The following is a 56,725-nucleotide window of genomic DNA, read 5'->3' as shown; positions in this document are numbered from 1 at the left end:
CGCCTTCCCTTCCGACTGGGTGGCATTATACGCACATTTGAAAGAGGGTCAAGGGGTTTCGAAGGGTTATTTGAGAGATATAACTCGATAGCTTAATAGTAGTATAGTTATCAAGGGGTTGGGGTTATCACCTGCTTATGATTAACTTTGTTTAGACTATTGATGAATAACATTCTTCTCTACATAGGTATCAAATAGAGCTCATTGTTAGCTAATCACCATTTCATACTCTACTTATAGCTTACCCACTTTCGTAAAGAACTCTTTATAGGCGGCTACCTTTTTATCTAAAGCTAAAGGGTAAGCACGCGAGGTAGAAGGTAACCTATATAAAGTCAAATCATTAACTTGATCTGCAAGATGACCTTTTTCAGTATCATGCCACTGGTAAGGATAATCAATACTTTGATTGGTCTTAGGATGTTTTGACTTGGTAGGTGGCTCGTTTAATAAATTTAACAATACCTCTGTCGCCTTGCCTCCAGTGGTGAATAGCTTCTGAACTTTTGGCACTTGCGGTAAAATGTGATCTAAATCAACGGTTGTAATTACCGTTAAGTTTTTATCAGAGGCGTTACCTGTTTCGCGAATCGCTTGTACGACTGTAGGACAGGACGCGATACCGCGTTCAAACATAAATGCGCGAATACGTTCAGGATCAAAGCGTTTCTCATCCCCTACCCTAAAATAATCCGCATCGTCAAAAAAGACGCGTCCATATATGCGCCACATATCATTCTGAAAGTTGGGATAATGAAACCTCATTGCCCATTTATCAGCTGTAGGTGGAAAACTCCCCATCATCATAACGGTTGCATCGGATGGTAAGACTGGACCAAATGGATGCGTTTCAATATTGGCTGATTCTGTACTTAAATTTTGTGCCCATTGAAAATCGTTAGCAGGTTTTTCTAGCTCAGTGTGAGTATTCGATGCTGGTTTGGTCATAAGATTCTTCGTCAGAAAAGGTGTTTTTTTGGTATCATAGCAAGCGTAAACTTTGCTCAACGCGTAATAGCATTGTTATAGCTACACTGTTTGTTATACGATTGGTTACGTACCGCTATTTATAGTTATTGATTGGATTCATTCGTCTGTTATTACTATAAAAGCTCAGCCTATAGAGTCAAGGTGGGATTTGTTAGTAATATTGATAGCTATATAACTATAAAGTCGAACATAATTATTGAGCAATTTATTTAGAATTGCCGCACTGCACTTTTTTTATTTATCCATTGTCTGCCTAAATGCCCATATTCTTTATCGTATTAGATTAAATATCGGCGAAGAATCAGACCAAAACCAAGAGAGTACTCATGAGTGACTTAAAAATTACCGTAATTGACCATCCGTTAGTACGCCATAAACTCAGCCTCATGCGTGAAAAAGACTGTAGTACTTATAAATTTCGTACGCTCACCAAAGAGCTTGCGCGATTGATGGCTTATGAGGCAAGTCGAGACTTTGAGATTGAAACTTTCCCAATGGAAGGCTGGTGCGGTGATATTATTGGTGAGCAAATCACTGGTAAGACGGCGACGATTGTACCGATTCTGCGCGCCGGTATTGGCATGTTAGATGGCGTTCTCGATTTAATCCCAACCGCTAAAATATCTGTTGTTGGCTTGCAGCGTGATGAAGAAACCTTAGAGCCTGTACCGTTCTTTGAAAAATTTGTCAGCCACATGGACAAACGTCCTGCGATTATCATTGATCCGATGCTCGCAACCGGTGGCTCAATGATTGCTACTATTGAGATGCTAAAGAAACACGGCTGTAAAAATATTAAAGCATTAGTGCTAGTCGCAGCGCCTGAAGGTGTGCGCTTAGTCAATGAAGCGCATCCTGACGTGACGCTTTATACAGCGGCATTAGATAGCCATTTGGATGAACATGGCTATATCATCCCTGGTCTTGGCGATGCGGGTGATAAAATCTTTGGTACTAAGCAGATTTAATATCAATGACGGTTATCAAATAACGGCTACAAATAGCAGTTGTAAAGTACGATTAGGCATTGATGGCTACTATTAACTGCTCTTACTAACTTAATATTAAAAACAGGAATGAGATATGAATGTTTTAATTACAGGTGCAAGTACAGGTTTTGGCGAAGCGCTCGCAAGGCGTTTGATTGCAAAAGGCCATCAAGTAATTGGTTGTGCGAGACGACTTGATAAGCTTAATGCACTGGCGCAAGAGCTTGGTGGTTTATTCTTGCCAGTAGTAATGGACGTTAGCGATACGGCGACTATTCCACAAATTATTGCTGATCTGCCTGATAGCTTTAAGCAAATAGACGTCTTGGTCAATAATGCCGGACTGGCACTGGGTACAGAATCTGCGCAAAATGCCGATCTTGATGACTGGATGCGCATGGTCGATACCAATATTAAAGGGCTGATGTCATTAACGCACGCCGTCTTGCCAGCAATGGTCGCACGCGACAGTGGCTACGTCATTAATGTTGGCTCTATCGCAGGCAGTTGGCCGTATTATGGTGGTAACGTTTACGGTGCTACGAAGGCGTTTGTAAAGCAGTTTAGCTTAAACTTGCGCGCCGATTTAATCGGTACGCAGGTACGCGTGACCAACCTTGAGCCGGGCAATGTCGCTGGTACTGAGTTTTCAAATGTCCGTTATCATGGTGATGATGATAAGGCCGCTAAAGTTTATGATGGCTTTAAGACGATGACCGGCGATGATATTGGCGATATTCTGCTATGGTTAATTGAGTCGCCTGCACATATTAACGTCAACCGTTTAGAAGTGATGCCTGTTGCGCAAACTTATAATGGCCTAACGATTGCAAAACAAGATAGCTGAGTAGTTAGAACGCGACAGCAATTTTCACCGTAATTCATAAAAGCGAAGCAATAGAGAACTGTCTGTATTGCTTCGCTCAATACTTTGCTCATCTACTAAACGCAAATCACTAAAATCTAAAATCAGTACTTCATTACGCGTACGCTCGCTGGTACGTTTATTATGACGTATTGGAAATCCTAACACCTGCCTGCCTATTACTTTTATTTGATCCATAATTAAAACTTGAGGATTTAGCCGTCCTTTTTTTATCGCATCCTGATTTATTTTTTGCGCTGCGATCATTGCGGTAGCCGGATTAATAGTGGTGGTGAATAACTTTTCACGGCGGGCGCTTTCAGGTATCTGACCTGCTATGAATAATATTTGTCCTATCGGTAAATATTGCCCATACCTTTTTAGCTCATGACGAAATAATTCTGGTATATCCACATTAAAGCTGTCTTCATTCTGACAATAAAAAGCAGCAAAATTACGCTGAATATAACGTCCAAACACCGTCGCGTTAATCCATTCTTGATAGACGTCATTAGCCTGTAGATGCTGACAAAACTCTTGCTTATTCGGAGAAGACTCGGTATTGATTATTGCCAGTAGTAATGCTTGTGGCGACTCAAAATCTATATTGTCGCAGCCTTGTCCAGTTATAGACTGCCAAAGAAAAGGATACAAGCTGTCATCAAGGTTCGGTAAGGTTGAGCGAGCAGGTATACGAGCCTTGGCGGTGTTGCCAAATAGTTTTATCATCTTCGTAGTGTAGCAGAAACTTTGTGAATCTCGAGTCGCTCCACGCTCATATTTGTTTATCTATTTGTTTTAATAAAGCCTTTAAATAAAGCCTTTAATAGTGACAACCATCTAAACTGGCTCAGCCAATGAAACAATTGTCTTATCAAGCTAAATGACTCAGTTTATTGCTGCTAACCTTTAGCAACTTATGCTAGGGTAATGACTACTTTCTAATAAAATTACTCAATCATGATTACCGCTTTAGTACCTAAGCCTTACCGCACAGCTACCCATTATGTGACAGTACCAAATTGCGATAACGGCACGCTGCCGGTGACAGTAATCGGACTTGGTCAGCCTGTATTATTACTGCATGCCTACGGTATGGATACGCGTGAGTTTCTACCTTTTCTCCTACCACTGACCACTAAATATCAATTTTACTTACCGCACTTTCGCGGATTCGGCCTCGCTAAATCTATTCCACTCACACAGTTCGATTTCCTTGGCCAATATGCTGAAGATATCAATGCTGTTATTGAGCAAATCTGTAGTTGGCGAGACCGCGATTCTATTGCAGTAGCGGCTATTTCTATGGGTGCACAAGTAATGTGGGCGTATTTCGAGCGTTATGGCATAGAAAAAGTCAGTCGCTATTTGAATATCGATCAAAATCTAGCGATTCATAATCAACATGATTGGCAAGGCGGGCTGTTTGGTACGCGTCAAACCGAAGTATTTGATATATTTCAGGAGCTGCTTGATGCTGGGCTAGAATATGAGCACGTTGACAGCTTTAATCACCTACCTCACACTCTAAAGCGACGTACTACCGATACCGAGCGCATGTTTTCCCTATTGTCCGCGAGTCAACCGCGTTCCCAAGCTTTCATTCATTTAATGACCCATAAAACGGATAATCAACTGGTGTTTTATAATCATGAAACATGGAAGCATAAGATGCATTGCCTACAAGCGTACTTAGCGCTCCCTTATGACTTTCGTCATGTGGCAGAAACGCTCACTATCCCAGTGGTAAACTTAATCGGTGGTCGCTCGCAGCTATACGACCCAAAATGGCAGAGTAGAGTCACACAGATGCTGCCGAATGCTACTGAGGTAATATTGCCAAAATCGGGACATGCAGTGCCGCTTGATGCGCCGGTAGGATTTTATAAAGTATTAAAAGGGTTTTTAGAAAATAAGTAGTCTACTGGTATTAGAATGGCGATTTACATTAAGAAAATCAAAAATAGGTTAGTCATTTAAAGCTTTAATTAGCTCAAATCTTGCTATTTGCTTACCATCTACTGTAACTGTCTCGGCAAACATTGCTATTGGTCGCACCCAGACGCCATATTCACCATAAAGGCAGCGATAAACAACCATTGCCTCTTCAGTCTCAGAGTGTTGAGCGGTATGTAATACTTGGTACAGACTGCCTTTATAATGGCGGTAGATACCTTGGGGAATAGTTTGGATTTTTTGCGTCATAGTGAAATTCCACCCTCTAATAAATAGTAATTAAATATTAACGATTAATAGAAATAAGCAAGGTCGACTTTAAAGCCGACCTTATTTATTTAATTTTTTATTTAAAATAACGCGTTTAATTAACAGTCACTTTCGCATACGCCTTCTTACCCGCTTGGATAACGACCGTTTGCCCAGAGGTTAAGCTAAAGCCACCGTCAACCACTTCCCCATCTACTTTTACTGCACCACGTTTAATCATATCTTTAGCAGATGAGCTGTTTTTAGCGAGCCCTGCTTGGTTGAGTACTTGAGTAATAAATAACGCCTCAGCACCTTCTAAATCTAGCGTCACTTCTGGTAAGTCTACTGGTAATTCACCATCGGCAAGCACGTTACCCGCTGATTTATGCGCGTTGGTGGCTGCGTCAGCATCATGAAAACGCTCAATCAATTCTTCAGCTAGAATACGTTTGATTTCTTGTGGATTACGGCCATTTTCCATCTCTGCCATCAAGCCTTCAACCTCATCCATTGGCTTAAAGCTTAAAAACTCGTAGTAGCGACGGATTAAGGTATCTGGCATCGAGAGGATTTTTTGATACATAGTGCCCGGTGCATCATAGATAGCGACATAATTGCCCAATGATTTGGACATTTTATTAACGCCATCAAGCCCTTCTAAAATAGGGACTGTGATACAGACCTGTTGCTCTTGACCATAACGACCTTGCAAAGTACGACCCATTAGTAGATTAAAAGTCTGATCGGTACCGCCAAGCTCGACGTCCGCTTTGAGCGCGATAGAGTCATAACCTTGTACCAACGGATAAAGGAATTCGTGGATAGAGATAGGCGTTTGTGCCGCATAGCGTTTAGAGAAATCGTCACGCTCAAGCATACGTGAAACGGTTTGCTGACTGGCAAGCTGAATCATATCTGCCGCTGACATGTCATTAAACCATCCAGAGTTAAAGACCACGCGAGTTTTTTCTTTATCCAAGATTTTGAATACTTGCTCAGCATAAGTCTCAGCATTGGCTTTGATTTGCTCATCTGTTAATGGCGGACGCGTACTGTTCTTACCAGAAGGATCGCCAATCTTGGCGGTATAATCCCCAATTAAAAAATAAATCTCATGACCCAAATCTTGAAAGTGCTTGAGCTTATTGATCAATACCGTGTGACCCAAATGTAGATCAGGGGCGGTAGGATCAAAACCCGCTTTGATGCGTAGGGGCCGATTTAGTTTAAGTTTTTTAACTAAATCCTCTTCTGATAATATTTCTTGAGTGCCACGTTGGATAAGGGCGAGCTGTTCTTCTAAGGTGTAAGTTTGAGTGGTCATAGTTTTCTCTGTTCTTTATATTCAGTCTTTAATGAGTAATAAGCCATTTGCCAGTTTTAGAAGCTTGCACAGGCTTAAATAATGTTAGAATTTGGCTCGTATATTAGCTTTTTTTGGAATAAATTGCCATGAGTAACACTTTTTCTACTACTGATAATAAGAACGACTTCTCTGAGCTCAAAACAAATGAAGATCTAAACTATGCCACCTTGACCGATGCACTCGAGCAAACAGTGTTTGAAAACTTCGATGACGGCTTATATATCGGCATGATGTCGGGCACTAGTTTAGACGGTATGGATGCAGTTCTTTGTCAATTCGGTGGTGAAGAAAATACCCAGCAACCAATGCAATTACTAGCCACTTATAGCCAAGATTTCCCGCCACGTTTACGTGAAGTGTTATTGGCATTATGTCAGCCTAATGGCGTCAATGCATTAATACCAACGGTGGGTGAACCAAATAGCGAATTAGACTGGTTCGGTTGGGCAAGTAAAGAATATGCTGAGTTTGCAAGCGACGTGGTCAATACTTTATTGCAGCAATCAAATACTGAGATAGAGTCTGTACTGGCGATTGGCTGTCATGGGCAAACCGTACGCCATCGCCCGCAGATGGGTTTTAGCTTGCAATTGGTCGACGCCAATATCATCGCTGAGCGTACGGGCATTAGTGTCGTCAGTGATTTTCGTCGCCGTGATATGGCGGTCGGTGGTCAAGGTGCGCCATTAGTTCCCGCTTTTCATCAAGCATTATTTGCTGTGCACGATAGTACTCGCGTGTTATTAAACTTGGGCGGTATCGCTAATATAACGGTCTTACCAGCGGTTATTAACAACCTTTCAGATTCTAATGGTGATTCAGATTCTAACAACCATTCAAATAATCAGCAAATAGATAGCGTGGTTGGTTATGATACTGGTCCTGCCAATTTATTATTAGATGCTTGGACGGTATTGCATACTGATAAAGGTTACGATGCTGGCGGTACGTGGGCGCAGTCAGGGCAAGTCGTTGAGCCACTACTCAATCAACTTTTAGAGCATCCGTTTTTTGCTAGAGATTATCCAAAGACTACTGGACGTGAAGACTTTAATCTAGAGTGGATACAGGATGAGCTACAAAAATTCGATCAAGCGTCTGCTGATATTCGTTACTCATCTGCGGATGTGCAAGCAACTTTAACTGAGCTAACAGCCATCAGCGCCTGTGATCAGATCAATACGTTTATTAGTACTTATGAAAATAGCAGCATTTATGTTTGCGGGGGTGGCGCTTTGAATGATTATTTAGTGACACGCCTTCAAGCGCATCTCCCGCGTTGCAAAGTAGAGACCACTGCCAGTTTAGGACTCGATCCAACGTGGGTAGAAGCCGTGGCCTTTGCTTGGCTAGCAAGACAAACGCTCATGGGTGAAACGGGTAACTTGCCAGCGGTGACCGGTGCAAATAAAGGCGTGGTATTGGGTCAAATATGTTTTGCCTGATTGATTAAATTTTAGTTTACACACGTGCACTTATGTGTTTTATAATGGCTTACGAAATACCCTCCTCTTCGGACCCGTAAGGACAGGATTATAATATGAGCCAGCACAGCAGCCCATCAAAATCGCAAATCGCTACTACCGATGCAAAACGGCGTCAAAAGCCGCCACATTATGAACGCTCTGACGACGCACGCGTAGTAGTCACCGGTATGGGTGCTGTGACACCATTAGGGCTAGATGTTGAGAGTACTTGGAAAAGACTGCTCAATGGTGAAAGTGGTATCGCCACGATTACTCATTTCGATGCCACTGACTATCGCGCGCAGATTGCAGGCGTGGTCAAAGACTTTGATGCCAAGCAGTATATGAATTCTAAAGACGCACGTCGCTATGATGATTTTATGCAATATGCAGTAGCGGCAACCTCAATGGCGCTAGAAAACGCTGGCTTTATTGCTGAAGTTAGCGCCAATGACAGTCCTGTACAAAACGTTGACCAAGAGCGTTTTGGCGTTATTTTAGGGTCAGGAATTGGTGGTATTCAAACGATTGAAGACAGCTGTGCCATGCTAAATGATAAAGGCCCTAAAAAAGTCTCACCATTTATTATTCCAGGCTCTATTGTGAATATGGCAGCGGGACTCGTAGCGATTAAGCATACATTAAAAGGTCCAAATCTTGCCACATCCACTGCCTGTACGACAGCCACTCACGCCATTGGTTTAGCAGCGCGCTTGATTGCGTATGGCGATGCCGATGTAATGATTGCCGGTGGTAGCGAAAAAGGCTCAAGCCCGCTTGGTATGTCAGGCTTCTCCGCGATGCATGCCCTCTCCACTCGTAATGATGAGCCGACTAAAGCGTCGCGTCCTTTTGATAAAGACCGTGATGGTTTTGTACTAGGTGATGGTGCCGGTGTCATGGTATTAGAGAGTCTTACCCATGCCAAAGCACGTGGTGCGACGATATTAGCTGAGCTGGTCGGTTTTGGTATGAGTGATGACGCTAGCCATATTACTGCGCCTCCTGAAGACGGTAGTGGTGCAGCACGAGCGATGAAAAATGCAATAAATGATGCAGGTATTGAGCCTTCCGCTGTTGGATATGTCAACGCCCATGGTACAAGTACGCCTGCTGGCGATGTCGCTGAATCGATTGCGATTGAAACCGTCTTTGCATCGGTGAAAGACAGTATTTTAGTCAGCTCAACTAAATCTATGACCGGTCACTTGCTTGGTGCCGCTGGTGGTATCGAAGCGATATTTACTGTTCTTGCCTTGCAACATCAGCATGTGCCGCCAACGATTAATTTAGATAATATTGAAGACAACTGTAATCTCGATTATGTCGCCAACCAATCACGTAAAGTGGATAATCTACAGTATGGCGTCTCTAATAGTTTCGGTTTTGGCGGTACTAATGGCTCGCTAATATTTGCGCGCTGGCCTGTTAATCATTAAGGTATAAAACGACCAACACTAGCCGTTGTAACTTTGGCGTCAGATTTGCTACGTTTGTCCACTTGCAGCCCCTTATCGTACTTGCGTATGATAAGGGGTAATTTTTGCAACATTTATGGACGATACCATGTCAAGCTACTCATTTTCCCATCAGTTTTATCAGCGCTGGACGTGTGCGCCAGAATCTATACGCGCGTCAATCATCCAAGAGCTGACGGATATCACCACCCTATTACAAGCCGATACGCCATTTGAAACCTTTGTTTTTAGCACCCATGACTTAGATGCGCATCTTGATGATCTCTATGAAAATCATGAGGCAGAACAAGCGATCGCCAAAGCAATCGCCGATAAACAAGCCGAAGCGCATAATGCTGCTGAAAAACAACGTTTAGAAGAAGAAAAACAAGCAACAGCAGATGCTAAGCTTAAAGAAGAGACTAAATCAAAAGAAGCTGCCAAAATTCTTGAAGAATCAGAAGCCGCTCAAAAAGAACAAGAAAAAAATGCGCAGTTAATAGCCGATGAAAACAACCTTAATAAAGCTGTTGACACTATTGATGTAAAAGATATAGACAAGGAAAGTGCTGATCGTAGTATCGCTAATAGTAACGTTAGCAATACTAATAAAAATATAGCGACTAAAGGCATGGATATTGATAAAAACGCTACGGCAGAAATAGTTGCTGGCAATAACAGATCTGCGAACGGCACTGAGAATGAGCCTGTTCAACAACAAAGCAATGCCGCTATTGCCGCCACTGATAGCAATATTAAAACGGGCATCGATAAAGCCGTTTCAGACGCAGCGATTCATTTATCGTTAAAAAATACTAAATTGGGCGCGACGCATCCAGAGTTAATCCGTGAGCTTGAGATGCATGTGGATGACTATCTCAGTGAGCAGATGATGCAAATGTCGGAAAACTTAAAATCTTGGCTGCGTGCCGAGGTGACTCAGCATTTAACCGAGCAAGATAAATCGGCTACTAATGATAGTCTGCAAAAAAAGTAAAAGCAGCATTTAAATAGTCTTTAAACAGCAAAAAGCCCCGTGAATGATTTACGGGGCTTTTTTATGCTAGATTAAGAATGAATTTTTTATAATGAGTTTTATTTTAAATGGCTTGTGTACGTTCGGTTAGCCACTCAAGCGCAGCCCCTTTCACACGACCATTTAGCTCAGCATAAACTTGTTTATGATAGCTATTTAACCAATCTACTTCTATATCGCTTAATAATGACTTTTCGATTAAACGAGTATCGATTGGGCAATAAGTGACGGTCTCAAAATTAAGGAAATCACCAAACTCCGTTTCTGTAGGCTGAGAAACGCGCTTATTAACCATCAAGTTTTCAATACGAATACCGTATTTGCCTTCACGATATAGCCCTGGCTCATTACTGGAAATCATGCCTTCTTTCATCGCGCGCTCTTTCGGCGTACTGGCACTATAAGCAATCACTTGTGGGCCTTCATGAACGTTTAAAAAGAAACCAACGCCATGACCGGTACCATGACCATAATCCATCTGTGCTTGCCATAATGGCGCACGGCATATCGCATCGATCAATGGCGAAGCGATACCATCTGGGAAATGAGCCTTTGCTAAAGCAATATGGGCTTTGAGCACCGTAGTAAAATCACGTTTGTGATCGCTATTTACTTGTCCGATACCAACTACACGAGTGATATCAGTCGTGCCGTTTTGATATTGTGCGCCTGAATCAATCAGCAACAACCCACCTTCGCCCTCAGCAACATCAAGGTAGCTAAACTTCTCTGGCGTTGCACGATAATGCGGTAGCGCACCGTTTTCATTAAATCCTGCAATCGTTGGAAAGCTCGGTGACACATAATGTGGCTGCTGACTGCGTACGTCGATTAACATGCTATCAACATCAAGCTCACTTAAACGCTCGCCTGCATTTAGACGCTGTTCAAAGGTAGCAAAGAATTCACATAACGCTGCCCCATCCTGACGCATCGCTTCACGTACATGGTCAATATCAGCATCAGACTTAATCGATTTTAATAAAGTGCTTGGTGCCATTCGCTCAATAAAGCCTATACCATCGCCCATATTTGATAGCGTACCGACGGCGACTTTACTAGGATCTAGTAATAATAAGTCATTGGCTGTCAGCGTACCCAATGCATCTTGCACAGCCTCATAATCAGCAAGTGTGATACAGCTATCTTTCAAGATTTTTCCTATCTGGCTACTTACTTTATTATTATCGATAAACAATGTTGCTTTTTTAGCATCGATCAGCATATGTGATAAGAATACTGGATTATAATCAACATCAGCGCCGCGTAGATTGGTTAACCAAGCGATGTCATCTAAGCTCGAAAGCAAATGATGCGTCGCTCCTACCTCTGCCATACCGGCACGGACGGCAGCAAGTTTTGAAGTAGCAGACTGCGCGATAAACTGCTCATCATGCTTATACAATTTTGCCGTTGGTAATGCTGGGCGATCTGCCCAAATATCAGTAAGTACATCACGATCAGTAATCAAGGTAATGTCACTAGCATCAAACCCATCTAACAGTCGGTCTTGCTCAGCGATAGACAATACATTGCCATCGACCGCCACGCTATCGCCCTCCGCCAAATGCTCAGCCAACCAATCGATATGATTCGGCTGACCAGGTGCGAGCTTCTGCAAGCTGATACCCGTACCATCTAGTTGGTCTGCTGCATGCACCCAATAGCGGCTGTCAGTCCATAACCCAGCAAAATCAGCAGTGACGACTAAGGTACCGACTGAGCCGGTAAATCCTGTCAGCCACTGACGGGTTTGCCAGTATTCAGGTAGATATTCAGATAAATGGGGATCAGCTGACGGTACAATAATTGCCGTCAAATCTTGCTTAACGAGTGCTTGACGCAAGTTATCGATACGATCATGAATGTTTTGTTTATTCATTAAGTTATTCCTTATTAATTTTTTAGAGCATCTCTTTTTTAGAGCGTTCCTTTTTTAAAGCTTTGTTATCATAAATTGACTATAGTCAGTTTAATTTAAAAACGATACAGTAAGACTGGGATGGATTTTTTGCAGCCTCTGTCGGCGTAGGCACAGCAAGCTAGAAAAAACTATCCCAGTCTCACATCATGAAATCACGTATCTATTTTATTTGGTATCAACGATATAGGTCATTTTTTATTTGAGCCGTTGAATCTAAGTAAATAGTTCAATTTATTAAAACTACCCATTTATTAAAAAAAGTATCGAGAATAAATGCGACACGATATAAAAAGACATATAAACATAAGCGCTATGCTATTACAAAAGCGTATTATTAGATGTTTGGGCAGATAGTAGGCTTTCAATGGCTTGATAGAAATATATGAGCAATTAGATAACAAAAACGTGCTACCGATGATGATAACACGCGTTGTTATGCGTAACTTGTACGGCTCTTATTCAACAACACCTATTTATAAAGATATAGTCGTAAAAATACATCAACCACTCTCACTAACTAACTAACTAACTAACTAACTAACTAACTAACTAACTAACCAAGCTGATCAGCACGCTCACTCTTTTTAAGCATATTATTAACAGGCTTTGCTAATAATAATAATAAGATAGCGGTGACCACCAAAAAGAAGGTCATGGTCATAAACAAACCTGGTAACCCTTCAATCTTGTCAGCTGAGACATAGCCGCCAAAGAAGGCAGCCACTAAGTTACCCAATGCGACCGAGGCAAAGAAAAGCCCCATCATCTGACCTTGCATACCTTTTGGTGCAAGCTTAGTCATCGCAGACAGACCAACAGGACTGAGCGCTAACTCACCCATAGTGAGCAACAGTAAACTGCCCACTAACCATAAAGGTGACGCCAATCCACCCTCATTGGTTAAGATGCTTTTGGACGCAAATATCATCAAAGCAAAACCTGCTGCAGCCAACAGCATACCAAGCGCAAACTTAGTCATACTGCTCGGTTCAAGACCTCGGTTGCCAAGCTTGACCCATATAATACTAGCGATAGGGGCTAACATTAAAATAAACAATGGGTTCAATGACTGGAACCAAATACTGGGTATCTCAAAGCCTAAGACATTAAGATCGGTATAGCGATCGGCGAACAAGTTAAAAGACGTTGGTTGCTGCTCAAAGCTTGACCAAAACAGCGTCGAACCAATAATCAGGATGAAGCAAATCAGCAAACGCAGCTTATCTGTTTTATCCAGTCGCGGTGATAGGAACATAACCGCAAAGTACAGCAGCACCACCGCTGCGATAATATAGGTCATGTATTGTGCGACCAGTTCAGGATTAAATGGCATGATACCTGAAGACACTAAAACAATAACGGCGACCAATAAAGCCAAGAATCCTGCGACCCAGCGACCTACGTTTTTGAAACGGCCGGTCGTTTGTTCCCATTCAGGGTTAATATTTTTGGCACGAGCATAACGATTTAAGGTTTTCTTAGCTGAAAAACGATAGATCAGCAATGACACCAGCATGCCCAGGCCACCGACCCCAAAGCCCACATGCCACATGCCTTTTTCTTTAAATACGCCGACAATAAGTGCGGCTAATAACGCACCAATATTGATACCCATATAAAATAAAGTAAAGCCACCATCACGGCGCGCATCGCCTTTGGGATACAAAGTACCAACCATCACTGAGATACAGGTCTTAAATAAGCCCGAACCCAATACAATACACATTAAACCGACGAAAAATAGCGTCATACCAAACATAGCGGATAGTGCAATACATAAATGACCAAGGGCAATGATAATACTACCCCACCACAGCGCGCGCTCTTGACCGAGCCAGTTATCAGCCAACCAACCACCCGGTACGGCAGCTAAATATAGTGAACCGGCAAAAATACCATAGATAGCAGAAGCAGTAACTTCATCAAAACCAAAACCACCACTACCGACGGTCGCCACCATAAATAACACCAGTAGCGGACGAATACTATAATAAGAAAAGCGCTCCCACATCTCGGTAAAAAATAACGGCCGTAGTGGTTGGGGATGCCCCATAAATCCATCTTCTAGCGCAGCTAATTCGGCGGCACTAAATTCTGATTGTGACTCAGTGCTCATAAATTTATTCCTTTAAATACTATTATTATAATGACCAAACCTCTAGTTATTCTCATAGGCGGTCATATGTGCGGGTCATTGTTTCACTTGGTTATAACCAAGTAAAGAAAAAGTTTGCTAAAAATTATACAAAATCCATAAAAAAAACCCGCTCTCAATCATTGAGAACGGGTTTTTCTTTAAGCGTGGCTGCTGGTATTATTGCAATAATAGGCTCATCTACCCTCTCTACAGCACCAATAAAATCTTTAGATTTTTAGAGTGTGAGTTTAGAGTCTGGTCTGCATCTTACCGGAATATCCAGCTTACTGTGCAGGTACTGCTTTTTCAGTGTTACCAGCGTCTAAGCCGCCATCGGCTTGCTCTGCTGGCAATTCAGCATCAGCTGGTTGACTGACTGTACCAGAAGCAGTTGCTGTGCCGGCTTCTGCAGTAACCGCAGCGCTATTAGCATCGGCAGCAGCAGTCGCATCAGCTGGAGCTGGAGTCACTGCCGCATCAGCCGGTGTATCGGTAGTCGCCGCTTCTGCTGGAGCAGTGGTTTCTGCGGTAGCTGCCGGTTTAGCTGCTTCTGCCGCCATTGCTTCCGCTTCCTCAGCAGCTGCTATTTCCTCAGCGGTTTGAACCGTAATATGCTCACCCGCTGGGCGCAGAAATCCTGAAATGCCAATTAATAGTACAATAGCTAAAAATAAGCCAACGCCGCCTAAGGCAAACAGGAACTCTTTTTTAGGGTTGTTTTCGACAATATGTTCTGACATACCTGATCCACCTTGCACAAAATATTTAAAATATTGGTCTATTATATCGCAATTTATATCGATTTGTTAAAACCCTTAACTATTTAAAGGTTTTATTGTCGAAAAATTTGAAATCCAATCTATGTCACCACGTTTGACTACTTAACTACACGCGTTCGAGGCGTCGTACGCTTGCCAAGATAGCTCAATAACAGCAGAAGCGCAATCACGATTAAGATGGGATAATTACCAAAGCGCATAAAAGGTGTATTACCGACGCGCGCCTGAATATCACCACGTAATACCGTACGCTCAAATTGCGGCGCACGCTTTACGATACGCCCTTTATGGTCAATGATAGCCGTGACACCGGTATTGGTGGCGCGCATAAACCAACGACCGTTTTCAAGGGCGCGCATTTGCACCATTTGCAAGTGTTGTAGCGGACCTGCTGAAGTGCCAAACCACGCATCATTTGAGATGGTCAATAAAAAATCAGTATTGATGGCATTCTTCCGCGTAGTATCAGGATACGCAACTTCATAGCAAACCGCTGCGCCTAAATTATGACCACGTACACGCAGCGGTGATTGAGCATCGCTACCGCGGCTATAGCTCAAAATATCTTGACTACCGGCTAAATTGGGCAAAATATCCAGTAACCCTTCAAACGGAATATATTCACCAAAGGGCACCAGACGCTGTTTTTTATACATCCCTTCAGCATCGCTACCCAGCGCAATCACGCTATTATAAAATGGCGGATACTTATCCACTTTTGGGTCAAAGTTGGCTGAATCTCTGTAAGGAATACCTGTTACCCATGTGGTATTGGTTTCCTTGGCCATTTTTACCATCTCATTGATAAAGCCAACCGCTTCATCTTGAAACATCGGTATAGAAGATTCCGGCCATAGAACAATATCACGACCCCACTCGGTACTGGTCAAAGTCGCATAGATTTTTAGGGTTTCTACTTGATATTCGGTCAGCCATTTTAGATCTTGCGGAATATTACCTTGGATTAATGACACCGATAAATCAGGCGTACCTTTGGGCTTCGTCCACTGTGGATTAATCAACCATAATGCGCTGCTAATAATTAACAAAGCTAGAGACGGAATCATATAACCGCCACGGCGACGCAATAGCTCGACCAAACTGGCTGCCAATAATACCGCTACAAAAGAGACGGCAAACACGCCAGCTACTGGTGCTAATGACGATAACCAATATTGCTCAGTGAAGGCATAACCGACAAACAACCATGGAAAACCGGTAAACAACCACGTTTTCATCCATTCTTGTAATATCCACAGGGCGGCAAATGACAACGGCTGCTTACCGACCACTCGATTAAAAACAAGTGCCAAAAAGCCATGGAATAATCCCATGCCCAAACCCATCAGCGCAATCATAATCAGCGCAAGCCATGCTGGCGTATCACCATAGACGTGAATGGAGGTATAGAGCCAAAACGCACCAACACACCATAGCCCTGTACCATAAGCCTGACCAATAACAAACGCCCGCTTACCGCTCATATCCGGCATCAATAACGCGTATAAAATAGCAGGCGATACCAATGCTAGCGGCCAAAAACCGTAAGGCGCGAGCGCAAAGATAAATACTGCCCCTGCCAGCAACGCAATCAATAAAGTCAGCACCAGCGGTAAGCCCTTTGGCTTGTCGGGGTTTAGACGTTTTTGCAAATCAACAGTAGACAGACGCATAGCAGTTATCCAAAACCTTATTGTTCAATAATTTTAAGACTCAATGATGCAGTCAATGCTCAATTTACAGTCGACCCTATTATGATATATACAGCGTCTGAAAATTAAATCCGCCTATGATAGCAGTCTGCGTTAATCAATGGGTAAATTTGCGTTGTAAAAGACCTGTTTTGAAAGCAAAAAAAACACGACCGTAATCGTATTTTTTGGGATTAGTCATTCATATATTTAATAACACTATCAATGATAAATCTGGCTGATAACGCTTTTAGATAGACTAATGATTAATAAACCAATGACTAATAAACTAGTGACTGCCTATCAGCACTTGCGGGTCATCGTTTACTTTAGCTACCTCAAGATTTTGGATAAAACGTCCTTCGACATCAGTGATGGTGATTTGCCAATCATCTATGACGACGCTCTCACCTTCTAGATCACCGACATAGCCTAGCGCCTGCATGACCAGACCACCCATGGTATCGACATCGGTATCATCAAAATCAGAGCCAATCTCATCATTACAGTCTTCAATCGCTGTAGACGCTTGGATGCGCCAAGTATTCGGCTTTTCAGGATCGGCGACAATATTATTAATATCACTGTCTTCATCAAAATCATCATGCTCATCGACAATATCACCGACGATTTCCTCGAGTAAATCTTCCATCGTCACCACACCGCCAAAGTTCCCAAACTCATCGACGACAACCGCCATATGGACTTGAGTGCGTTGCAACGAGCGTAGCAAGGTGTCAGAGCGTGCGCTCTCACTAATATATAATGGCTGACGAACCAAGTCTCTTAAGCGCTTGCTATCAATTTTGTCTTCTTGGTCGCGCACCATGTGCACCAAAAGAGGAATCAAATCCTTTGCTAATAAGATACCAATGACCGCATCATCATCTTGGCTATCAAATACCGGATAGCGAGAGTGAGTGGTCTCAAGAATGATATCCATCACCTCAGCAAGACTGGTATTTTCATGCAGCCCGATCACTTGTGGACGCGGGGTCATGATTTCGCGAACTTGCGTCGCCGGCAGATCGAGCACGCCTTCTAACATGTCCACTGTATCTGGCTCTAAGAATTGGCGTGACTGTTGTACTAAACTAATCAATTCATCACGGGTTTCGGGGGCGGTCGATAGCCAGCGTTTTAAGCCGCGCATCGACCAACTACTCGGGCTGGGAGCATCTTCAGACATGATGGTGTGAGTTAACCTCTTTAGTTAATGGTAATTAGGAGCATAAAAAACGTAGATGGGGTTTAACATGCTAAATAAAATAGCCAGTTTAGCATTAGCCCTTCATTATATAGTAAGTATTAAATAGTAAATATTGACCAATGTATAGACCAGCTTAATAAGTTTCACTTTATCGCAAGGCCTACTGACATTCAACGAGAAATTCACTCAAATTGTATTGTCAGTGTGTTGCAAACTTTGCTATGGTCAAAGTCTTACTCTCTCAAAATCAAATCTATGTCGCTACGTACCTTTTTTTCTCGCCTGCTTTCGCCTCATTCAAATAGCCATCGTTCAGATAACGGCTTAGACAGTCATGGCTTAGAGACTGACAACTTAAATCAGGGTATGAAGGCTAGCGTACCAAATGGCAATCCGCCAAAGTCTAAATGGCGACATTACCTGCTGCAATTTTTCATTGCACTCACGCTTATACTGTCCGCGGTTTGGTTATTGCTAGCAATCTGGTATCAATTTGGTGGGCGCTCTATCATAACGTGGCTAACGATAATCCTTATCGTCGGGGTACTGGCAACTTTGCTTGGTGTACGCGCTTGGTCAAAAACTTCTCACAACTTAATTAATAAGCTCACGAGTAAACGACGGTCTAATAGTAAAAAGCACAACATTGGAAACGCCAGTACTGAGAAAACCATAACTAAAAAGACAATGACCAAATGGTTATTAGGATTGTACGCCGCCATTTGGTTTATTGGCCTTGGTTGGTTTATGTCTATTGAACCCAAGCAACAACGCGACTGGATGCCAGAAGTGAGTGAAAGAGTCGCTTACACGCGTGATGCGAGCAATCCTGATTTAATTACCCTAACCAATGTCCGCAACTTTGATTGGCATAATGCTGACGATGCTACTGAACGTTGGGAGACGCGTACGATTGATATGTCGAAACTATCTGGTGTCGATGTGACCAACTCTTATTGGATGGGACCGCTGATTGCGCATACGTTAGTGAGCTTTCGCTTTGAAGATGATCGACCGCTTGCCTTCTCATTTGAGATTCGTAAAGAAAATGGCGAATCATTTTCCGCACTCGCTGGGTTTTTTAGACGTTTTGAATTGAGCCTGATTGCCGCAGAAGAGCGCGATATTATTTATACTCGCAGTAACGCACGCGGCGAGCAGGTTTATCTATTTCCGATCAGTCATCTGCAACAGCATGAAGTCAAAGCATTATTTGAATCTTATTTAATCGCTGCCGATGAGTTAAATGAAGAACCCACTTGGTATAACACCTTACTCAGTAACTGTACCAATATCATTTTTTATATGGCGCGTATCGTCAGTGATGACCGTCTGCCATGGGATTATCGTATTTGGGTATCGGGCTGGCTGCCAAACTATCTACAAGATGTCGGTATGTTAGATACCAATCCTGAAAAAACAGGACAACCTTGGTCGATGGATACCTGGTATGAGCGCACGCATATCAATCCAAAGGTTCGCGACTTTAAAAACCAAATCAAACCGGCATCTGATAGCAATAGTAGTGAATTTTCTCAGCAAATTCGCCAAGGCATCCCTATCCCACCACTTGCTGAATCGCGAACTGATGCAAAGGTAGGCGCTGAGTCTGCCGCTCAGGCTTCCAAAGAATAATGGTGCTGCTACATTAAATAGTATCGACCATTATTAAAGCGTCGTTATACGATTTTTAATAAATTCAACCACCACAGGATGGCCGACAAGCTCCGTCAATTCAGCTTCTATGCGTTGGCGTTCAGATTCATCAGGTGTTTTGCGGTAAATCATAACGCGAATAGTATTGGTCATAGGAGTAAAACCTATCAACTGCATTTCTGGATAGCGCCTTCTTATTTCAGGTGTCGCTTTTTGCTGTAGAGCAAGAATCTGCTGTTCGTTTTTATCACTGTCCGCTTGGATATAAATGGGTAGGGAATAGTCTTTAAATTCTTTTTGTTTAAAACGATAAACATACTTTGGTGGTACCGCTTCAACAGTTGTCAAGGTCGTCATCTTAATCGAGAACTCATTAGGGTCGTTATTATCGTAATAAATGGCTGCTAAAGACTCACCTAATTGCTCGGTAACAGCTTCAATCAGCGGCGAGCTAATGCCTGCTAAGATTAGTCGGCGCTGCGCCTCTTTCATGGAGACGTTGAAATCATTAGCATAAAAACCTGATGCTGTGCCAGAGTCTGTTTCTTCCAAAACATGGAAAACATCGGTAGATAATGGCTCATCTTCATACATTTTATTTGCCAGTGCTTCTATTTTTTGCCAATCGACAACTAGCGCGGTTGGCAAAATAGCATCCGCGGATGCTGGTATAACCTTTGCATGCATGGTTTGAATCGTTTGATTACTAGAGACATTCGTTTTGGTCAAAGGTGCTGTACTTGAGCAGCTGCTTAATAAAAGAGCCACACCGAATATTAGACTGCCTTTTAAATAGCTTATTTCTAAATAATTTTGAGACATATCCTTATCCTTGGATCATAAAACCTGATTCAAAAACTAATGGGCTAAGGCTTTACCCAATTCACTACCCGCTCCTCCATCTCCTCATCATCCATACCAATTTCAGTCACGCAGCGCCCCGCTACACCAACATTAGCCGCGCGCATTTGTTGCTGAGTTGCCACCGCATCTTGGGTCAACAACAAATGCCAGCTTGGTAAGCTTTGACCTTTATACAAGCGCTTATAAGCACAGTGCGACGGTAACCACATCATCTTTGGTAAGTTTTCAATCGTCAGCTGGATACAATCTGGCACATGCGCTTGCCGCGTCGCATAATGCTTGCAATACCCCGTCGCACAGTCCATCAGCTGGCAGGTCACGTCGGTATATTCGACCATTTCTTCGTCAACATCGCCGTCCTCGTCTTCGTCAACATACTTAATCAAGCAGCAACTGCCACAGCCATCACACAGGGCTTCCCACTCGCTATGGTTTAATTCTGCTAGCGTAAAGCGTGACCAAAACTGCGGGCGCAATGTTTCAGTCGCTGCATCATCAAATAGAAGATGCATTGCTGATTCTGACCCTGATTTTTCCTGAGCTTTCGAGTCAACATCAGTAGCTGCATTTAAGCTGGCTTCATATTTATTTAATAAATTTAGCGTCATAAAGTTGCCGTATCATTTTGATAAAGAGCGTTACAGTATTATAGCTGTTTTTGACTGGGTTGGGCGTTAAGGTAGTAAAGGTAAGTAAAGGTAAGGAAAGTGATGAGTTGAAAATACCGCTATATCACACTCCTAACCTAACAATCACAACTTAACATTCATAACATAAAAAAAAGGACAACAATATGTCAATTAAGACTTTTGAATTAATCAGTACCACTGAAAATAATGTTCAGTTAATCAGCTATGTCGCGCTGCCAGAGAATGCGTCTGATGACAATCCAGTAGCCGGAATTTTAGTTGCACCTGAATGGTGGGGCGTGGTCGAACATCCAAAATCAGTCGTTGAGCGCTTAGCAGAAGCAGGCTACGCTGCTGTGGCGATGGATGTATACGGTGAAGGCAAACTGACTACCGATGCATCAATGGCAAATATGTGGATGGAGCAAGTGCTTGCTGATCAAGACATGCTGATGGCACGCTGTCGTTTAATTCTTGATGATTTTAGTGACCAGATGGCAGTTAATGGCGATAATCTAGGCGCCATTGGCTTTTGCTTCGGTGGCAAAGTGGTCCTCGATATGGCGCGTGAAGGCATGCCATTAAAAGCAGTTGCCACTTTCCACGGTAATCCATCACCTAAGCAACCAGCCGATGATAAATTTAAAGCTAAAGTATTGGTCGCTCATGGTCGCGATGATTCGATGGTATCGATGGAAGCGATAGAAGGTCTGAAATCAGAGCTAGATGCCGCTGATGTTGATTACACTATTGATGTGTATGATGGTGCTAAGCATGGTTTTACCAACCCACAAGCAGATGAGCGTGCTGCCAAAAATAGTGTAGATTTGGGCTATAACGAAGCTGCTACCAAACAAAGCTGGGAAAATATGCTGGAATTTATGAAAAACAACTTGGGATAAAGACTAGTAAAATTTTATTCTAGTCCGTTAAAAATAAAAGTGAATCGACTACAGTATAAACAACGCAACAAAAACAATGGCAGCTTAAATATTAAGCTGCCATTGTTTTTTCATTAAAACCATTACTATTGTGCTTATTGTCAAATAGCGTCATTATCACCCTATTATCAGATGGATTGAGTGACGAGGATGTTATATCTATTTATAAACCAGCTTGGTTGGTTGGCCTTTATTGCTTTATTAATCGTAGTTGTGGCGTTATACGCCAAGATAAATCAGCAGCTCAGGCATTTACGCCGCGACATGGCACAATTACAAGCTGAGTTTGAGCAGCATAAAGATGGCGTAGTGGCAATAAAACCTCTGCATTCTGATGATACACATCCTATTAAAAATAAGAACTCTGAGTCAGTTTCTGTAGCAGCACCTGATATCATTGCAAGCGCTTGGTCACCAAATCCTAACTCTTTATCATCGTTACCATTACAAGAAGCAGAAGAATTTACTTCTACGCCATCCAATTTGCCTATCCTTGACTCTATCAAAAATCTGCACTCAAAGTCGAAATCGCAAAACCCCATCACTAATATAGAGCCAGATGAACGCTCGCTACCTATGGTTACCTCCATAATCCATTCCATTAAAAACTGGTTCTTTGGTGGTAATTTGGTGGTGCGTGTTGGGGTTTTAGTATTGCTGGTCGGCGTAGTTTTACTACTACGCTTATTAAGCGACTATATCGAGATACCGATTACCGTTAAGCTCACCGTGATAGGCATCATTGGTTTAGGGCTAGCAGGATTGGGATTAAAATTAGCAAAAAATCGTTTTGCTTACGGCATCACCTTGCAAGGCGCCGGTTTAGCCATCGCTTATTTGAGCACCTTTTTTGCCTATAGCGTCTATCACGTCATCAGCAGTCTGCCAAGCTTTATGGCGCTTGGTATATTATCAGCGCTAACGGTTGCTTTAGCGGTACGCCAAAATGCTTTCCCGTTAGCATTATTGGCATTATCCGGCGGCTTTTTTGCACCGATTTTGACCAGTCAAGATACTGCTAGCTTGACGGTATTGTTTAGCTATTACTTATTATTAAACGTGACCATTGCTGCTATCGCCCATTATCGCCCGTGGAAAGTACTGAATTTATTAGGCGTGGGCGTGACGTTTGGACTGGCATACTATTGGGGACTCACTGAGAACTTAACAGCAGTTATTGATAGCCAACGCTGGGCGTTGGTAATCCTCGTCGCAGGGCATGTGCTGCTCTATCTATTTGTCGTTATTCGCTATGCCCAGCAAATTATTGCTTATAATAATAGTCATGAGTTGGATGCCAATAGTAAAAATCAAACTTCTGATATTAAGGCAGCTATTGATATTCAGACGGCTAATACTACTGACCATCAATATTTATTTCCTATTGATATCGGGCTGCTATTTTCAGTGCCGATATTAGCATTTGGTTTATTTTCAGCATTATTGAGCGATATCAATCACGCATTAACTGTCACTAGCGCTATTTTAGCAGCGGTTTATTTGGGGCTTGGTTGGACTTTTATTCAGCGTAGTCAACGCTATGCGCTGATTACTGAAGGCATGCTGGCTTTAGGCTTTGGCTTTTTAGCCTTGGTGATTCCACTGGCACTAAATGCTGAGTGGATTGCCTTTGGCTGGTCAGTGCAAGGTTTGGCATTGGTCTGGTTTGGCAGGCGCTCACTGCGGGCGTGGTCAGTATTATTCGGATTATTGTTACAGCTGATTAGCATTGGTATGCTGTTAAACAACTTTGTTATCACTGTTACCCATTATCCCACGCTCGCTTTAACGATTTCTGCCATCAGTGCGCTTGCTAGTATGTTTATTTTACGTGCCAGTAACTCGCCTATCCTATCTTCTATGACAGAGACTGATAATTCAGCACAAGCTATTCATCATCCTGAGAACCTGCTTAACGCCAATCGTACGCTGTCAGAATATGCCAAAGATTTGGGCATCAGTGAAACGGCAGCACAGCAATGGCTTGCCAGTATCAATAGCCAAAGTATGGCGTTTAAAGTGATTTGGGAAAGTCCTGCTTTGATACGCCTGTTGACGCTCACCGCGATGGGCTGGCTGCTATATGTGTTAATCATTGATTTTGACCAATGGCTTGCCAGCTGGCAATTGGCAACGACTACCCTGATAGCATTGGCAAGTTTGGTCAGCATGATCATTTATTATATGATTAATCATTACCGCTCGTGGCGAGAAATCAGGCAATTTAGCCATGGTTTACTGTTATTATTTTACGCCATGCTGATACTACAGCTGCCACAAAAATATGAATTTGACTACCAATGGACGACTTTCCATTGGCCGATATTGATGACGTTATTAATCGGCTGGCTGGTCGTCGGACAATTTTGGCTAAAAACGTGGCACAGCAATACTAATATCAATAACGACAACCATAACAGTACGGAGTTAAAAAGCTACGATAACGCCAGCTGGTTTGGCACTGGAATCATAATTTTGGCTGAGGCTGTCCATTATGGCTTACCTAGCTCACAAGGTGTCATTACTATTCTTGTGCCAGTTGCGCTTATGCTAGCTGGGCTGTGGTTAATCTACCGTCAGCAAATGAATAATCAAACGAAGAATTCATCCTCACCGTTCTCTACTTACTGGTTTGACTGGCAACAGGCAATATTGAACAGCGCCAAAATATTCGTGCCGCTAACATTGTGCTGGGTTATTTTTACCAATTTCACCTATGATGGCGTGATTTGGGGACTGCCCTATTTTCCGCTGATTAATCTCTATGACGTGACGTTATGGCTGGTCGTACTTTATGGCTTAGGCGTTTATTTACTGCGCCAATCACAAGGCATGCCATCGCAAAATATCTTACATGCCATTCCTAAAAATAACATGCTGCTTATTATATTGGCGCTGATTGGCTTTTGGATATGCTCTAGTATGTTGGTCAGAACGCTGCACGCTTTTATTGGTACACCGTTATGGATTGGAAGTTTCTACGGCTATACGGACAACGCATGGAATAGCGAACAAGTACAAACGGGTCTGACCATTTTATGGACGCTACTGGCATTGGTCGCCACCATTATCGCCAGTCGCTATTGGCAGCGCGCGCTGTGGTTTATGGGTATTAGCTTATTGGGTATTGTTGTACTGAAACTGGTCTTGGTTGATTTATCGCAGACGGAAGCGATTTGGCGAGTGATTTCTTTTCTTGGCGCAGGCAGTTTGATTTTACTAATTGGTTATTTGGCACCACTGCCGCCAGCACGTGATGAGACGACAAAACAGGTCGAATCATAGTTTCTTATTAGAACGAATGGAAATTATAGCGTGAGCACTTTTTAGCCTGCTTACTTTTTAGCATCATTACTTTTTAGCATCCGTACGTGGCTTATGTAGTAAACTGAACACCATTAAAAAGTAAATGACGATGGTCTTACTTTTAGCATTTTTTATAAAAGGTTAGTAAAGCAGATGGATAAGAGAGTAAGTATTCAGTGGTTCCCTGGGCATATGAACAAAGCCCGCAATGAAATCAAAGAAATCATGCCACAAATGGACGTGGTCATCGAAGTAATTGATGCGCGTATCCCTTATAGTAGTGAAAATCCAATGGTTGCGGCATTGCGCGGCGAAAAGCCAGTCATCAAAATCTTAAATAAAGCCGACCTTGCTGATCCCGAATTGACCCAAGCATGGATGGACTATCTTGAGCAACAAGATGGGGTCAAAGCCATTGCTTGTGACGATAACAAAGCCGATGACGTAAAGCGCATCATCGCCCTGTGTAAAAAAATGGTGCCCAATAAAGTCGGTACTGGTCGCCAAATTAAAGCCATGATTATGGGCATACCAAACGTCGGTAAATCAACTTTGATTAACACTTTGGCTGGACGCGCCGTAGCTAGAACGGGTGACGAGCCAGCCGTTACCAAGTCACAGCAGCTGATTAAACTTGATGATGACATCATGCTCTATGACACGCCGGGTATGTTATGGCCAAAAGTTGAAAACGAAAACTCTGGCTATCGCTTGGCAGCAACAGGTGGCATTCGTGATACCGCATTTGACTTTGCTGATGTTGCCGGTTATACCGCTGAGTATTTATTAACCGCATATCCTGAGCTATTAAAAACCCGCTATAAAATTGAAGAATTACCTAAAACGGATTGGGAGTTCTTTGAAATAGCGGGGCGCAATCGTGGCTGTGTGCGCACAGGTAATAAAGTCGATACCTACCGGATGTCAGAAATCCTAGTCAATGAGCTGCGTAGCGGTAAGATTGGGCGCATTACGCTTGAGACGCCTGCTATGACTGAGGCTGAAGAAGTCGTCGTCGCTCAGCAACGCATCGCGGCAGAAGAAAAAAGAATCGCTAAAGAAGAAGAGAAACGTTTGCGTCGATTAAAAACGCGGAAGAATCGTAAATAACAGACCTCTTGCAAAAGTAGCAAAGGGTTTTACAATAACTCATACATTCATAACTGGCTAGGAACCATGCCAAACATAGATAAGCTTCTCCAACAAAATAATGCTGGCTTTAAGCGCTATACGGGCATTCATAAAGCCACCTTTCGTGAAATGCTTAATGCCATGCAGCAGCATGAAGCACAAAAGACTAAATCAGGACGGCCAAGCGCGCTTAGTCTTGAGGAACAAATATTACTGGCCCTTACTTATTGGCGTGAATACCGGACGCTGTACCACATCAGTATGGACTTTGGTATTCATGAGTCTTCTGCTAGCCGTATCATTCGTAAAGTAGAAGACATACTGATGGATTCAGGTAAGTTTGAATTGCCCAAAAAGCTGCCTAGCAGAGTTGATGACGACATCAATTGGTCAGTCGTCATCGTCGATGCCACCGACACCCCCATTGAGCGTCCAAAAAAAACCAAAGAGACTACTACAGCGGTAAGAAAAAACAACACACCTTAAAAGCACAGGTTATCGTTCATTGGCAAACCGGTTTGATATTAGATATTCAAACGTCTAAAGGGTCAATCCACGATTTTAAGCTATATAAAGACACTTGTCCTGATTGGCTTCCTGACAATGCTAAATTACTAGCAGATAGTGGCTATCAGGGCATTGCAAAGTTACATAAACACACCTTCACCCCCTTTAAAAAACCTCGTGGGGGTCAGCTGTTAGAGCTTTGCAAACAAGCCAATCACTATCTGGCTAAGTTTCGCATTATGGTTGAACATAAAATAGGCTTGATCAAATTGTTCAAAATAGTGGCTCATAAATATCGTAACCGTCGTCAGCGCTATGATCTTAGAATGAAGCTATTCGCTGGTGTTGTTAATTTCGAGCTTGGTTTATGACTTTTGCAAGAGGTCTAACAAATCGACATTCATTTTTGCTAATCATGTAGAGATAAAAAATCTGCCCATGAAGCAAAGAAACCAGCCCTAGCAAATAATAAAACACCAGCCCATTTTTCTTTGCCAATAGAGTAATTACCTTGACAGCTTCTTGCATATTATTATCTGGTAGCGGCAGAGTGACAGCAAAGGTACCCTGTAGCTCTAAGTGAGCGACCGTTGACCCGAATGCTAACGAAAGTTCGAAAGATAAATCATGACCTTCATGGGTCAGTTGCTGTAGCTCAGTGACGAATTTTAATATATTTTCGCTATGAGCACTGAGTCACTTCGCAATGCCTTACTTAAATATAAGCTCCACACGGACCAAATACTGTTTGATAGAGCGTATGGATATATAAAGGAATATTATTAACATGACAGCAATTTCTTTACCTTTACCAGCTAATGCCTTATATCCAGAACCTCAAACACTAGACTTTGAAAAAATTGCTACATTTATTGGTGGTAATGGTTCTGGTAAATCATCAATTTTAAAATCTATCTTTGATGAAAAACTAAAACCGGGCAGCACTCTCTACGAAGATTATAAAGTTGTTTGTTTTTCTTCAGGGCAAAATGAAAGTTATTCTGAGCGATTTGCTCACTATTTAAATACTGAGCGAGCAAACAGAAGAGCGTTCAGCTTAGATTGTTTTTATTATGATAAATCACTTGCGAAACTTTTAATATTTTTATCTACAACAGGCGATCATAATGGATTGGTACGTAAGTTTTTAAGGCAAAATAACTACGTTATTGAAAATGAGTTCGATGAAGATGAGTCAACAAAGCTCTCTTTTAAAGTTAAAGTGGATAATGCTTACATAGACCAAGTTAGGCATGCAGTTAAGGAAGAAGAGAGTGGTAATAGTGACGTTATTACAAATAAAGCTTACCACCGGACTTTGAAAAGCTTTATTCATACTCTAATTGATGAAAGCTATGATTTTAGTGACTCAATACCACTCAAAACAGTTAACTTAGCTCAAAGTATAATTTCCAACGTGTCGTTCGAAGCTGATGAACAGCCCTCTTTTGACTCAAAAATCATGTTCTTTACACAAGCTGCTGATAATGACTATTTTATTGTTAAAAGTAGCATTGAAGTTGAGTTTTCAAGAGTTAATGAATTGGAAGGTGAGGGTAATAAAACTTTACGCTTGGAAGATCTGAGCGATGGTGAGTATCAATTACTTTTTCTTTATGCGCTAGTAGATCTATTTGATAGAGAAAATACTTTGTTTTTATTTGATGAAGCTGACTCGCATCTTCACTATAAAAATATTGGTAATCTTTGGGATGTATTTCAGGGATTAGAGGGCAAAGTTATTACTACTACTCACTTGTTAGACTCAATCTCAAAAGCTGGGATAGATAAATTAAAGGTTATTGAGCGTGGAGAGGTGCAATATGCTAATTCATCATTCAAATTACTTCAGAGGTTGGAGGCTTTATCTGAAGTTGAAGAAACACAGTGCAAAATTGTTTCTATGTATAAAAATATTGTAGTTATGGATCATGCTCATGACTGGGAAATATTTAAATTGCTACTTAAGAAAAAACTTTCTGATGATGAAAGATATTCGGATGAAATAATTGAAAATAGTTTATCTGATTTCATCTGCTTAAGTATTTCTTCTGGATTTGTTGAAGGCCAAGATAAAAATACATTCGGTGACAATAAAATAAACTGGTTAAAAAATTATGAAAGATTTTTAACTACTTTAAAAACATTGAACAAACTGAAAACTAAAACTAAAAGAGTGTTTTTGATATGCGATGCTGACGAATATCCTAACAATCTAATTGGTACAACTGAAAATCCATTTTTAGTTAAAGGTCATTCATTTAAGCCTACAGAACCCCCAAAACCGCCTAAAAAAGATGCTAACCAAAAAACCACAAAAGATTCAAGGCCATTGTCAAAGGTGGCGTTATTATCTTGGAAAAGAAGAGAGATTAAGCATTACCTACTATCTTATACTGCTTTGGGTACTGCATGTGATGAAATCAACAGGCACTACGTAGAAGACTGCCATTTAAAAGTAGGGAAAAATGGGGATATTGGAACTGATGGTAAGTTTAATAGTTATTTGGCTAAGCATCCATCAAGTTCAGTTAAGGAAATTGTTGACCCTCATATAAATGTTGATGGTAAAGGGTTTTGTATTGAAAAGACTCAAAGCTTTGTATCTTGTATCCCTAAAGAAGAGATAAGCGAAGATATTGTAAAGATGTATAATTATTTGGTGGCCACTAATGAATAACTCTAATAATAAATTGGCACGTATAGTTGAGTTACTAAGAAAAGATACTGGTATCAATAACTCAATAGATGCAATAGAGCAACTGTCTTTATTGCTTTTAATAAAATATTTTTATGACTTTACTTCCAATAATCAAAGTGGCATTCACAGAAGTTCATTTAGAGGATTATTCTCCGACATCCATGGCTTTGATGAAGGAAAAATAAATAATGATTTTTCTATCATAAAAAATATATTTCATGAGGTAATTTGTGGAAATGAGAGTTTTTTTAGACAGAGCTTTTTTCGTAATAATAGATGGGGAGATATTGAAGTTGTATTTAATAATATCCCACTGCGTATCCGTTCTTTAAAAATTTTAGAGGCTGCGTTATATGAATTAGAAAATCTTGATTTTTATGAATTTCTAAAAGTTGATTTTGATGAATTATTATTAATTATGGTTAAAGACTCAAGCTCTTCAGGTGCTTTCCACTCTCCAAAATCTTTAGTTGAGGCAATCGTTAAAGTAAGTGATCCTAGACCTCAAACAAGCATTTATGACCCAGCTATGGGTACAGGTCGTACGTTTGTGGAAGTTGAAAAGTACCTATCTAAAACTTATGAGAATAGGAATTTTAAGGCTATAGGGAATGACATTAGTCCTTTTGCTTATTTAATTGGGATACTGAATTTACTTTTAAATGGTATTAATATTAAACAGATAACGTTATCTGACTCTTTACTAATTGAAGATAACTTAAAGTACGACTTAATTCTTTCGGGTGTGCCGTTTGGTAAAGCCTCAGATATGAGTAAGTACGAGTATTACTACAATGGATACACTGGTAATTTAGAGGCTATGTTTCTTCAGCATGCTATGAATAAGCTGGCGAAAAATGGCAAAGCGGCTCTGATTGTGCCTAATGGCCTTTTATTTAATAGAGCTAACCAGTTGGACATATTGAGGGGTCAACTATTAACTCAGTTTAACCTGCACTCTATTTTAAGCCTTCCGGAAGGAGTGCTAGCACCATATACAGGAATTAAAGTTAGTGTTTTGTTTTTTGAAAATACGACCCCAGGGGAAGATATTTGGTTTTATGAGTTAAATACTAAGAAGCCTTTAAATAGACTTAATTCAATTGGTGATAGTGACTTTGAAGAGTTTATTTCTCAGTTTGAAAGTAGAAGAGTCGGTGAGAATTCTTGCCTAATAGATAAGCAGTCCTTAATAGCAGATGAAACCTCTAACCTTTCGTTTTCATTACCAAAAAACGAAGAAAAGTTTAGTTTTGATAAAATAGAAAAAATCAACTCATTGAAAAAAGAGCAATCAGCTCTGATCGAATCAATTGAAAATTATTTTGAAAACGCATCAAAAAATATAGATGTTGAGCAATTCAAAGATGTGACTGTACAGAGTATATGTGAACTTAGGAGCGGGTCTAACCTTAATAAATCGGAAATATCCAGTAATGGAGCATATCCAGTTTTTGGAGGCAATGGGGTTATAGGCTATTACAAAGAAGCAAATAGGTTCAGTAGTTCAATCGTCGTTGGTAAGGTTGGAATGTATTGTGGAAATATCCATTTATCATCTAAACCCTATTGGTTAACTAGCAATGCAATAAGCTTAGAAGTAAAAAATGAGACAGAGGTATTTACGCCTTATTTGGCCCATGTATTACAAAGCATGGATTTAAACAAGATGGCCACAGGGGTTGCACAAAAGTTTATTTCAATTAAACAGCTAAACAATACAGTAGTTTCGCTTCCTAATTATGAAAAACAAGTTGAGCTAAGTAATTGGTTTACTTTGCTGAAAGAAAATAAAGAATCGATACAAAGCCTTTTACTGAATTTCAATAAAAATCTTGAACTACTTACTGATAATTCTATTTTAGAAAAAATTCTTAAATACTAGAAATTATATAGTTGAAGCGGAAAAAATCGTTGTCGCTAAGCAACGCATCGCGGCAGAAGAAAAAAGAATCTCTAAAGAAGAAGAGAAACGCTTGCGTCGATTAAAAACGCGGAAGAATCGGAAATAAATCGGAAGCTGTTTTGCTTATAATTTTAATTATTTAAAGTTATTTCAGAGCTAATAAAAAAAGCCCCTAAGGGCTTTTTTTATGTCTACTGCTAGCGATATTCGAAGTTCTTCGATGATATCTAAGCCTTCAACTACTTCTGCTTAGGCATGACTTTTTCAATGCCTTCAAGCGCACAAGCTTCATCTTGTACTGCACCACCTGCACCCCCTGCCGCAATAGCACCGATCACATCGTTACCAAATTTCAATGGCACACCACCACCAAGTAGTAATAAATCACTGACAGTATTTAAATTATTTGAATCTGGGTTCGCACGCGCATTATCAGATAAGGTTCTTGACGGTGTCTTGGTAGATAATGCGGTAAATGCTTTACGAACAGCAGCATCGGTATTATGTGGCCCTACATTATCACCACGTTGTAGAGCGATTAAATTGCCACCGCGATCGACAACTGCTACTACTGCTGATTTACCTTTTGCCTTACAAGCGGCCATCGTGGCGTCAATTAACTCATTGGCCAACTCTAAAGACACATTAGGTTGTTGTAATACTAGACTTGGTTTGGCGGCTAAAACGTTGGCTGAGCAGCCAACGACTGCTAGTGCTAATAATGCTTTCGATAAGTAATTTGAAATTAACTTCATAAAGAGTCCTAAGGTATTATTTATACATGTGAGCATTTATTTAAAATAATGCTTGGTAAGATTTAATGAGCTTATTTGATGAAAGCAGACAATGAGTTATCTTTCACTCAAATTTTCTTTTGCAGTTCTAGGTAGAACAAGAACCATAATTTTGCAAAAGACACAGTAATAATAAGTTAGTTTATCTAAAATATTGAGTTAATTTTGTAAGATTTACTTTATAGATTTGCAACTCTAAAGTTTTCATTCCTCAAGAATTATGGCCAAAAATATGTTTACTTGGTTATGCTCTTAAACATCACACAACAATGCTACCAACTAATCTCTCTCAAAAATCGGTTATAATTCATGCACTAATATGCCAAAAAAATTGATGATATGACTCAGCTTACCGCTAATTTAAATCCTAAAATACTAGACGATGACTTTCACCATAGCACTGAATCGCTTGATTCGCTTGCCCCACGCCTACTCGCTTGGTTTGCCGAAAACGGTCGCCACGATTTATCTTGGCAACAGCACCAAACCGATACGCCCAATCCTTATATCGTTTGGCTATCAGAAGTTATGCTCCAGCAAACGCAGGTAACGACAGTGCTGCCCTACTTTGCGCGTTTTATGGCGTCGTTTCCGACCGTACAGGATTTAGCCGCAGCGGAGTGGGACACCATCGCTGAGCATTGGGCGGGTATGGGTTATTATGCGCGCGCGCGTAATTTGCATAAAGGCGCTAAGCAGTTGGTTGAAGTGATCGATGCGACTGGTGAATATCCCATAACCCTAGCAGGTTGGGAAGCGATTCCTGGCGTTGGTCCTTCGACCGCTGGCGCGATTATGGCGATGGGCTTGCACCGTTACGGCGTCATCTGTGATGGCAACGTCAAACGTGTACTCACACGCTGGGCAGCAATCGATGGCGATATCACTAAGTCGGCGACGACTAAAGAGCTGTGGGCATTGGCAGAGCGCTTAACCCCTAGAGAGCAATCAGGATTGTTTGCGCAAGCCATGATGGATATGGGCGCAACCTTATGTACTCGCAGTAAGCCTGCTTGTCTACTATGTCCGCTACAAGACGATTGCTTAGCCCATGCACAAGGGCGTGAAACGGACTATCCGGTCAAGGCAAAAAAGCAGCCTAAACCAAGTAAGTTTAGCAATGCGCTACTTATTAAAAATGTAGATGGTGAAATACTCTGGCTACAGCGTCCAGATAATGGCATTTGGGGTGGACTGTGGAGTTTGCCGCTAGAGTTTATAGAAAAAACTAGTGGCAATATTAAGGGTAAAACTGCTCCTAAACAAACAGATGCTTCTGACGAGAAGCCTTTAAAAGTAGCTAGTAATGAAAAAGTATACGAAGCAGAATTTACCACGGCTGAGCAGATTATCAATGAGTGGTTGGACAAGAATCAATTAATAGCAAAGTCAGTCAGCAACACATTACTCGATGACGCGCCGATTAAACATTCATTAACCCATTTTCATTGGTATCTAACACCGCAATTAGTCACTTTAAATACTAAGCAAGCACAAGAGATAACCGATGCTTTACAGTCAGCAGAAATTAATATTAATTGGTTAAACACTGAAGATGCTCAATCAAAATTAGGATTGCCAAGAGCGATGGTTAAGATTTTAGAATAATGAGTGAGTTAGCTGTTTAAGCCAACTATATAGTCGATTGAATTTGGAAATAATACGATGCTGCTTGGATAAATTTTGCGAAGCCTCTGGAGCGTGAAGCGTACAGCAAGCGAGGAAAATTTATCCGAGCAGAACGTTATTTTAAACTTAGTTATTTTATATTGAATGGTTTATACAAGCCAATCTCTTAAAAAACCACCTCATAAACAATAAAAAAGCGACTCAGAATATATTTTGAGGCGCTTTTTATTTATATATAATAGGATAGCAATTTAGGATTTTGGTACACGCAAACGCATTAAGCCTTCTTGTTGCACAGTCGCTACCAGCTTACCATCTTGCCAAAACTGACCGTGATTAAGTCCCATCGCATTGGATGTCGTATCACTCCACATGTCATATAAAAGCCAATCATTTAAGTCAAAGTGACGATGAAAATGCATCGAATGGTCAATACTAGCAGCTTGCAAGCCACTGGTCATAAAGCTAATACCGTGTGACATTAGCCCCGTACCCACCAGATAAAAGTCAGATGAGAATGCCAATAATGCCTGCTGGATGGCAAGCGGCTGATTACCCAGTTCACGAATACGCAGCCAGTTCGCTTGCTTAGGTTTCATCGGTTCTGGATGAATCGGATCACGCGGCTTAACGGGTTTAATCTCGATATGACGGCGACGCATAAAGCGCGCTTTAAGTGCATCTGGAACTTTACCCACATACTCTTCTTTTAAATCTTGCTCAGCCAATAAATCTTCAGGCGGTGGATAGACCGGCATGTCTTCTTGATACTCTAAGCCTTCTTCCATTGGCGAAAAAGACGCAATCATCGAAAATATCACTTGCTCAACGGGCGGCTTACCGCGTACTTGCTTATATTGAATGGCGGTCACTTCACGCGCAGACAGACTGCGACCATCACGTAAGCGACGCACTTGATAAATCACCGGCTGATTGATATCACCACCGCGTAAAAAATAGCCATGCAATGAATGGCAAGGCTTGTCTTCATCAAGCGTATGCGCTGCCGCCATGATCGCTTGCGCGAGCACTTGCCCACCGAAAATACGGGCACCAACATAGTCATGGCTTTTACCTTCAAACACATCAGGGCTGACTTCGATGAGCGCCACAGTGGCAAGTAACTCATCTATCAGTTGCGAATAATCAGACATGACGATACATTTCCTTATTTTTATCAATAACGCTTTGCGCCAAACGGTATCGATACGATATGGCTTAAGCATATATGGCGTTTTAATTTAAAATAATATGAAATCAATTGCAGTAATTTACAAGAGAAATTTTAGGATGAGCAATAACTTGGTATAAGTAACAATAATAATAACAAGCAATAAAACGATTACTAATAACTCATTATAAAGCTTAACGCGTCAAAACGAGATGTTTAATGACACCTCGCTTTTACCATTATTTTGTATTTATGGTTTCACTGCCACGAGTACACGAATAGAATCTGGTACGAGTGATAGGCTGCCTAGCGCTTGCTCGCCTTGAGCTTGCAGCTGCTCTAAGCGCTCAATCTCTTCTGGACGTACGTTAGGGTTGATGGTTTGCAGATGTTTTAGACGTTTGATTTCACGCGACCACTGTTGGCTAAAACGCGCACTTGCTTGCTCACCAATCTCAGCCAACTGCTGACGCGCAATGTCTTCGGCTTCATAATAACGCTGCTCAATCACATCGCCACGTACTTTAATCACTTGGCGCGCACGGTTTTTGTCTAAGCGCTCAATATGCGGCATAATCATATCGGCGCTGATACGGGCTGACAAATCACTGCCCTGCTCACTAATAAAGACACGAATATTTTGCGTGGTCAAAGTCGCTGGTAAATTAAGCAACCTTGGCGCAATCGCTTCTACACGGAAATTGACTTCTAGTAATACCATACCTTGTGGCACGGCGGTACTTTTTAGCATCGCTACCGTGGTATTACCAAAGGTGCTGGTACTCGCCAGCTCATAAATCGCACGCATCAGCGGATGCTCATGAGTGATAAATTCGATATCTTCACGCTGCAGCGCTTGCTCACGCTCGAAAGTCAACGTCATACCGTCTTCATCGCCAAGTGGCAGACCATCGATATAGTCACTAATTTCAGTGCTATCAATCGGTGCTATCACCCACGAGCCATCACGTTGGATACTATGCTCAATATTGGCTGAAGCAAAAAAGCGCTCAATAAACTGCGGTAATAGATTGTGACCATCGAAATCACGCATGGCATCAGCGATACGCCCAGCGACACGTGGGCGGCACGAATTATACTCTAGTAAACGGTCGCGACCTGCTTGGAGCTGTTCCTCAAGTCCCAATCGCGTCTGTAACGCGTCTTCGATCACACTTTTAAGAATGGTACGATTTTCGTTGGTATCTGCACCCTCAAGCATCGGTTTCAGTTCTTGGATATATTGCTCTTGCACACTTTGCGCCGTCGGAGAAATCTGATTAAACATGTTTAGCGCACTGCTATACCAGTGATACAGGCGCTCTTGTGCTGTGCCTTGTACATAAGGCACATGCAACATAATTTGCTGCGTTTGTCCGATACGATCTAGACGACCGATACGCTGCTCTAACGTATCTGGGTTGGCGGGTAAATCCCATAATATCAGCTGGCTAGCAAACTGAAAATTACGACCTTCCGAGCCAATCTCCGAGCACAATAATATCTGCGCCCCTTCACTATCAGCAAAAAACGCTGCCGCTTGGTCGCGCTCAAGCAAGGTCATTTGCTCAGTAAAGATAGCGGTCTTAATACCCGCATGTAAGCGTAATACCGCCTCTAAACTCTCAACCGTCGCGCCACTACGAGCAATTAACAGTACTTTCTTGTGCTTAAGCTCGCTCTTTAAAATATTTATTAACCAAGGCACACGTGGGTCATCTTCTAACCAGCCGCCATCAGGTTGGTTTTCTTCACCCCATAGCTGCTCACGCAATTTACCAGTGGTCTGGTAGCTATCTATCCATGCTTCAGGTAATGGCAATGGATACGGCTGGCTACTACGTCCGTAAAATCCTTTAACACTCTCGCGGGTATTACGGAATAAAATACGTCCCGTACCATGGCGATCTAGTAGCTCATTGAGCGCATACGTCCGCAGTTTTTCGTCTTCATTAATCGTTGCTAATTCATCAACACTAATCGTCAGCAGACTGCTTAATGCTGCGATTTGTCCTTCGCTTAATGGCTTGTCTTCTATCAATACGCTTGCGACTGACGCCGTTTCCGCAAAAGCTTCTTGTCCATCGATAAATTCATCTAAATCATCAAAACGAGCGGGATCTAATAAGCGCAAACGCGCAAAGTGACTTTGTGCGCCAAGCTGCTCAGGTGTCGCTGTCAATAGCATGACTCCTGCCGTTTCTTCGGCAAAGTCTGCAATGAGGTCATACTTATCATTGCCGCCTTGCGCTTCATCCCAGTGCAGATGATGCGCCTCATCGACGACCAATAAATCAAACCCTGCGTCCATCGCTTGATCATACAAGTCAGGATGGTCAAGCAATAAGTCCATACCAGCGATGATACATTGCTCAGTGTTAAAAACGTTTTGCTCAGGGTCGTGTTCTTTAATCGCCGCAGTACGCACCAAATCAAATAAGGCAAAGTTTAGGTTAAAACGACGACGTAACTCAATCATCCACTGATATTGCAGACTGTCTGGTACCAGAATAAGCACGCGTTCCGCTTTGCCAGTCAATAGCTGCTGATGAATAATCAAACCCGCTTCGATCGTCTTACCTAAACCAACTTCGTCGGCAAGCAATACACGCGGTGCGATACGTTTGCCAACTTCATGAGCGATATAGAGCTGATGCTCAATAATATCGACACGCGCACCCATTAAACCTTTGAGTGGATGACCAGCGAGCGCTGACTGCATACGTAGAATATCTTGACGCAAATCGTACCAGTCACTACGTTCAATACGACCAGCCAGCAGACGCTCAAGCGGTTTCGCTAGGGTGATATTGGCAGCAAGACGGGTTTCCATGATGGCTTTTTCATGGCCATCAACAGTGTATTTGAGCACGCCCATGACTTCTTCAACGGCGCTTACCGTATAAGTTTTACCTGCCTGATCAGAGATGCTATCACCGACTTTGAACACCACGCGCGATAGGGGCGCAGAGTTTTTTGCATAAACGCGTGTCTCTTCACTTTGCGGAAATAAAATATGCACACATCGGTCGTCGACATCGATGACCACACCTAAGCCCAGCTCGGACTCCGTATCAGATAAATAGCGTTGACCAACGGCGAATTCGGTGCTGTGCAATGAAGCGATAGAGATAGTCATAGGGCGATGTCTTTTTGTACTCAGATGATAAGAAAGTAGGTAGCTTAAGATACGAGCTATGCTTGCTAGCTCAGTAACGTTGATAAGCTAGGTCAATCGATAAAGCAGACCATTATATAACGTTAGCGACTAGATGAGTGCGTTAAGTTAACTTTTCAAGAGCAGATTCATGCAAGATTATGGCAAAGCTACGCACAAGTTGGTTATATAAAACAATAAGATAACGACTCGTAAGTAAGGAAAAAATATTGTTATTATAAAATTGTTGCTGTATTGTTAAAAAATGCAATAGAACATTGCTTTCTATTTGCAAAATTATCTGATCAATCTGAATTATCTAGACACTGACTCATCTATTACCTATATAAACCTAACAGCCGTTATCAATTTTTATCAGCAGTTATAGGCCTATTATTTCTTGTTATAGTCCATTAAGTTATGTATTTAATTTTTAATCATTATTTTAAGTTATATAAATACTTTTTGTCGTTTACGTTTATTACCAATGATTTATAAACCGTTTTAATTAAGCACAACCCCACGAACGATTGTGACCAATAAATCCCATTGGCCATCTTCTTTGTGCTACTTATTCCCAAGGACAAACACCATCATGAGTGACGCCAAAAAAGTCGGCTTTTTCAATCAAGTTAGTACCCAAGTCACTACCATTCTATTTATTGCTTTTGCGGTCGTACTCGCGGTCGTTGTTTATGTGGTTGACAAAGAAGGTTATGAAAAAATTCGCCTTGAGTCAGCAAAACTGGTCGCTGAGCGCGGTAATACGGCAGTGAATAGTATCTCTGCCGATATCAATCGGGTGATGCGTAGTGCGTTGTTATTGCAGCAAAGTGCGCAAACTTTACCAACACAAGAAAATATTTTACAAGCCAGTACTGCCAATGCTTTTGATAAGCGCGATTATAACTTATTAGGTAGTGGCGGTATTTGGCCTGATAACGGTGCGCTTGGAGCGAATACCACAACGCATCCGTTTTTGATGGTACGCCAAAATGGTGAATATCAAGCGGTACTAAGCGATCCAAATCCTGCCAATCCTTATTATCAAGAAGATTGGTTTAGCGTCCTAAAACTGCTCAAACCTGACAGCTGTATTTGGAACCACGTACGTGCCAGCCAAACCAAAGGCGAGCTTGCAATGAGCTGCGGTGTCGCTATTGAACGTGACAACCAATTTTGGGGTGCCAGTACGGTTAACTTTACCCTTAACCAGTTACAAGAAAACATCGTTAAGCTAAGTGAAAGCTCGGGCTCAGGTTATATTCTATTGCTGGATAATAGTGATAAGGTTATCGCCTCGTCTAACCCTGAACGCTTAAGCTATATTGATGAAGAAACTGGCACGCCGCTTGATATCAAACAAGTTATCAACTCAGATCCAGCGTGGCAACCGGTGCTTGATTTCCTAGATGTGCAACGTCAAGAGACTATCGAGCAAGTCGCCGCCAGCGTTTCGCCGCAAGTGCAGCAAGTATTAACCACGCTGGATAAAGCAGAAACGGGTACTGGTAAAGGTTACTATTTGGTGAACTACGCTGCTTACTTAAATAACGGCGAAAATAAGCAAAATGCGATGGACAGCCGCTTGTTACAAAGCTTTGAGTTGGCGAAAGACAGTTACTATAACGGTAGCCAAGCGTATGTGTTTGAAATTCCTGAGACTTACTGGAAGCTTATCGTCGTACAACCTGACGACGAGATTAACGCCATTGCGGATAATCTGAGTGAAAACTTGGTTAACTGGATTGCTTTAGCCTTGTTATTAACGGCTGGGGTTATTTACTTTATGCTAACTTTCTTAGCATTCAAACCTTTGAAAGAGACCACTGATAAAATCTCTCAAGCAGAGAATCTGATTAATAATAAGCAATATAATAAGCTGAGCGACGTTAAATTCGCTAAAGGTCGCAATGAGATTGGACTGGTCAACGGCTCTATTAATGACCTATTAGATCGTATTCAATCTAACGAAGGTAAACTTGCCAATATCAATCAACAGCTAGAGATTAAAGTTGAAGAACGTACCGCTGAGCTGCAAGATACGCTAAAAGAGCTGAAAAACTCACAGCTACAATTGATACGTTCAGAGAAAATGGCAACGTTAGGACAAATGGTGGCAGGCGTCGCACATGAAGTAAACACGCCATTGTCTTATGTGCAAAACAACCTTGAGATTATCGGTCAGTTAACTGAGCAATACGAAGAGCTGATTGGATTGGTACAAGGCTTGAAAGGTATCAAGTCTGAGGCGGCATCTGATGGTAAAATTGACAAGCTATTAGCAGATATTGTCCGCGCTTCTGATGAAATCCAAGAAGATGATCTATCAGTTGAGCTGAAAGAGCTGATTAAAGATTCACTCTTTGGGGTCGAGCAAATCACTGAGATGGTGCTAAACTTACGCAACTTTGCCCGTCTCGATGAATCAAAAGTGAAGACCATTGATGTGCGTGAATGTATCGAAGCCTCACTTAAAATCGCTGGCAACTCTATCAGACATCAAGAGATTGTCACTGATTTTGCACCAACGCCTGAAATTAAGTGCTCACCATCGCAAATCAATCAAGTATTGGTCAATTTGTTAAACAATGCCTCGCAAGCTATGGGAGAAAAACCTGATGGCAAAATCGAAGTGCGTACTCGTGCTGATGACAGCAATGTCTATATTGATGTGATTGATAATGGTAAAGGTATGAGCGCAGAAGTGCTTGGTCAAATATTCGAGCCGTTTTTCACCACTAAAGGCGCGGGCGAAGGTACTGGTCTTGGGATGGCAATCAGTCAGCAGATTATGGAGCAGCATAATGGTGATATTAAAGCTGTATCGACTGAAGGCGTTGGCACCACATTTACCTTAACGCTACCGATTGATAACGATTTAACGGAAAAGAGCTTGAGTGCGTAAGTAGTCAATGGATTATGTTGTCTTTTAATGGTGAGTTTTCAGTTAATTAAATACCTCTATTAAATGATGGCTATCGAATGACAACTGAAAGCCATGACGCACTTATTATGCACACAAGATATGATTCAACATAAGGATATAATCATGAATGAGTTTGAAGATGAAATCAGTACAGCTGAGCTAAATACTGAATCTAAACCAAAGCTGGCGTTTATTGATGATGAACAACGCATTTTACGTTCTATGAAACTACTGTTTCGTAAAACGCATGACGTTTTTATCACCACCGATCCCACTGAATATATTGACTATATCAAAAACAACCATGTACATGTCGCGGTCAGTGACCAGCGTATGCCTGAGCGTGTTGGTGTTGATATCCTACGCGAAGTGAAAGAAGTGTCGCCGTCTACCATGCGGATTTTATTGACTGGTTATGCAGATTTAAATGCGATTATTGGCTCTATTAATGATGGTGAGATTTATCGTTATCTGACCAAGCCTTGCAAATCTGAAGAGCTGCTCGCCGTGGTCGGTCGCGCCACCGAAATCGCCTTGACTTATAATCCAGAGGAAGACGCCGAGCAATTCGACAGCTCAGGTAATAAGCAAACGCTATTGGTCATCGATGAGACTGACGAGCTGATTGAGCAAATACGCAAGCAATTCTCTAACAGTTATAGAGTCCTGCATGCCACAGGCTTAGAAGAGGCTTATGATTATTTGGCGAACGAAGATATCGGCGTATGTATCACTGACATCAATGTCAGCGGCGAAAATATCGCACCGATTATCTTTACCTTAAAGCAAGATGCGCCGCATTTAGTGGTTTTGGTACAAACTGAATTCCAAGACGCTGGCTTGCTGATTGATTTGATTAATAAAGGTCAGGTCTATCGCTGCTTACCGAAGCCGATGCGAGCTAGCCTACTCGAGATTAGCGTCAATCGTGCATTTCAACATCATGCAAAACTCAAAGCCAGCCCTGAATTGGTCAAACGTTATGAAGTAGAACATGATCCTGAAAACGATGTGCGTATTGATTTAAGCAGCCGCGTACGTAGTCTGATTGGTAAATTGCGCAAACGTTTTTCTTTATAAGCAGTAAAAGCTTATTGTTCCATAAAATAAAACCTCTATTTCAAAACTGAAGTAGAGGTTTTTTGCTTTGTAGTTCTTGACGTGCTTTTTGACGTATAGTTAAAATACCCTAAAAACGCTACGGTATTGCTGATATCAATTTTTCGTAGCCTCTGTCTGCGCAGGCACAGCAAGCAAGGAAAATTGATATTAGCAGTGCGTGATGTATCGATATTACTTTTCACTCACTATACTTTTGACTAAATACTGCAACGTGCTACATTAAGCCGATAATAACCAAAGCCTATTTACTATAACAATGAGATAAGGAATCATCATGCAAGCAGTTTTTTTAGATAAAGGTACGTTTTCTGATAACGTCGAACTATCAGCACCAGCTGGTGTCACTGATTACATTACCTACGATGATACGCCTCAAGCGCTGATTATTGAGCGCTGTCAACATGCAGATATTATTATTACCAATAAAGTGCAGATCAGTGCTGATGTGATTGCTAATCTACCCAAGTTGAAGCTCATTCAACTGACCGCCACTGGCATGAACAACGTCGACCAAGATGCTTGTATTGAGCATGGGATCGCCCTTTATAACGTTGCTGGTTACGCAGTAAAAAGCGTTCCAGAACATACCTTTATGCTGATGTTAAATGCGATGCGTGCAGGCTTACATTATCATAATAAAGTCATCGACGGTACGTGGGTAGAGGATGGTAATTTTTGTTTGCTTGATACACCACTAATCGATTTAGAGGATAAAACGCTGGGTATTATTGGTATCGGCACCATTGGTAAACGCGTCACTGAAATCGCGCGTGCTTTTGGCATGACGGTACTATGGGCGGAGCGTCAAGGGTGTGCGCCGCGTAATGATGATTATACGGCTTTTGATGAAGTACTTGCTCGTGCTGATGTGATTAGCTTACATTGCCCTTTAAACGATGATACCAAGCATTTAATTAATAAAGACACACTGGCAAAAATGAGCAAAAAATTACTGCTAATCAACGTTGCGCGCGGTGGTATCGTCGATAGTAAAGCACTGGCTGATGCCATTAATAATGAGCAGATTTTAGGCTATGGTAGTGATGTCTTTGAGCAAGAGCCCATCGCTGCTAATGATCCTTTACTTGCGCTTGGCGATCATCCGCGCGTGATATTTAGTCCGCACAATGCATGGGGCAGTAAAAGCGCGCAAGAAACTTTATGGCAAATGCTCAGCAAACAAGTCACTGACTTTATTAATAAGGCTTAGAAAGCAATTAATACCTAGAAAAAACTAACGAGTAAAATGCAGCCATTCGTCTTTAATTTTACGGTATTTAAGCATGATACGATCGGTGACATAATTATTATTCACGTGCCAAGGATAACGATCACCTTGTTTTGGTAATTGATGTTTGGCACGGCTGACATACCCTGCTGATAGCGCGCCAAGTACCGTATCCGGCTGCATATTTACTTGCTCTTGTTCCGTCTCAGCCTGCGCACATACTGTTTTATAGCCTTCTTTGTTCATATAATTCAATAAGCGCAGCACATATTGACAAGCCATATCAATCTTTAGTGTCCAAGAGGCGTTAGTATAGCCGAACATGATTGCCATATTAGGCACACCATCAAGCAGTACGGCTTTATAGGTCATCCGTGCGCCTACATCAATTTGCTGCCCATCGACATATAAATCAGCACCGCCGAGCATCTGTAATTTAAGACCAGTTGCCGTCACAATGATATCAGCCTCTAAATGCTTGCCTGATGCCAAGGCAATACCTGTTTGGGTAAAATGGCTAATCTTATCGGTAACCACATCAGCACGCTTGCTATGCAAAGCTTGAAACAAGTCGCTATCAGGCACCGCACATAAACGCTCTTCCCACGGATTATAAGCGGGTTTAAAGTGGGCAACATCAACGCCACTGCCTTTGAGCTCTTTTTTGACTCTATGGTTTAACAGCGCTTTTATAACTTTAGGCGCGTACATCGCTGTTCGATAAACCCCTTGTTGAAACATCACATTGCGCGTGCGCAACAAAGTATAAGCTTGGGCTTTTGATAAGGGCGAAAACTTACCTGATAATAATTCAAGCGCATGATCATCGCCTGGTACGCTTGCGACATACGTTGGTGAGCGTTGTAACATGGTGACATGGCGGGCACGTTGTTCGCTACTTTCATCGACCAATGCCGGTATCAATGTCATCGCTGTCGCCCCACTACCGATGACAACCACTTTTTTATCATCATAGTGCGTATCTTGCCAATGTTGCGGGTGGACTATCTCACCTTTAAATTTTTCTTCATCTTTGAAATGTGGTCTATAACCAGTCTCATAATCATAATAACCGGTTGCGCCAACGACGAAATTCGCGGTTAAGGTGAATACTTCACCGCTGGTATGATTTTTAATCATCGCCGTCCATTGTTGACTACTACTTGACCACGATAGCTGCTGTAGCTCATGTTGATAGCGGATATGTTCTACAACTTTGAACTCACGGGCAGTATCAGCGATATAGCTCTTAATGTCTGCGCCTTTTGCCAACATTTTATGGTCTAACCATGGGCGGAAGCTATAGCCAAACGTTAACGCATCAGAGTCAGAGCGAATACCAGGATAAGTGAATAAATCCCATGTACCACCCAAATCCTCGCGTTTCTCTAAGATTAAAAAACGCTCGCTAGAATTTTTCTCTTTATTCTTACGTTTTTGTTTTATAGCATTTGCACTATTAAAAAAACCTCGATAGCGTTTTTGCGAGCTCTGCTGCAAATGGCAAGCCATACTAATACCAGCGATACCAGCACCGATGATAAGCACCTCGCAATCTACTGGAATATCTACTGAACGCTCTGTAGCTCTAAATCGATTCTTAAGCGCCTGCTTAGTAGCAGTAATAGCAAGCATAATACGATCCTTATTTTTGCATGATAAATTTCATACTCAGAGTACAAAAGTACTCCAAAAATATCATACTTTCATATTAATGGATTTTAGTTGGTTTTGAAACACCGGAAACGATAATTTATCGCTTTTATAAAATAGCCTCTAAGCTTAAACAGAAAATGGAAAAACAAACCTGTTAAAAAGGTGTTGGACTTTCCCAGTCCATCCATGCGCCAAGTGTAGGATGCTTGAGACGCAGTTGTTGTGCATGCAGATTCAGTCTTGGCGCAATCTCTAATGCCGCACCTTCTGCATAAATGGGATCGCCAATCATTACATGCCCGACATGCACCATATGTACGCGCAATTGATGACTACGACCGGTAACTGGTTTTAATAATACCCGAGTGACTATCTGACCATCGCATTCCTCATGCGCCAATATTTCGTATAACGTCAGCGCATGTTTTGGCCAATCATGGTCGACGATATGGCGTGGTTTGGTGGTTGGTTCATAACGTACTGGTGCGGATATCTTGCCAGTTGCGCCCACACTTTTCCACTGCCCAAATACCCGTGCTTGGTATTTTTTTTGTGGTAGCCGTTCAATAAACTGCTTACTAATATTAGTTTGTGCCGCAGCGTTTTTTGCAAAGATTAACAACCCTGAGGTATCCATATCAAGGCGATGGATGAGTTTGACTGCTGGATTGGCGCGCTCAAGCCGAGCAAGCAAACTGACCTTTAATGTCTTACCATCGACACTTAGTAGTCCTTCTGGCTTGTCAACGACCCAAATATCATCGTCTTCATAGACAGTAACCTTTTTCGCAAATGTTTGAAAAAACTCAAGCGGATAGGCATTTTCTTGCGCATTAAGGGCATTGATCTTTTCATCAGTAAAAGGCATAACAGTGGGCTACTTATATCAGTAAAAGGCATAATAGTGTGATTGGACATATAAATCATTCTCAACGATGAAGTAAAATTTGAGAGAATGGTAAATTTTGAAATAAATGTGACGATAAACAAAGCAAGTGACAGATAAATCATAAGCTGTATCGTTATGTGTTGATTCATTGTGCTAATCGTAATTGTTAAACAATTTAACCAGCCTGCGTCTGTCAACTCTGGGCAAACATGTTAATATAATGGCAGATTTCTAGCCATTATTAACATTTTTAGCCTGTCATCGTTTTGGTATGACGTTTATCGTTTTATAGATAAATGGTGACAGAAATAATAAAACAAGAGAGAAAAATTATGTCAGACCTTATTGTTAATACCACCGATGCTAACTTTGACCAAGACGTACTACAATCTGACGTGCCAGTATTAGTAGATTTTTGGGCAACATGGTGTGGTCCTTGTAAAGCGATCGCTCCTATTTTAGAAGATTTAGCGACTGAGTACCAAGGTAAAGTTAAAATCGTTAAAGTTGACGTTGATAACAACCCACAAGCGGCAAGCCGTTTCGGTATTCGCAACATTCCCACCCTATTCGTCTTTAAAGATGGCGAAAAAGTAGATTCAGTAATGGGTCTACAACCAAAGGCTGAATTGGCAAAAGTATTAGACAAACATTTATAAGTGGCAGTTTATTTAAAATCAATGATTGCTGGTGTTTACTAATTTTTAGTGACTCCAATGTAAGCCATTTAGAATATAAAAAGCACTCTCAAAAAAGCTGTTGTCTGAACCAGATAATGGCTTTTTTGCTGCTTTTATGAGCAAAAAACTGGATTATATGACTTTTTTGGCAAAAATTATTGACAATGCTATCTTGAAGGTCGTATAGTCTGCTCATAAGAGAAAACCAATTGTTTTCATAAATATCTTGTCGCTACTCTCCCCGTGTTTATCAACAAAAACACCATCGTCATTATTAAAAAACACTACTGACCGAATGACTAAACACAATGAATTATATTGAGTTTTTGACGCAGACTCTTATGTAGACTTCTTTATTTTCATTTTTGTGACTTTGCCTATATTTCTTACAACAAGTAACAAGCTGGCACGTAAAATCAAATCTACATAAACCTCAACGCTGTGTATACATCCTCTATCGCCCTAATACTATTGTTTAATCAATATCGTGATTTGTGCAGATAATGACATCTCTCATCTGACCAACTGCTAATGACCTATCTATGAATCTAACTGAATTAAAGAAAAAATCAATCGCTGAGCTATTGGCTATCGCCAAAGAAATGGGCCTTGATAATATGGCACGTAGCCGTAAGCAAGACATTATCTTTGCTATTTTGAAAACCCATGCCCGTAACGGTGAGGCCATCTATGGTGATGGTGTGCTTGAAGTGCTCCCGGATGGTTTTGGCTTTTTGCGCTCATCAGAAGGCTCTTACTTAGCAGGTCCTGACGATATCTATGTCAGTCCTAGCCAAATTCGCCGTTTTAGCCTCAAAACAGGCGACAGTATCGCAGGCACTATTCGTCCACCAAAAGACTCTGAGCGTTATTTTGCGCTATTAAAGGTTGGCGAAATCAACTTTGATACGCCAGATCGCTCGCGCCATAAGCTCATTTTTGAAAACTTAACACCCCTATTCCCAACCGAACACCTCAAACTTGAGCTTGGCAACGGCACCACTGAGGACTTGACCGGTCGAATCATTGACCTAATTGCCCCCATTGGTAAAGGTCAGCGCTCTATTATTGTTGCACCGCCAAAAGCCGGTAAAACAATGCTATTGCAAACTATTGCCCAATCAATCACGCGTAACAATCCTGAATGTTATTTGATTGTCTTACTGATTGATGAACGTCCAGAAGAAGTGACTGAGATGGTACGTACGGTACGTGGTGAAGTGGTTGCCTCGACCTTTGATGAGCCACCGCAGCGTCATGTACAAGTAGCTGAGATGGTCATCGAAAAAGCCAAGCGTTTGGTCGAGCACAAGCAGGATGTGGTTATTTTGCTTGACTCTATTACTCGTCTCGCCCGCGCCTATAACACCGTTATTCCATCATCAGGTAAAGTGTTGACCGGTGGTCTCGATGCCAATGCCCTTGAACGTCCAAAGCGCTTCTTTGGTGCTGCACGTAACATCGAAGAAGGTGGTAGCTTAACCATTATTGCCAGCGCCCTTATTGATACCGGCAGTAAAATGGATAGTGTTATCTTTGAAGAATTCAAAGGTACAGGTAACCAAGAAATCACCCTCGAACGTGATTTGGCTGAAAAACGCGTCTTCCCTGCTATCAATATCAAAAAATCTGGCACGCGCCGAGAAGAGCGCCTACTTAGTGAAGATAAGCTACGTAAGGTTTGGATTTTACGTAAATTACTTCAACCAATGGATGGTGTACAAGCGACTGAATTTCTATTGGACCGCTTAAAAGAAGCGAAAACCAATGACGAATTCTTCGAGCAAATGAAACGTAAATCACAAAACTAATTTACCATCATTTCTTGTGGTTCACATAAGTAGCTAATCAATCTTTAAGGCTGCCTAAAAGGCAGTCTTTTTGCTTTTGTGGTCCTCGAAATAGAGTTATCTAAAACAGTTAGCTTACTATCAGTAGTAATACAATAACCCTAAGCAAAAGCACTACCAACGATACAGTGGAGCAACATGCTTTACAGAGCAATTGCAAAGCTTAGCGTTTCTACTACGACCACCAGTACATTAACGGTGGTACTATTAGACATGGGATAAAGGTACTTTATTAATCAGTGCTGGAAGGAATCAGTACTGAATTTCAATCTTGATAACTCAATAGGTAATATTATGAAACTTGCTAAAACGATCGCAATGACGGCTCTTACTAGCTCTGCTCTTATCATGGGCGGCTGCGCAACTAACGGTTATAACACTGGTTTGAGCAACACTGCTAAAGCTGCCACTGCCGGTGCTGCTGCTGGAGCGCTTATCAGAAGTAAAGGTGATAGTAAAGACATCGCACGTGGTGCAATAGCTGGTGCTGCTCTTGGTGGTGCCGGTGGTTATATCTATGACCAAACCAGATAATTCGTTTTAAGTTTTAAATAGCTATCTTATAATATTTTATATTAAGAAATTATTAGTTATTGAAGTAAAAATCCTGCAATTAATTGCAGGATTTTTTTGTTTAGCGATTGGCCGATTGACTAAAGATAAGTGCTTTTATAATGCGCCGCTAAACGTATCACAAGACTGCACATTGCCACTCTCTAAACCACGAGTAAACCATTGCACACGCTGTTGGCTGGTGCCATGAGTAAAGTTATCAGGGACGACTGCGCCACCACTAGCTCGCGCTAAGCGATCATCACCAATTTGACTGGCGGCATTGATGGCCTCATCTATATCGCCTGGCTCCAAGAACTGTACCCGCTGTTGATTGCGCTGTGCCCAGACGCCAGCGAAACAATCAGCCTGCAGCTCCTGTAGTACAGATAATTTATTTGCTTGCGCCCCTGTCACTTGACGACTGGCTTCATTAACTTGCTGGGTAATACCGAGCAAAGTCTGCACGTGATGACCGACTTCATGCGAGATGACATAAGCTTGAGCAAAATCTCCCGCTTTATCTTCATTATTGCTATCTCCTGAACCCTGTATATCACCAGAAATACCTAGATTTTGACGCATCTCTACAAAAAATGATTTATCTAGATAAACGGTCTGATCGCCTGGGCAATAAAAAGGTCCAGTCGCCGAGCTGGCACTGCCACAAGCTGAGCTAATCTGTCCATTAAATAAAATCAGTGACGGCTCTTTATAAGTACTTCCCGCCTCGTTAAATACCTGATGCCAAACCTCTTCAGTATCGGCCAATATGACTTTAACAAACCGTGTATCACGATCATCGCTGGTTGCAGGCTCAGTGGACGTATTACCTCCGCCACCCGCTATTACTTGACCTGTCTGTAACGCAGTCATTGGGTTTACCCCAAATACTAACCATAGAATACCAGCAATAATGATACCACCAATACCACCGCCGATCATTTTACCGCCGCCACTGCTAGTACGCACGTTAGAACTGCCGCGTCTGCCTTCCCATTTCATAGTCTTACTCCCGAAAATACGATAACGTCTGCTATTCGTACTAATAATTATTCATGTTATATAGTTTTTAGTTCAATCCTTTGATTCAACCCTTTAAACCGCTAAGACAATGTGTAATAGATTAATCAATCATTTTAAGATACTTGCACTGTATTTATCTTTATACTCGACTACTATTGTATGAATTCACTCTACTAACCGCCATATTACTTAGCCTATTTTAAGAAATAGATAGAAAGGAGTAAGAATAGCAATACATAGAGATCTTCTTAGAAAAGTCTGATGTTGTTGATTATACTTCGATTAATTTGACTTATTGTATTAAGAATTATGTTAGATAGGTAAAGTAAAACCCCATTTACAATTTTATTGTAACTTAATTGTACACCCCCTTTCCATCCAGAAAGAAATACTATAGAATGCGTGAAAGCTGAGTAGCTGTAACTAAGACTAGTTGAATTCTGAGATATCTCGGACATTCAACCTTTTTTGCTGCTACTGCTCATTCAATTATCCCGGAGAAAACCTTATGAAACTTAAATTACTTGCTCTAGCTGGTATCATGGCTGCAACTATGGGCTTAACTGCCTGTGACAGCAACAAAGAAAACGCTGCTGAAGATTTATCTGACGCAAAAGAAGAAGTGACTGATGCTTCACAAGAACTAGATCAAGCTGCTGCTGAAGGCGAAGCTGTTCCTGCTGAAGCTGATGCTGCTGTTGCCGGTGCTGAAGCTGAAATCGCTGATGCACAACTTGCTACTGCTACTGACGAAATCGATGCTGAAGTACCTGTAGACGGTACTACTACAAGCGTTGACGTAGCTAGCGAAACTCCAGCTGTAGACGCAGCTGACGAAGTTGTAGTTGAAGAACCAGCTCAGTAATTTTTATTTTTATAAATAAAAATACTGTATTAAAAAAAGAGAGCCTATGCTCTCTTTTTTTATGGCTGTTATTTATGATTTTATAAGTCGTTTAAAACAAAAGATATAAATCTATACCAGACGCAGCGTATTCTTTTTACAGCCAATCAGTTATAGTGCGTATAGCGCGATAAAAACACAGTAAAAAAGCAGCACTAATCTAGTGATACTCTTAAATCAGCTATTTTTCAAAAATACCCACCAATACTATTCATCAAATAAGCGCTCATCGACTTTTTGACGAAATTTTTGTCCTGTTTTGAAGGTAACAACGCGACGTGCTGATACAGCAACAGGCTCCCCTGTTTTAGGGTTACGACCTGGGCGGCTATTTTTATCTTTAAGCTCGAAGTTGCCAAAGCCTGAAAGCTTGACCTCTTTGCCATCAATCAAACTCTCTGACAATTCGTCAAAAAAATTCTCTACCAAACAGCGGCCTTCTTGGCGTGTAAGGTTTAGATGACTCATCAAATGCTCAATCATGTCAGATTTGGTTAAGGTGCTCACAGTACGACTCCTATGCTATGTCGTGATATCGAATATCATGGTTTAGCGGTATGAGGATTAATGTTAACTATTATAAAGGTTTTTTACCGTCTTTTTGATAAAGACTGCATTTAAATCCTTTATTAATAACCACTTAACTCATTTTCGAAAAATTTGTATGAAAAACAGCTTATATAAAAAGCAGTTCTTGCAAATTACGGTTTTAAGAAGAACAATGCTCCATAGCCTCGTTTATAAAAAGGCTATAGAGCATGGTATCTTTTACAATGAGAGGTTAGCTGTCACGCAACTGTGCTGAATGCTGATCCGTTAGCGCTTGCACCACCTTGTCAGTAGCTATTTTTACCGCTTCATCAGATAACGTTTGCGTTTTCTCTTGCCATATTAGTGCAAAGGCTAATGAACGTTGACCAGTCGGTACCTTGTCGCCTTGATAAACGTCAAACAACCATAGATCAGTCAACAGATCACCTGCAGCAGCGCGTATGGTTGATTCTAACGTCTGCAAACTGATATCACTATCTACTAAGACGGCTATATCACGGCGTACTTGTGGGAATTTGCTTGGTGTGGTGATTGCGTGCTGTTCGCGAGCAAGCGTTAGCAGTGGTGCAAGAGACAATTGCGCGACCCAAGTAGCAGGCAAATCTAACTGTTTAGCAGTATTAGGATGTAATTGTCCCAACCAACCGATATAGTGGTCATCGATATATAGTTTGGCGCTTTGCCCAGGGTGTAAGAAATTCAGCGCACTACGCTCATAGCGAATACGTGTGCTATCGATTTTTACCGGTAATAATTGCTCAATATCATGCTTCAAATCATAAAAATCTAGCGCACGATTCTGATAAGCCTGCTCATCCCAGATATCGCCAACTGCCACTAGAGCAATACTTGGCGTTTGTACTAAGTCACTAACACTATGACCGACAAAGCTCAGCCCCGTCTCAAAAAAACGTACGCGCGACTGCTGGCGATTTAAGTTGTATTGCACGCATGGCAATAAACTTGATAGCAAAGTACGACGCATCACCGCTAAATCACTAGAGATAGGATTAGCTAGCGCCAACACTTCTCCTAATGCTTCATCATCAAGCAAGGCTTCTAGTTTGGCATCACTAAAGCTAAAGCTAATCGCTTCCATATAACCATTATCGACTAGCGCTAGCTTCATCTCATGGGTCAAGTCTGCGGTATCGTCATAGTCCATACTGACTTGCAAGTGCGGCAATACACTTGGAATATTGTCATAGCCATAAATACGGGCAATCTCTTCGATTAGATCCTCGCGGATGCTCATATCAAAGCGATATGATGGCGGCTTGCAAATCAGGCTATCTGCCTGCTGCTCTACTTCAAACCCTAATTGGGTCAAAATACGCACCATGACTGCGGGCTCAATTTCAATGCCGATAACATCACGAGCCTTTGTAATCGGTAAGGTAATGGCCGCACGTGTTGGTAAATGCTCAACATGTTCAGCTTTTATTATTTGCCCAGCTTGACCAGCAGTAACGCTAATAATGAGATCACAAGCGCGTGCTAGTGCTAGCTCTGGTAACTCAAAATCTACGCCACGCTCAAAACGTTGCGACGCATCAGTATGTAAGCCAAAACGACGTGCGCGTGCAGCGATTGCCAATGGATTAAAAAAGGCACTTTCTAATACGATATTGGTGGTGCTATCGGTGACGCTGCTACGCTGACCGCCCATAATACCGGCAAGTGCAAGGACACCTTTATCATCTGCAATCACTAACTCATCGCCCGTTAAGGTGATGGTCTGCTCGTTAAGCAAAATAATGCTTTCTTGCGGCTGTGCCAAACGCACCACGATATCACCAACGATGGTATCGGCATCAAACGCATGCAGCGGTTGACCCAACTCCATCAACACATAGTTAGTCACATCAACTAAGAAGTTATGCGAGCGTAGTCCTGATTGTACTAGTGCATCTTGCATCCATTTTGGTGTATCGATGCTGCGATCAATATTGATAATCGATTGTAATAAATAACGTGGGCAAGCGTCGACTGCATTTACTGTCACGGCTGGCGTTGCTTCATTATGAGTAGAGACAACATTTTTAGGGATATTTGGCATTTGCATAGGCAAATCGTTAATCACTGATATCTCACGAGCAATACCGCGCACGCTAAAACAATCACCGCGGTTTGGCGTGATAGAGATATCCAGTATCTGATTGTCTAAACCCAAATACTCACGAATATCCATGCCAACTGGCGCATCATTAGGCAGCTCGAGCAAGCCATCGATATCATCGACTAAGTCAATTTCAGACGCACCGCACAACATACCATTAGAAGCTACGCCGCGTAGGTTGCCGTTTTTAATTTGGAAACCCGCTTTACCATTACTGACGTCATCAGAAGGTAAAACAGCTCCAACGGTCGCAACCGGTGCTTTCATACCGACAGTGACGTTAGGCGCACCGCAAACAATTTGCAAAGGTTCAGCTTCGCCAACATTGACCTGCGTGACACGCAATTTGTCCGCATCTGGATGTTGCTCGACGCTGATCACTTCACCGACGACCACACCACTAAAAGCACGGGCAACTGCATAGCTATCGTCAATCTCAAGTCCTGCCATGGTTAATTGATCGGCCAATTGCTCACTGCTATTTGCAGGATTTACCCATTGACGTAGCCACTGTTCGCTAATTTTCATAAATATCTCGGATCAGAATTTTATAATAAAGATTTTGAATTAAAGGTTGCACTATTAATAATGAAAATCTAGCCAAACTGCTTTAAAAAACGTACGTCGTTTTGGAAAAACAAACGCAAATCATCGATGCCGTAATACAGCATCGCAAAGCGTTCAATGCCCATACCAAAGGCAAAACCCGTATATTTTTCGGCATCAATACCGCAGTTGGTCAGCACTTGTGGATGCACCATCCCGCAGCCCATGACCTCTAACCATTTGCCATTATCATCGAGGATATCTACTTCAGCAGAAGGCTCGGTAAACGGGAAAAATGACGGACGAAAACGAACGGTCAATTCTTTGGCAAAGAATGCTTCTAAGAACTCGCTAATCAAGCCTTTTAGCTCAGCAAAAGTGCTAGATTCTGTGACCATGAGCCCTTCTAGCTGATGAAACATCGGCGAATGGGTTTGATCTGAGTCATTACGATAGACGCGACCTGGACAAATAATACGAATCGGTGGCTCGTTCTTTTCCATGGTACGGATTTGCACCGGACTGGTATGCGTACGCAATAGATAGTGCGCATCAAAATAGAACGTATCATGCATCGCGCGGGCAGGGTGATGCGACGGAATATTGAGTGCTTCAAAATTATAGTAATCGCTCTCGACTTCAGGGCCAGTAGCGACATTAAAGCCTGCTTGTATAAAATACTGCTGCATACGCTGGGTAATCATCGTCACCGGATGCAAATGACCTTTTTGACCACCGCGAGCAGGCAAGGTGATATCAATACTTTCGGCTTCGAGCTTGGCATTTAGCGCTGCAACTTCTAGCTGCTGTTGCTGATCAGTTAATGCTTGCTGAATGCGGCTACGCACTTGATGTAACCAACCACCATAGGTTTTTTTGTCGTCAGCATCTAGTTTACCCATCTGCTTTGACCAGCCGGTTAATGGGCTCTTTTTACCAGTCAATTGCACACGCAAATCTTGTAATATGCGGGTATCGCTGACTTGTAATATTAAGGCTTCAGCAGCGCTGGTAAATTCAATAAGCTGAGTTTCATTAAGCTCATTGATCTCTGAGGATAAGGTCGGTAGCGCCGACAAATCGTTGCTAGCAGCAGGGGTAGTCATAAGACGCATCATTCCTGATTTAAACGGACTATTAATTATAGTGATTTGTAATTGTAGAGATTTGACCAAATATTGCAAACCATTTACCTAATCACTTTAAAATAATATTAGTTATATGAATGGCTTGAATATTTAGACGATTATAAATATCGTTTCATAAAGATTGTATCTATGCTCGGCACTCATAGTATTAACCGTAAAATACTTTACTATAAAAAAAGCCACCGACCAGCGGTAGCTTTTATTAATATCATACTATTAATCAATATTAGTCCTATCCATTTAGATAGTCGCGTGTGAAGCATTACTTATAAGTAATGGATTAAAAAGCGGCATACCTAAAGGACAGTTAATATTTAGGCCAATTCCGCTTTTGCTTTTTCGACCAATGCTGTGAAAGTCGCTGCATCATGCATAGCGATGTCAGCAAGTACGCGACGATCGATTGAGATGTTGGCTTTTTTCATACCATTAATAAAGCGGCTATAGCTTAAGCCGTTTAAGCGTGCACCAGCATTGATACGTGCAATCCAAAGACGACGGAAAGTACGTTTTTTGTTGCGACGGTCACGATAAGCATATTGACCAGCTTTGGTCACTGCTTGTACCGCTACACGGTAAACACGTGAACGGGCACCGTAGTAGCCTTTTGCGCGTTTTAGGATTTTTTTGTGACGACGATTCGCCTGTACACCACGTTTTACACGGGCCATAAATTACTCCAAGATTTCTTTAATTAAGCGAGTAACGATGTTATTAAATTATAAGCATCGTTTTCAGATTGCAAAGTCAAGTATTTTTAATCAAAATATTTTTGATCAAACCCAAATGACGATAGCCTATTAGATGTATGGGCACATACGACGAACTGCTGCTTCGTCAGACTTGTCCACCATCTTTAGACCGCGCAACTGGCGAATACGCTTAGCTGATTTCTTGGTCAAGATATGGCTTTTGAATGCTTGCTTACGCTTGAAGCCATTCGCTGTTTTTTTGAAGCGTTTAGCGGCACCGCTTCTGGTTTTCATCTTAACTTTCATGATGATTTGCCTCTTT

Annotated in this window: 44 protein-coding genes and 1 pseudogene; 23 read left to right on the top strand and 22 right to left on the bottom strand. The window is 41.7% G+C overall.

What is annotated here, in order from left to right:
- Positions 1 to 234 precede the first annotated feature (234 nt).
- Positions 235 to 807, bottom strand: coding sequence for a DNA glycosylase (locus WAZ74_RS02605; RefSeq protein WP_422305505.1), 573 nt, complete (start codon positions 805 to 807; stop codon positions 235 to 237).
- A gap of 509 nt (positions 808 to 1,316) precedes the next feature.
- Here WAZ74_RS02605 and upp point away from each other — a divergent pair.
- Positions 1,317 to 1,958, top strand: coding sequence for a uracil phosphoribosyltransferase (gene upp, locus WAZ74_RS02600; protein ID WP_422305496.1), 642 nt, complete (start codon positions 1,317 to 1,319; stop codon positions 1,956 to 1,958).
- 115 nt (positions 1,959 to 2,073) lie between these two features.
- A complete protein-coding gene (locus WAZ74_RS02595; RefSeq protein WP_422305494.1) occupies positions 2,074 to 2,826 on the top strand; it encodes an SDR family NAD(P)-dependent oxidoreductase in 753 nt (250 codons plus the stop codon).
- 24 nt (positions 2,827 to 2,850) lie between these two features.
- Here the strand turns inward: WAZ74_RS02595 and WAZ74_RS02590 are convergent, their stop codons facing one another.
- On the bottom strand, positions 2,851 to 3,573 hold the full coding sequence (locus WAZ74_RS02590) for a hypothetical protein (RefSeq protein WP_422305492.1): 723 nt from the start codon (positions 3,571 to 3,573) through the stop codon (positions 2,851 to 2,853).
- 231 nt (positions 3,574 to 3,804) lie between these two features.
- Here WAZ74_RS02590 and WAZ74_RS02585 point away from each other — a divergent pair, with 231 nt between their 5' ends.
- Positions 3,805 to 4,764: an alpha/beta fold hydrolase gene (locus tag WAZ74_RS02585; RefSeq protein ID WP_422305490.1), complete on the top strand. Its 960-nt coding sequence runs from the start codon at positions 3,805 to 3,807 to the stop codon at positions 4,762 to 4,764.
- 48 nt (positions 4,765 to 4,812) lie between these two features.
- Here WAZ74_RS02585 and WAZ74_RS02580 read toward each other — a convergent pair whose 3' ends face one another.
- Positions 4,813 to 5,049 carry a DUF1653 domain-containing protein gene (locus WAZ74_RS02580; protein ID WP_422305488.1) on the bottom strand — a complete coding sequence of 79 codons (237 nt, stop codon included), beginning with the start codon at positions 5,047 to 5,049 and terminating at the stop codon, positions 4,813 to 4,815.
- Between the two features lie 115 nt (positions 5,050 to 5,164).
- On the bottom strand, positions 5,165 to 6,376 hold the full coding sequence (tyrS, locus tag WAZ74_RS02575) for a tyrosine--tRNA ligase (RefSeq protein ID WP_422305486.1): 1,212 nt from the start codon (positions 6,374 to 6,376) through the stop codon (positions 5,165 to 5,167).
- A 128-nt stretch (positions 6,377 to 6,504) separates the two neighbouring features.
- Here tyrS and WAZ74_RS02570 point away from each other — a divergent pair, with 128 nt between their 5' ends.
- The 3 genes from WAZ74_RS02570 to WAZ74_RS02560 all read left to right on the top strand — a co-directional run bounded on the left by WAZ74_RS02570 (position 6,505) and on the right by WAZ74_RS02560 (position 10,338).
- On the top strand, positions 6,505 to 7,863 hold the full coding sequence (locus WAZ74_RS02570; RefSeq protein ID WP_422305484.1) for an anhydro-N-acetylmuramic acid kinase: 1,359 nt from the start codon (positions 6,505 to 6,507) through the stop codon (positions 7,861 to 7,863).
- A 95-nt stretch (positions 7,864 to 7,958) separates the two neighbouring features.
- The gene (fabF, locus tag WAZ74_RS02565) at positions 7,959 to 9,323 is read left to right on the top strand and encodes a beta-ketoacyl-ACP synthase II (RefSeq protein WP_422305482.1); all 1,365 of its coding nucleotides are present in this window, start codon (positions 7,959 to 7,961) and stop codon (positions 9,321 to 9,323) included.
- Positions 9,324 to 9,450: 127 nt separating this feature from the next.
- Complete coding sequence (locus WAZ74_RS02560; protein ID WP_422305480.1) at positions 9,451 to 10,338, top strand: cell envelope integrity protein TolA; 888 nt, start codon at positions 9,451 to 9,453, stop codon at positions 10,336 to 10,338.
- A gap of 103 nt (positions 10,339 to 10,441) precedes the next feature.
- On the opposite strand, the gene WAZ74_RS02555 is transcribed toward WAZ74_RS02560, so the two are convergent.
- Both WAZ74_RS02555 and WAZ74_RS02550 read right to left on the bottom strand, forming a co-directional pair.
- Positions 10,442 to 12,259: an aminopeptidase P family protein gene (locus WAZ74_RS02555; protein WP_422305478.1), complete on the bottom strand. Its 1,818-nt coding sequence runs from the start codon at positions 12,257 to 12,259 to the stop codon at positions 10,442 to 10,444.
- 595 nt (positions 12,260 to 12,854) lie between these two features.
- Complete coding sequence (locus WAZ74_RS02550; RefSeq protein ID WP_422305476.1) at positions 12,855 to 14,417, bottom strand: peptide MFS transporter; 1,563 nt, start codon at positions 14,415 to 14,417, stop codon at positions 12,855 to 12,857.
- 68 nt (positions 14,418 to 14,485) lie between these two features.
- Here WAZ74_RS02550 and WAZ74_RS02545 point away from each other — a divergent pair, with 68 nt between their 5' ends.
- A complete protein-coding gene (locus tag WAZ74_RS02545; RefSeq protein ID WP_422305474.1) occupies positions 14,486 to 14,677 on the top strand; it encodes a hypothetical protein in 192 nt (63 codons plus the stop codon).
- Between the two features lie 45 nt (positions 14,678 to 14,722).
- On the opposite strand, the gene WAZ74_RS02540 is transcribed toward WAZ74_RS02545, so the two are convergent.
- The 3 genes from WAZ74_RS02540 to WAZ74_RS02530 all read right to left on the bottom strand — a co-directional run bounded on the left by WAZ74_RS02540 (position 14,723) and on the right by WAZ74_RS02530 (position 18,097).
- Positions 14,723 to 15,178: a hypothetical protein gene (locus WAZ74_RS02540; RefSeq protein ID WP_422305472.1), complete on the bottom strand. Its 456-nt coding sequence runs from the start codon at positions 15,176 to 15,178 to the stop codon at positions 14,723 to 14,725.
- Positions 15,179 to 15,315: 137 nt separating this feature from the next.
- Positions 15,316 to 16,890, bottom strand: coding sequence for an apolipoprotein N-acyltransferase (gene lnt, locus WAZ74_RS02535; RefSeq protein ID WP_422305470.1), 1,575 nt, complete (start codon positions 16,888 to 16,890; stop codon positions 15,316 to 15,318).
- Positions 16,891 to 17,197: 307 nt separating this feature from the next.
- Positions 17,198 to 18,097 carry a CBS domain-containing protein gene (locus WAZ74_RS02530; RefSeq protein ID WP_422305468.1) on the bottom strand — a complete coding sequence of 300 codons (900 nt, stop codon included), beginning with the start codon at positions 18,095 to 18,097 and terminating at the stop codon, positions 17,198 to 17,200.
- A 276-nt stretch (positions 18,098 to 18,373) separates the two neighbouring features.
- On the opposite strand from WAZ74_RS02530, the gene WAZ74_RS02525 reads away from it, so the two are divergent.
- Complete coding sequence (locus WAZ74_RS02525) at positions 18,374 to 19,753, top strand: DUF4105 domain-containing protein (RefSeq protein ID WP_422305466.1); 1,380 nt, start codon at positions 18,374 to 18,376, stop codon at positions 19,751 to 19,753.
- A 33-nt stretch (positions 19,754 to 19,786) separates the two neighbouring features.
- Here WAZ74_RS02525 and WAZ74_RS02520 read toward each other — a convergent pair whose 3' ends face one another.
- Both WAZ74_RS02520 and WAZ74_RS02515 read right to left on the bottom strand, forming a co-directional pair.
- Positions 19,787 to 20,596 carry a hypothetical protein gene (locus tag WAZ74_RS02520; RefSeq protein WP_422305464.1) on the bottom strand — a complete coding sequence of 270 codons (810 nt, stop codon included), beginning with the start codon at positions 20,594 to 20,596 and terminating at the stop codon, positions 19,787 to 19,789.
- Between the two features lie 44 nt (positions 20,597 to 20,640).
- Positions 20,641 to 21,246 carry a YcgN family cysteine cluster protein gene (locus WAZ74_RS02515; protein WP_422305462.1) on the bottom strand — a complete coding sequence of 202 codons (606 nt, stop codon included), beginning with the start codon at positions 21,244 to 21,246 and terminating at the stop codon, positions 20,641 to 20,643.
- 185 nt (positions 21,247 to 21,431) lie between these two features.
- On the opposite strand from WAZ74_RS02515, the gene WAZ74_RS02510 reads away from it, so the two are divergent.
- From WAZ74_RS02510 to WAZ74_RS02480, 7 genes and pseudogenes are all read left to right on the top strand, one after another.
- A complete protein-coding gene (locus WAZ74_RS02510; protein ID WP_422305460.1) occupies positions 21,432 to 22,169 on the top strand; it encodes a dienelactone hydrolase family protein in 738 nt (245 codons plus the stop codon).
- Between the two features lie 189 nt (positions 22,170 to 22,358).
- Positions 22,359 to 25,493 carry a DUF2339 domain-containing protein gene (locus WAZ74_RS02505; RefSeq protein ID WP_422305458.1) on the top strand — a complete coding sequence of 1,045 codons (3,135 nt, stop codon included), beginning with the start codon at positions 22,359 to 22,361 and terminating at the stop codon, positions 25,491 to 25,493.
- 174 nt (positions 25,494 to 25,667) lie between these two features.
- The gene (ylqF, locus tag WAZ74_RS02500) at positions 25,668 to 26,624 is read left to right on the top strand and encodes a ribosome biogenesis GTPase YlqF (protein ID WP_422305456.1); all 957 of its coding nucleotides are present in this window, start codon (positions 25,668 to 25,670) and stop codon (positions 26,622 to 26,624) included.
- A gap of 66 nt (positions 26,625 to 26,690) precedes the next feature.
- Positions 26,691 to 27,131 carry a helix-turn-helix domain-containing protein gene (locus WAZ74_RS02495; protein WP_422305454.1) on the top strand — a complete coding sequence of 147 codons (441 nt, stop codon included), beginning with the start codon at positions 26,691 to 26,693 and terminating at the stop codon, positions 27,129 to 27,131.
- Between the two features lie 8 nt (positions 27,132 to 27,139).
- A pseudogene (locus tag WAZ74_RS02490) lies at positions 27,140 to 27,523 on the top strand (transposase family protein); the annotation flags it as partial.
- Positions 27,524 to 27,939: 416 nt separating this feature from the next.
- Positions 27,940 to 29,832 (top strand): AAA family ATPase, encoded by a 1,893-nt coding sequence (locus WAZ74_RS02485; protein ID WP_422305452.1) that lies wholly within the window; start codon positions 27,940 to 27,942, stop codon positions 29,830 to 29,832.
- The gene (locus WAZ74_RS02480; RefSeq protein ID WP_422305450.1) at positions 29,825 to 31,738 is read left to right on the top strand and encodes an N-6 DNA methylase; all 1,914 of its coding nucleotides are present in this window, start codon (positions 29,825 to 29,827) and stop codon (positions 31,736 to 31,738) included. Before WAZ74_RS02485 ends, WAZ74_RS02480 begins: the two co-directional genes overlap by 8 nt.
- Positions 31,739 to 31,998: 260 nt before the next feature.
- Here WAZ74_RS02480 and WAZ74_RS02475 read toward each other — a convergent pair whose 3' ends face one another.
- Positions 31,999 to 32,514, bottom strand: a complete 516-nt coding sequence (locus tag WAZ74_RS02475) for a GlcG/HbpS family heme-binding protein (RefSeq protein ID WP_422305448.1) — start codon at positions 32,512 to 32,514, stop codon at positions 31,999 to 32,001.
- A gap of 378 nt (positions 32,515 to 32,892) precedes the next feature.
- Here WAZ74_RS02475 and mutY point away from each other — a divergent pair, with 378 nt between their 5' ends.
- A complete protein-coding gene (mutY, locus tag WAZ74_RS02470) occupies positions 32,893 to 34,161 on the top strand; it encodes an A/G-specific adenine glycosylase (RefSeq protein WP_422305446.1) in 1,269 nt (422 codons plus the stop codon).
- Between the two features lie 272 nt (positions 34,162 to 34,433).
- Here the strand turns inward: mutY and WAZ74_RS02465 are convergent, their stop codons facing one another.
- Both WAZ74_RS02465 and rapA read right to left on the bottom strand, forming a co-directional pair.
- Positions 34,434 to 35,336, bottom strand: a complete 903-nt coding sequence (locus WAZ74_RS02465) for an acyl-CoA thioesterase (protein ID WP_422305444.1) — start codon at positions 35,334 to 35,336, stop codon at positions 34,434 to 34,436.
- Positions 35,337 to 35,603: 267 nt separating this feature from the next.
- Entirely contained in the window at positions 35,604 to 38,492 is a 2,889-nt protein-coding gene (gene rapA, locus WAZ74_RS02460; protein ID WP_422305442.1) for an RNA polymerase-associated protein RapA, read from the bottom strand.
- A 613-nt stretch (positions 38,493 to 39,105) separates the two neighbouring features.
- Here rapA and WAZ74_RS02455 point away from each other — a divergent pair.
- The 3 genes from WAZ74_RS02455 to WAZ74_RS02445 all read left to right on the top strand — a co-directional run bounded on the left by WAZ74_RS02455 (position 39,106) and on the right by WAZ74_RS02445 (position 43,771).
- On the top strand, positions 39,106 to 41,418 hold the full coding sequence (locus tag WAZ74_RS02455) for a sensor histidine kinase (protein ID WP_422305440.1): 2,313 nt from the start codon (positions 39,106 to 39,108) through the stop codon (positions 41,416 to 41,418).
- A 144-nt stretch (positions 41,419 to 41,562) separates the two neighbouring features.
- Positions 41,563 to 42,519 (top strand): response regulator, encoded by a 957-nt coding sequence (locus WAZ74_RS02450; protein ID WP_422305438.1) that lies wholly within the window; start codon positions 41,563 to 41,565, stop codon positions 42,517 to 42,519.
- Between the two features lie 316 nt (positions 42,520 to 42,835).
- Positions 42,836 to 43,771 (top strand): D-2-hydroxyacid dehydrogenase, encoded by a 936-nt coding sequence (locus tag WAZ74_RS02445; protein ID WP_422305436.1) that lies wholly within the window; start codon positions 42,836 to 42,838, stop codon positions 43,769 to 43,771.
- Between the two features lie 24 nt (positions 43,772 to 43,795).
- Here the strand turns inward: WAZ74_RS02445 and WAZ74_RS02440 are convergent, their stop codons facing one another.
- Both WAZ74_RS02440 and WAZ74_RS02435 read right to left on the bottom strand, forming a co-directional pair.
- Positions 43,796 to 45,301, bottom strand: a complete 1,506-nt coding sequence (locus tag WAZ74_RS02440; protein WP_422305503.1) for a flavin-containing monooxygenase — start codon at positions 45,299 to 45,301, stop codon at positions 43,796 to 43,798.
- 298 nt (positions 45,302 to 45,599) lie between these two features.
- A complete protein-coding gene (locus WAZ74_RS02435; protein WP_422305434.1) occupies positions 45,600 to 46,313 on the bottom strand; it encodes an RluA family pseudouridine synthase in 714 nt (237 codons plus the stop codon).
- Between the two features lie 353 nt (positions 46,314 to 46,666).
- Here WAZ74_RS02435 and trxA point away from each other — a divergent pair, with 353 nt between their 5' ends.
- The 3 genes from trxA to WAZ74_RS02420 all read left to right on the top strand — a co-directional run bounded on the left by trxA (position 46,667) and on the right by WAZ74_RS02420 (position 49,398).
- A complete protein-coding gene (gene trxA / locus WAZ74_RS02430; RefSeq protein ID WP_021812773.1) occupies positions 46,667 to 46,993 on the top strand; it encodes a thioredoxin in 327 nt (108 codons plus the stop codon).
- Between the two features lie 563 nt (positions 46,994 to 47,556).
- Entirely contained in the window at positions 47,557 to 48,825 is a 1,269-nt protein-coding gene (rho, locus tag WAZ74_RS02425) for a transcription termination factor Rho (RefSeq protein WP_422305429.1), read from the top strand.
- 333 nt (positions 48,826 to 49,158) lie between these two features.
- Positions 49,159 to 49,398 carry a hypothetical protein gene (locus WAZ74_RS02420; RefSeq protein ID WP_422305427.1) on the top strand — a complete coding sequence of 80 codons (240 nt, stop codon included), beginning with the start codon at positions 49,159 to 49,161 and terminating at the stop codon, positions 49,396 to 49,398.
- Positions 49,399 to 49,533: 135 nt separating this feature from the next.
- Here the strand turns inward: WAZ74_RS02420 and WAZ74_RS02415 are convergent, their stop codons facing one another.
- Positions 49,534 to 50,421, bottom strand: a complete 888-nt coding sequence (locus WAZ74_RS02415; protein WP_422305425.1) for a neutral zinc metallopeptidase — start codon at positions 50,419 to 50,421, stop codon at positions 49,534 to 49,536.
- A gap of 529 nt (positions 50,422 to 50,950) precedes the next feature.
- Between WAZ74_RS02415 and WAZ74_RS02410 the strand changes: the two genes are divergently transcribed.
- Positions 50,951 to 51,307: a hypothetical protein gene (locus tag WAZ74_RS02410; protein WP_422305423.1), complete on the top strand. Its 357-nt coding sequence runs from the start codon at positions 50,951 to 50,953 to the stop codon at positions 51,305 to 51,307.
- 246 nt (positions 51,308 to 51,553) lie between these two features.
- Here WAZ74_RS02410 and WAZ74_RS02405 read toward each other — a convergent pair whose 3' ends face one another.
- The 5 genes from WAZ74_RS02405 to rpmI form a co-directional block, all read right to left on the bottom strand.
- A complete protein-coding gene (locus WAZ74_RS02405) occupies positions 51,554 to 51,853 on the bottom strand; it encodes an integration host factor subunit alpha (protein WP_422305421.1) in 300 nt (99 codons plus the stop codon).
- Positions 51,854 to 52,127: 274 nt separating this feature from the next.
- Positions 52,128 to 54,545, bottom strand: coding sequence for a phenylalanine--tRNA ligase subunit beta (gene pheT / locus WAZ74_RS02400; protein ID WP_422305419.1), 2,418 nt, complete (start codon positions 54,543 to 54,545; stop codon positions 52,128 to 52,130).
- A 68-nt stretch (positions 54,546 to 54,613) separates the two neighbouring features.
- The gene (pheS, locus tag WAZ74_RS02395) at positions 54,614 to 55,669 is read right to left on the bottom strand and encodes a phenylalanine--tRNA ligase subunit alpha (RefSeq protein ID WP_422305417.1); all 1,056 of its coding nucleotides are present in this window, start codon (positions 55,667 to 55,669) and stop codon (positions 54,614 to 54,616) included.
- Positions 55,670 to 56,025: 356 nt separating this feature from the next.
- Complete coding sequence (gene rplT, locus WAZ74_RS02390) at positions 56,026 to 56,382, bottom strand: 50S ribosomal protein L20 (RefSeq protein WP_010197865.1); 357 nt, start codon at positions 56,380 to 56,382, stop codon at positions 56,026 to 56,028.
- Positions 56,383 to 56,511: 129 nt separating this feature from the next.
- Positions 56,512 to 56,709, bottom strand: coding sequence for a 50S ribosomal protein L35 (gene rpmI, locus WAZ74_RS02385; protein WP_011281253.1), 198 nt, complete (start codon positions 56,707 to 56,709; stop codon positions 56,512 to 56,514).
- Positions 56,710 to 56,725 lie beyond the last annotated feature (16 nt).

This window comes from Psychrobacter sp. (assembly GCF_049295055.1).
Classification (GTDB): Bacteria; Pseudomonadota; Gammaproteobacteria; order Pseudomonadales; family Moraxellaceae; genus Psychrobacter.
This window is presented reverse-complemented; position numbering and strand designations above follow the sequence as displayed.

What these genes read in the sequence shown, in the direction of transcription:
- WAZ74_RS02605 (WP_422305505.1), bottom strand. Translation starts at nt 807, where the DNA reads ATGATGATGGGGAGTTTTCCACCTACAGCTGATAAATGGGCAATGAGG.
- upp (WP_422305496.1), top strand. Translation starts at nt 1,317, where the DNA reads ATGAGTGACTTAAAAATTACCGTAATTGACCATCCGTTAGTACGCCAT.
- WAZ74_RS02595 (WP_422305494.1), top strand. Translation starts at nt 2,074, where the DNA reads ATGAATGTTTTAATTACAGGTGCAAGTACAGGTTTTGGCGAAGCGCTC.
- WAZ74_RS02590 (WP_422305492.1), bottom strand. Translation starts at nt 3,573, where the DNA reads ATGATAAAACTATTTGGCAACACCGCCAAGGCTCGTATACCTGCTCGC.
- WAZ74_RS02585 (WP_422305490.1), top strand. Translation starts at nt 3,805, where the DNA reads ATGATTACCGCTTTAGTACCTAAGCCTTACCGCACAGCTACCCATTAT.
- WAZ74_RS02580 (WP_422305488.1), bottom strand. Translation starts at nt 5,049, where the DNA reads ATGACGCAAAAAATCCAAACTATTCCCCAAGGTATCTACCGCCATTAT.
- tyrS (WP_422305486.1), bottom strand. Translation starts at nt 6,376, where the DNA reads ATGACCACTCAAACTTACACCTTAGAAGAACAGCTCGCCCTTATCCAA.
- WAZ74_RS02570 (WP_422305484.1), top strand. Translation starts at nt 6,505, where the DNA reads ATGAGTAACACTTTTTCTACTACTGATAATAAGAACGACTTCTCTGAG.
- fabF (WP_422305482.1), top strand. Translation starts at nt 7,959, where the DNA reads ATGAGCCAGCACAGCAGCCCATCAAAATCGCAAATCGCTACTACCGAT.
- WAZ74_RS02560 (WP_422305480.1), top strand. Translation starts at nt 9,451, where the DNA reads ATGTCAAGCTACTCATTTTCCCATCAGTTTTATCAGCGCTGGACGTGT.
- WAZ74_RS02555 (WP_422305478.1), bottom strand. Translation starts at nt 12,259, where the DNA reads ATGAATAAACAAAACATTCATGATCGTATCGATAACTTGCGTCAAGCA.
- WAZ74_RS02550 (WP_422305476.1), bottom strand. Translation starts at nt 14,417, where the DNA reads ATGAGCACTGAGTCACAATCAGAATTTAGTGCCGCCGAATTAGCTGCG.
- WAZ74_RS02540 (WP_422305472.1), bottom strand. Translation starts at nt 15,178, where the DNA reads ATGTCAGAACATATTGTCGAAAACAACCCTAAAAAAGAGTTCCTGTTT.
- lnt (WP_422305470.1), bottom strand. Translation starts at nt 16,890, where the DNA reads ATGCGTCTGTCTACTGTTGATTTGCAAAAACGTCTAAACCCCGACAAG.
- WAZ74_RS02530 (WP_422305468.1), bottom strand. Translation starts at nt 18,097, where the DNA reads ATGTCTGAAGATGCTCCCAGCCCGAGTAGTTGGTCGATGCGCGGCTTA.
- WAZ74_RS02525 (WP_422305466.1), top strand. Translation starts at nt 18,374, where the DNA reads ATGTCGCTACGTACCTTTTTTTCTCGCCTGCTTTCGCCTCATTCAAAT.
- WAZ74_RS02520 (WP_422305464.1), bottom strand. Translation starts at nt 20,596, where the DNA reads ATGTCTCAAAATTATTTAGAAATAAGCTATTTAAAAGGCAGTCTAATA.
- WAZ74_RS02515 (WP_422305462.1), bottom strand. Translation starts at nt 21,246, where the DNA reads ATGACGCTAAATTTATTAAATAAATATGAAGCCAGCTTAAATGCAGCT.
- WAZ74_RS02510 (WP_422305460.1), top strand. Translation starts at nt 21,432, where the DNA reads ATGTCAATTAAGACTTTTGAATTAATCAGTACCACTGAAAATAATGTT.
- WAZ74_RS02505 (WP_422305458.1), top strand. Translation starts at nt 22,359, where the DNA reads ATGTTATATCTATTTATAAACCAGCTTGGTTGGTTGGCCTTTATTGCT.
- ylqF (WP_422305456.1), top strand. Translation starts at nt 25,668, where the DNA reads ATGGATAAGAGAGTAAGTATTCAGTGGTTCCCTGGGCATATGAACAAA.
- WAZ74_RS02495 (WP_422305454.1), top strand. Translation starts at nt 26,691, where the DNA reads ATGCCAAACATAGATAAGCTTCTCCAACAAAATAATGCTGGCTTTAAG.
- WAZ74_RS02485 (WP_422305452.1), top strand. Translation starts at nt 27,940, where the DNA reads ATGACAGCAATTTCTTTACCTTTACCAGCTAATGCCTTATATCCAGAA.
- WAZ74_RS02480 (WP_422305450.1), top strand. Translation starts at nt 29,825, where the DNA reads ATGAATAACTCTAATAATAAATTGGCACGTATAGTTGAGTTACTAAGA.
- WAZ74_RS02475 (WP_422305448.1), bottom strand. Translation starts at nt 32,514, where the DNA reads ATGAAGTTAATTTCAAATTACTTATCGAAAGCATTATTAGCACTAGCA.
- mutY (WP_422305446.1), top strand. Translation starts at nt 32,893, where the DNA reads ATGACTCAGCTTACCGCTAATTTAAATCCTAAAATACTAGACGATGAC.
- WAZ74_RS02465 (WP_422305444.1), bottom strand. Translation starts at nt 35,336, where the DNA reads ATGTCTGATTATTCGCAACTGATAGATGAGTTACTTGCCACTGTGGCG.
- rapA (WP_422305442.1), bottom strand. Translation starts at nt 38,492, where the DNA reads ATGACTATCTCTATCGCTTCATTGCACAGCACCGAATTCGCCGTTGGT.
- WAZ74_RS02455 (WP_422305440.1), top strand. Translation starts at nt 39,106, where the DNA reads ATGAGTGACGCCAAAAAAGTCGGCTTTTTCAATCAAGTTAGTACCCAA.
- WAZ74_RS02450 (WP_422305438.1), top strand. Translation starts at nt 41,563, where the DNA reads ATGAATGAGTTTGAAGATGAAATCAGTACAGCTGAGCTAAATACTGAA.
- WAZ74_RS02445 (WP_422305436.1), top strand. Translation starts at nt 42,836, where the DNA reads ATGCAAGCAGTTTTTTTAGATAAAGGTACGTTTTCTGATAACGTCGAA.
- WAZ74_RS02440 (WP_422305503.1), bottom strand. Translation starts at nt 45,301, where the DNA reads ATGGCTTGCCATTTGCAGCAGAGCTCGCAAAAACGCTATCGAGGTTTT.
- WAZ74_RS02435 (WP_422305434.1), bottom strand. Translation starts at nt 46,313, where the DNA reads ATGCCTTTTACTGATGAAAAGATCAATGCCCTTAATGCGCAAGAAAAT.
- trxA (WP_021812773.1), top strand. Translation starts at nt 46,667, where the DNA reads ATGTCAGACCTTATTGTTAATACCACCGATGCTAACTTTGACCAAGAC.
- rho (WP_422305429.1), top strand. Translation starts at nt 47,557, where the DNA reads ATGAATCTAACTGAATTAAAGAAAAAATCAATCGCTGAGCTATTGGCT.
- WAZ74_RS02420 (WP_422305427.1), top strand. Translation starts at nt 49,159, where the DNA reads ATGAAACTTGCTAAAACGATCGCAATGACGGCTCTTACTAGCTCTGCT.
- WAZ74_RS02415 (WP_422305425.1), bottom strand. Translation starts at nt 50,421, where the DNA reads ATGAAATGGGAAGGCAGACGCGGCAGTTCTAACGTGCGTACTAGCAGT.
- WAZ74_RS02410 (WP_422305423.1), top strand. Translation starts at nt 50,951, where the DNA reads ATGAAACTTAAATTACTTGCTCTAGCTGGTATCATGGCTGCAACTATG.
- pheT (WP_422305419.1), bottom strand. Translation starts at nt 54,545, where the DNA reads ATGAAAATTAGCGAACAGTGGCTACGTCAATGGGTAAATCCTGCAAAT.
- pheS (WP_422305417.1), bottom strand. Translation starts at nt 55,669, where the DNA reads ATGACTACCCCTGCTGCTAGCAACGATTTGTCGGCGCTACCGACCTTA.
- rplT (WP_010197865.1), bottom strand. Translation starts at nt 56,382, where the DNA reads ATGGCCCGTGTAAAACGTGGTGTACAGGCGAATCGTCGTCACAAAAAA.
- rpmI (WP_011281253.1), bottom strand. Translation starts at nt 56,709, where the DNA reads ATGAAAGTTAAGATGAAAACCAGAAGCGGTGCCGCTAAACGCTTCAAA.